This window comes from Paracoccus simplex, assembly GCF_042648325.1.
GTDB lineage: Bacteria > Pseudomonadota > Alphaproteobacteria > Rhodobacterales > Rhodobacteraceae > Paracoccus > Paracoccus simplex.
In genome coordinates this window covers 55,273-96,491 of the sequence record NZ_JBHRXE010000020.1, presented here as the reverse complement: position 1 = coordinate 96,491, position 41,219 = coordinate 55,273, and the positions used below count along the sequence as shown (strand labels likewise).

Sequence of the window (41,219 nt, the reverse complement as noted above, 5' to 3'; positions counted from 1 at the left end):
GCCGGCCGCGCGGGCGACGAGCTGGTGGAATACGAGGCCGACCTGCGCTCCGGCCCCATCGCCCGCGACCTCAAGCCGGTCCGGAACGTCAAGCCGCTCTGGTCGAAGCTGGGGCTCTGGGCCAGCCTGGCGCTTGGCGGCTTCGACATGTGGGTGGCGAACCTGACCGGCTGGAACCCGCTCGGCACCTGGAAACACGGCAAGACCGATGCCGAGGCCACCGGCAAGGCCGCGGATTTCCAGCCCATCGACTATCCGAAGCCGGACGGCAAGTTGTCGTTCGACCGGCTGACCAACGTGGCATTTTCCTTCACCAACCACGAGGAAAGCCAGCCCTGCCATCTGAAGCTGAAGGATCCCGCGATCCCGATTTCGGTGAACCTGCCGCTTTATGCCGAGCCGGCGCAGCGCTACTGCCCGGCCGGGGTCTATGAGGTGCTGGAGGGGCCCGAGGGGCCGAAGTTCCAGATCAACTTCCAGAACTGCGTCCACTGCAAGACCTGCGACATCAAGGACCCCAGCCAGAACATCAACTGGACCACGCCCCAGGGCGGCGACGGGCCGAACTACCCGAATATGTGATCGCGGTGGGGCGCACCGGCAGGGCGGCGGCGTTGCCCATCTCCGCCGCCGCGGCTAGGGTCGGCGCGCGAATTGCCAAGGACTGGGCCAAGCCGTGACCACAAGACTGATCCCGCTGGCGCTGATCGCGCTGACCGCCGCGCTGCCGCTGCAGCAGGGCGCCGCCTGGGCCGCGCCCATGCTTGTCCAGGCCGAGCCCCCCGAGGTTCAGGACAGCGACCGCCCGGCACATCGGCCCGCCGCGCCGGCGCCCGAGTTCCGCGGCCTTGCCGGCCCCTATCTGGCCGCGCGCATGGCCGCGATCCAGAACGACTATCGCAATGCCGCCACCTATTACCTGCAGGCCCTGGCCCAGGACGATACCGACGGCTACCTGCAGGACAGCGCCCTGGTCGCGCTGATTTCGGCCGGCGAGATGGAGCGCGCCACCGCCCTGGCCGTCACCATGTCCGACCAGGGCCGCGCCACCGAACTCGCCCGGCTGGTGCAGCGGGCCGAGCTGGCCAAGGCCGGGCGCTGGGACGACCTGATCGCCGCCATCGACACCACCCCCACGCCCGAAACCGGCGGGGACGCATCCGGCGGCGGCGCGCTGGTCGACGGCATGATGCGGGCCTGGGCGCTGCTGGGCGCCGGCAAGGCGGGCGAGTCCCTCTCGGCCTTCAAGAAGCTTGCCACCTTGCGCGGCGCCGGACCGATGGTGAATTATCACCTGGCGCTGGCCAAGGCCAAGGTCGGCGATTTCGAGGGCGCCGAGGAACTGCTGGCCGATCCCGCCACCGGCGCACATATCCTGGGCGTCGTGGCCCGCGCCCAGGTGCTGTCGCAGCTTGAACGCAACCGGGACGCCATCGCCATGCTGGAGGGCACCCCCGGCTTTGCCGAGGAACCGCATCTGATGGCCCTGCGCGACCGCATGGCCAAGGGAGAAACGCTGGCCTTCGATTCGATCCGCACGCCCTCGGACGGCATCGCGCAGGTCTTCCTGACCTTCGGCTCGGTGCTGGCGACCAGCGACGAGCCCGACCCTCTGGCGCTGATCCATGTCCGGCTGGCCGAATACCTGGCCCCCGGCCTGGGCGAAGCGCATCTGCTGACCGCGCAGCTTCTGCAAGGCTTCGGCCAGTTCGACCTGGCCGAGCGCGAATTCGAGAAACTGCGCGAGCTGGGCGACATGCGCCCGATCGCCGAGCTGTCGCGCATCGACGCCCTGGCCCGGGCCGAACGGCTGGACGATGCCGAAAAGGCGGCGCTGGCACTGACCGCCGCCCATCCCGAGCTGGCGCAGGGCTGGATCGCGCTGGGGGATCTGTTGCGCCAGCAGGACAAGTTCGGCCAGGCGGTGCCGGCCTATGACAAGGCGCTGAGCCTGATCGGCGACCAGAACCCCGAGGCGCGCTGGTTCCCGCTTTACGCCCGCGGCATCGCGCTGGAACGCTCGGGCCAGTTCTCCAAGGCCGAGGCCGATCTGCGCGCGGCGCTGAAGATCCGCGCCGATTCGCCGCAGGTTCTGAATTATCTCGGCTACAGCCTGGTGGACCGCAACGAAAAGCTGGACGAGGCGCTGCGCCTGATCAAGCGCGCGGTCGAACTGCGCCCGGATGACGGCTATATCCTCGATTCGCTGGCTTGGGCCTATTACCGCCTGGGCCGCTATTCCGAGGCGGTCGCGCCGATGGAACGCGCCGTCGCCGCCATGGCCAGCGATTCGCTGGTCAACGACCACATGGGCGACATCTACTGGATGGTCGGCCGCCAGCGCGAGGCCGAGATCCAGTGGCACCGCGCCCTGTCGCTGAAACCGGAAACCGAAGCCGAGACGCGCCGCATCCGCGCCAAGCTGGAACGCGGGCTGGATGCGGTGCTCAGCGAGGAAAAGGCCAATGGCGGCAAGCTGCCCGAGCTGCGCGCCCCGGAGCCCCGCAATCCGGAACCCGCCGGGGCCGACTGAGCCATGCCCCAGCCCCGGCGCGAGGCGGCCCCCGCCAAGCTGAACCTGAGCCTGCATGTGACCGGCCGCCGCCCCGACGGCTATCACCTGCTCGATTCGCTGGTGGTGTTCCTGGAACTGGGCGACATGGTGACGGTGGCGCCCGGCCCCCTGTCGCTTCGCCTGACCGGCCCCTTCGCCCAGGGTCTCGCGGTCGAACCCGACAACCTGTGTCTGCGCGCCGCCCGGCTGGCCGGGCGCGAGGCGCGGATCACCCTGGAAAAGAACCTGCCGGTGGCCTCGGGCATCGGCGGCGGTTCGGCCGATGCGGCGGCGGTTCTGCGCGCGCTGGAGGCCCGGCCCGAACGGCTGGAAACGCTGGGCGCCGACGTGCCCGTCTGCCTGGCCAGCCGGCCGGTGCGCATGCGGGGCCTGGGCGAGATCCTGACGCCGCTGCCGCCGCTGCCGCCGCTTGCCGTGCTGCTGGTCAATCCCGGCTGTGGCCTCTCCACGCCGCAGGTGTTCAAGTCCCTGATGCGGCGCGACAATCCGCCGATGCCCGATCCGTTGCCGGATCTTTCCGACGCCGGCATGCTGATCGGCTTCCTGCAGGATTGCCGCAACGATCTGGAAGCGCCGGCCATCGCCCTGATGCCGGAAATTTCCGCCTGCCTGGCCGCGATCCGGGCCGAGGGCGCGCAGCTTGCCCGCATGTCCGGTTCGGGCGCGACCTGCTTCGGGCTGTTCGCCGGTGCCGCCGAGGCCGAGGCCGCCCGCGCCCGCATCGCCGCGGCCAATCCGGGCTGGTGGGTGGCCACGTCTGGACTTGCGCCGGCAAAGCTCTAACCTGCCGAAAAAATCCGAGAGGGAAAACCATGCTGCGCCTTGGCGTCAATATCGACCACGTCGCCACCATCCGCAACGCCCGCGGCACGCCCTGGCCCGACCCGGTGCGCGCGGCCGAACTGGCCGAGGAGGCCGGCGCCGACGGCATCACCGCGCATCTGCGCGAGGATCGCCGCCATATCTCGGACGCGGATATCGACCGGCTGATGGCCGCGCTGCGCCTGCCGCTGAACCTGGAAATGGCCGCGACGGCGGAAATGCAGGCCATCGCCCTGCGCCACCGCCCGTATGCCGTCTGCATCGTCCCCGAAAAGCGCGAGGAGCGCACCACCGAGGGCGGGCTGGACGTCGCCGGCAACGAAAGCTACCTCGCCGATTTCATCGCGCCGCTGCGCGAGGCGGGCTGCCGGGTCTCGCTGTTCATCGGCCACGAGGCGCCGCAGATCGAGGCCGCCGCCCGCATCGGCGCGGCCGTGGTCGAACTGCATACCGGCGCCTATTGCGATCTCGACACCGAGGGCCGGCTGGCCGAGCGCGACCTGGAGCTGGAAGCCCTGCGCAAGGCCGCAGCCCAGGCGCATCTGCTGGGGCTCGAGGTCCATGCCGGCCACGGCCTGACCTTCGACACGGTCGGCCCCGTCGCCGCCATCCCCGAACTGCGCGAGCTGAACATCGGCCATTTCCTGATCGCCGAATCGGTCTTCCTCGGCCTCGGCCCGGCGATCCGCGAAATGCGCCGCCGCATGGACGCCGCCCGCGCCTGATTTCTTCGTTGCCCCAATACCCATGTCACCACAGGACCTACCAGGCGCATGATTCTCGGCATAGGCTCGGACCTCTGCAACATCGACCGCATCGCCGGGGTGCTGGACCGCCACGGCGACCGCTTCCGCCGGCGGGTGTTCACCGAGACCGAGCTGGCGCTGGCCCGCCGCCGCCGGCAGGAAGCCGCGACGCTGGCCAAACGCTGGGCCGCCAAGGAGGCCTGCTCGAAGGCGCTGGGCACCGGGCTCGCCATGGGCATCGCCTGGCGCGACATGGCGGTCAGGAACCTGCGCGGCGGCCAGCCGACCATGGAGCTGACCGGCTGGGCAGCCGAGCGGCTGGCGGCGATGACGCCGCCCGGCCACCGCGCGCATGTGCATGTGACGTTGACCGACGATCATCCCTGGGCGCAGGCCTTCGTGGTGATCGAGGCGCTTCCCGACCGCGTGAACACGACGACATGAGGACGGGCACGGCTTGACTTTGCCGTCCCCCGCACCCCATGAACGCGCGACTTGCCGATGAAGGGAATGGCATCCATGGCGAAAAGCGTAGCCCGCAAGGATGGGGGCATCTGGGAAACCGTCAAGACCATCTTCTGGGCGCTGGTGATCGCGGGAGTGTTCCGCACCCTGTTCTTCCAGCCGTTCTGGATCCCCTCGGGCAGCATGAAAGACACGCTGCTGATCGGCGATTTCCTGTTCGTGAACAAGATGGCCTATGGCTATTCGCGGGTGTCCTGCCCCTTCGCGCTGTGCCCGATCTCGGGCCGCATCCTGGGTTCCGAGCCCGAGCGCGGCGATGTCGTGGTCTTCCGCCACCCGACGCGGGGCGACGATTTCATCAAGCGGGTGATCGGCCTGCCCGGCGACCGCATCCAGATGAAGAACGGCGCGCTGTGGATCAACGGGCAAGAGGCGCCGCAACAGCCCGCCGACACCTTCAGCGAACCCTATGCCCCGCAGGGCCCGCAGCAGACGCTGCCGAAATGCCGCAACGAGCCGGTGCCCGAGGGCGAGGCCTGCGAAAAGGACCGCTTCACCGAAACGTTGCCGAACGGCGTCGCGCATGACGTGCTGAACATCTTCGACAACGGCCCGGGCGACAACACCGCCGAGTTCACCGTGCCCGACGGGCATTATTTCTTCCTGGGCGACAACCGCGACAATTCCGGCGACTCGCGCTGGCCGGCGGCGGTGGGCGGCGTCGGCATGGTGCCGGCGGAATACCTGATCGGCCGCGCCGACCGGATCATGTTCTCCTCGGCCGGCAAGTCGCTTCTGTATTTCTGGACCTGGCGGCCGGACCGGTTCTTCAGGGCCGTGCATTGAGGGAAGAATTGCCGCGGCGCCCCGCGCCGTGGCAGGATCGGGACATGAAGATTTCCGCAGACCTGCGCGCATTCTCGGACCGGCTGGGGCATGAATTCTCGCGCCCCGAGCTGTTGCGCCGCGCGCTGACGCATGGCTCGATCGCCAGCACCACCCGGCCCGACAACCAGCGGCTGGAATTTCTGGGCGACCGCGTGCTGGGCCTGACCATGGCCGAGGCGCTGTTCTCGGCCGACCGCGCCGCGACCGAGGGCCAGCTGGCGCCGCGCTACAATGCGCTGGTCAAGGGCGAGACCTGCGCCGCCATCGCCCGCGAGATCGGGCTGGGCGAGGTGCTGAAGCTCGGCCGGTCCGAGATGATGTCGGGCGGCCGGCGGAAAGAGGCGCTGCTGGCCGACGCCATGGAGGCGGTGATCGCCGCCGTCTATCTGGATGCCGGCTTCGAGGCGGCGCGCGGCGTGGTGCTGCGGCTCTGGGCCGAGCGGCTGAAGAATGTCGAAAGCGACGCCCGCGACGCCAAGACCGCGCTGCAGGAATGGGCGCAGGCCCAGGGCATGACCCCGCCGCGCTATCTGCAGACCGCGCGCAGCGGCCCGGACCACGCGCCGGAATTCGAGATCACCGTCCGGCTGGACGACGGCCGCGAGGCCGCGGCCCGCGGCAAGGGCACCAAACGCAGCATCGAACAGGCGGCCGCCGCCGCGCTGCTCGAGCAGATCGAAAGAACGACATGAACGAAACACGCGCGGGCTTCGTCGCCCTGATCGGCGAGCCGAATGCCGGGAAATCCACCCTGCTGAACCGCATGGTCGGGGCCAAGGTCTCGATCGTGACCCACAAGGTGCAGACCACCCGCGCCCGGATCCGCGGCATCGCCATGGCGGGCGCCAGCCAGATCGTCTTCGTCGACACGCCCGGCATCTTCCGCCCGCGCCGGCGGCTGGACCGCAGCATGGTCAAGGCGGCCTGGGGGGGCGCGGCCGATGCCGATGTGATCCTGCTTTTGATCGAAGCGCATCGCGGGCTGACCGACGGCGCGCAGGCGATCATCGACAGCCTGCGCCAACATGCCGGCCAGACCCCGGTGGCGCTGGTCATCAACAAGATCGACCGGGTGAAGTCCGAGACGCTGCTGGCATTGTCGCAGCAGTTGAACACGGCCTTCGACTTTACCCGCACCTTCATGATCTCGGCCGAAAAGGGCTATGGCTGCGACGACCTGCTGGACTGGCTGGCCGGGCAGGTGCCCGAGGGGCCCTGGCTTTACCCCGAGGACCAGGTGGCCGACCTGCCGATGCGCATGATCGCCGCCGAGATCACCCGCGAGAAGCTGACCCTGCGCCTGCACGAGGAAATCCCCTACCAACTGACGGTGGAAACCGAACGCTGGGAGGAGAAGAAGGACGGCTCGGCCCGGGTCGAGCAGGTGGTCTATGTCGCCCGGCCCGGCCACAAGGGCATCGTGCTGGGCAAGGGCGGCGAGACGATCAAGGCCGTGGGCCAGGCGGCGCGGGCGGAACTGGCCGAGTTCATGGGCCGCCCCGTCCACCTGTTCCTGCAGGTGAAGGTGCGCGAGAACTGGCTGGACGAGGCCGAGCGCTACAACGAGATGGGCCTCGACTTCCGCGACGGCGATGCCTGAGGCAAGGCTGGCCGCCGGCATCTGGGTCGCGGCCTATCTGCGCCGGCTGGGGCTGGCCGACATCCCGGCCTATGTCACCCGGCATGGCGACGACACCGCAGGCAGCGTTCTGGTGAAATGCGCCACGCTGGACGGCCGCGCCAGCCTGTGGATCCGCGAATGGGATCTCGAGACCGACCGGCGGATCTGGCTGCGGCTGAACGAGGCCGAGGAGCGCGAGATCGACGCCGAGATCGCCCGCAATGCCGCCCGCGACCCCGACCTGTGGGTGATCGAGATCGAGAGCCGCGACGGCCGCACCCTGCTGGATCAGGACGGGCTGGCCTGAGCCGTGGCATGGGTATTTGGGAAACGGTGAAAGCCGGGATGGGTCGGCCCCGGCCCGGGCTGGGCATCGGCCCGGCGGCATGATCGTTTGGGGAACGAAGAAGCCGGATCCCGGCCGGGCGGAACGGCCGGGCGGGCGGGGCTGGCGAACTGACGGCGGGCCGCTAAATCTTGTGGCTTTCCCGTGACATTCCGGACGGCGCACACTATAAGATGCGGGTCCAAGGCAGGATAAGAAGACAATGACCGAACCCGCCCCCCAGACCTCCGATTACGGCGCCGATTCCATCAAGGTTCTCAAGGGCCTGGAAGCGGTGCGCAAGCGTCCCGGCATGTATATCGGCGATACCGACGACGGTTCGGGCCTGCATCACATGGTCTATGAGGTCGTGGACAACGGCATCGACGAGGCGCTGGCCGGTCATGCCGATTTCGTGCGGGTCAAGATCCATGCCGACAGCAGCGTCTCGGTGCGCGACAACGGCCGCGGCATTCCGGTGGACATGCACCCGACCGAGGGCGTCTCGGCGGCCGAGGTGATCATGACCCAGCTGCATGCCGGGGGGAAGTTCGACCAGAACAGCTACAAGGTCTCCGGCGGCTTGCACGGCGTCGGCGTCTCGGTGGTGAACGCGTTGTCGGACTGGCTGGAGCTGCGCATCTGGCGCAACGGCAAGGAACATTTCGTCCGCTTCGAGAATGGCGACACGGTCGAGCATCTGCGTGTGGTCGGCGATGCCCAGCCCGGCGAGAAGGGCACCGAGGTGCGCTTTCTGGCCTCGTCCAGGGAGGACCGGCCGGACGGCACCTTCTCGAACCGCGACTTCAGCTTCAAGGTGCTGGAGAACCGGCTGCGGGAACTGGCCTTCCTGAACTCGGGCGTGCGCATCATCCTGGAGGATGAGCGCCATGCCGAACCGCTGCGGACCGAGCTTTACTATGAAGGCGGCGTGCGGGAATTCGTGAAGTTCATCGACCGTTCCAAGACCCCGGTCATGCCCGAACCGATCTTCATCCAGGGCGAGAAGAACGGCATCGGCATCGAGGTGGCGATGTGGTGGAACGACAGCTATCACGAGACGGTGCTGCCCTTTACCAACAACATCCCGCAGCGCGACGGCGGCACCCATCTGGCCGGTTTCCGCGGCGCGCTGACCCGCGTCATCAACAATTACGCCCAGACCAATGCCCAGGTCCGCAAGGAGAAAGTCGATTTCACCGGCGACGACGCGCGCGAAGGGCTGACCTGCGTGCTGTCGGTCAAGGTGCCGGACCCGAAATTTTCCAGCCAGACCAAGGACAAGCTGGTCTCCTCCGAGGTGCGGCCCGCGGTCGAGGGGCTGGTGGGCGAGAAGCTGGCCGAATGGTTCGAGGAAAACCCGGCCGAGGCCAAGTCGATCCTGGGCAAGATCGTCGAGGCGGCGCTGGCCCGCGAGGCGGCGCGCAAGGCCCGCGAACTGACCCGGCGCAAGACCGCGATGGACGTGGCCAGCCTGCCCGGCAAGCTGGCCGATTGCCAGGAAAAGGATCCGGCCCTGTCCGAGCTGTTCATCGTCGAGGGCGACTCGGCCGGCGGCTCGGCCAAGCAGGGCCGCTCGCGCCAGAACCAGGCGGTGCTGCCCCTGCGCGGCAAGATCCTGAACGTGGAACGGGCGCGCTTCGACCGGATGCTGTCCTCGGACCAGATCGGCACGCTGATCACCGCGCTGGGGACCGGCATCGGCCGGGACGAGTTCAATCTGGACAAGCTGCGCTATCACAAGATCGTCATCATGACCGATGCCGACGTGGACGGCGCGCATATCCGCACGCTTCTGCTGACCTTCTTCTTCCGGCAGATGCCGGAGCTGATCGCAGCCGGGCATCTCTATATCGCGCAGCCGCCGCTTTATAAGGTCAGCCGCGGCCGCTCGGAAGTCTATCTCAAGGACGAGGCGGCGCTGGAGGATTACCTGATCGAGCAGGGCATCGACGGCGCCAGCCTGCGGCTGGGCAATGGCGAGCAGATCACCGGCGCCGATCTGGTCCGCGTGGTCGAGGAGGCCCGCACCGCCCGGCGCGTGCTGCGCGCCTATCCGACGCATTACCCGGCGCATATCACCGAACAGGCCGCCATCGCCGGCGCACTGGTGCAGGGCCGCGTCGATGCCGATGCGCAGGGCGTCGCCAATGCCGTGGCGCAGCGGCTGGACATGATCGCCGAGGAATACGAGCGCGGCTGGACCGGCCGCCCGACCCAGGATGCCGGCATCCGCCTGACCCGGCTGCTGCGCGGGGTCGAGGAAAGCCGCACCCTGGACGGCCCGATGCTGCGCAGCGCCGAAAGCCGGCGGCTGGGCGCTATGACCGATGCGCTACGCGAGGTCTATGGCCAGACCGCGCATCTGATCCGCAAGGATCGCGACATCCCGATCCACGGCCCGATCAGCCTGCTGCAGGCCATCTTCCTGGAAGGGGAAAAAGGCCTGTCGCTGCAGCGCTACAAGGGCCTGGGCGAGATGAACCCGGAGCAATTGTGGGAAACCACCCTGGACCCTTCGGCGCGGACCATGCTGCAGGTGCGCATTGAGGATCTGTCCGAGGCCGACGACATCTTCACCAAGCTGATGGGCGATGTGGTAGAACCGCGACGCGATTTCATCCAGCAGAACGCGCTGAGCGTGGAAAATCTGGACATCTGAGTCGCCGTGTCTTTCAATCTCCGCAGCGAATCGCTAAGTTTTGATTCAATTTCTGGTTGATTGTTGCCATCCTGCCGCGGATTGCATGAGAGAATTGTCATGTGATGCGGCAACGCTTGCAACCTCGGGGTTGCAGGTCTAGCTCTGAATAAAATTTCGACGCCGGCCAATGCATAATCTTGTCCGTGTCGTCCTTCGTATAGGAGTAGAAACATGCGCGCTGTTCGTCTGAACGCCATCCTCGCCGCCTCGGTCGCTTCGCTGGCGCTCGGCAGCCTGGCCGCCAATGCCGGCGGCTACACCCCCCCGGTCGTGGATGCCGGTGTCGTCGCCCCGGTGGTCGAGACCGCTCCGGTCGGCAACTGGCAGGGCGGCTATGCCGGTCTGACCCTGGGCTATGGCTTCGGCGGCGATGACGATGTGGGCATCAACGGCACCACCCCCGGTTCGCTGGAAATGAGCGGCGCCAATGCCGGTATCCGCCTGGGCTATCGCTGGCAGCGCGACCGCTGGGTCGTCGGCCCGGAACTGGGCTTCGAGGGCGGCAACATCGACGACAGCTTCTCGGCCGACGGCTACGATGCCGAATCCAAGGTCAAGAACGTGCTGGCCCTGCGTCTGAAGACCGGTTACGTCTTCGAAAACGACATCATGGTCTATGGCATCGCCGGCGTGGCGCGCGGCAAGGTCGATTACTCGGTGACCGGCAATGGCGCCGACATCGATGACACCTATACCAAGACTGGCTATATCGTCGGCCTGGGCGCCGAAAAGATGATCAATGACCGTTGGTCGGTCACCGGCGAATACGAATATGCCAACTTCGGCAAGGAAAACCTGTCGGACGGCACCTATGAAACCAATGCCACGGCCAAGTTCCACAACCTCAAGGTCGGCGTGAACTTCAAGTTCTGATCCAAGGCATCTGATCCCGTTCCACGGATAGAAAGGGTCGCCTTCGGGCGGCCCTTTTCGTCAGCGCCTCAGGCCGACCGGCAAGGCGATGGCGCGGCGGCCGCAGGCGATCGCCAGGCCGCGCGGAACCAGCGCCCGCAGCGCTGGATCGTCATGCGACAGCCCGCCGGTATAGACGCCGAAGGCCGGCAGCAGCAGGTGGTCCGGTCCCAGCAGGAAGGCGCGGCGCCGTTCGCCGGCAAGCCGCACCACCGGATGGAAATGGCCGGAAATATCCGGCCCGGAACCTGCCTCGTGCCGCAGCGCGACGCCGCCCAGCATGACGCTCTCCGCCGCCTGTCCGGGCAGGCCGGCCGGCGCGCCCGGATCGTGATTGCCGCCGATCCACAGCCAGTCGCAGCGCTGCGCCAACCGCGAGAGGGCAGTGACGACCAGCGGGTCCAGCGCCTCGGCCGCCGCCAGATCGTCGAACCCGTCGCCCAGGCTGACGACGCGGCTCGGCCGCAGGGCCGCGATCTCGGCCGCCAGCCGCTCCAGCGTCGCCAGCCCCTCATAGGGCGGCAAAAGCGCACCGCCGCGCCGGGCCATGCGTTCGGACTTGCCCAGGTGCAGATCGGCCACGATCAGCCAGCCGCCATCCGCCCACCACAGCGCGCCCGAGGCCCGCGCCTCAAGCCGCAAGCCATGGAAATCGAACCCGTATCCGTTCATGCGATCCCTTCCAGCCCGGCCTCGGCCATCAGCGCTTCGGCCTCGATCTGCGCCAGCCGCTCGCGACCCTCGCCACGGATCGGCACCCGGCCGACCTCCAGTAGCAAGGGCGCGGCCATGGGCGAGACGCGGTCTAGCATCCGATGCTCGCGCCGGGGCGAGCGGTCCAGCATTTCCTCGATCCGGCCGAAATCGACCAGGCCCCGGCCCGCCTCCTCGGCGGTGATGCGCAGCAGCAGGTGGCCGGGATCGTATTTGCGCAGGGTGTCGTAAAGGATGTCGCTGGAAAATGTCGCCTGCCGCCCGGTCTTACGTTGCCCCGGCATGTTGCGCTGGATCAGCCCGGCGACGGTGGCGACAGTGCGGAAGCTGCGCTTCATCACCGCATTCCCGCCCAGCCAGTCGCCCAGCCCCGCCCGCAGCCGCGCCCGGTCCAGCAGCGGCGCCGGATCGCGCAGCGGGTCCAGCGACCAGACCAGCAGCGCGTAATCGGTGGACAGGAAACCCAGCGGGCCCAACCCTTGTTCCTCCATTTCGCGGGTCAGCAGCAGGCCCAGCGTCTGCAGGGCATTGCGCCCGGCGAAACCGTAAAGCGCGAAATGCCACAGCCCGGCATGGGGAAAGCTTTCCGACAGCAGCAAACCCGGCTGGGGCAGCGCCGAAACCTGGGCCTGCAGATCCAGCCAGTCGCGGGTCTGCGCCGGCAAGGCGCCGTGCCGCGCCGGATCGCCGATCAGCGCCAGCACGCGATGGGACAGTTGCGTGGACATGGCCAGCTTGACGCCGGAATAGACCGCGATCTTGGGCTGCCGGGTCGGGGCCGGCGTGACCTCGATCACCATCTCGCGCATCGCGTCCATGCGCACCACCCGGCCGCCGATCAGGAAGCTGTCGCCGGGGGTCAGGCTGGCGGCAAAGCCCTCCTCGACCTCGCCCAAGGGGGCGCCGCCGCGACCGCGCAGCCGGACCTTCACCATCTCGGCCTCGACGATGGTGCCGACATTCATCCGCAGCAGTTTCGCTGCCCGCGGGTCGCGCAGCTGCCACAGGCCGTTCCGCAGCATCAGCCGCTGCCAGCGGTCATAGGCACGCAAGGCGTAGCCCCCGGTCGCGGCGAAATCCATGCAGGCATCGAAATCCCCCCGCGTCAGCCCGCGATAAGGGCCGGCCGTCACCACCTCGGCATAAAGCGCATCGGCGTCGAAGGGCGCGGCGCAGGCGGTCAGCAGGATATGCTGACACAGCACGTCCAAGGGCCCCGGTCCGCGCGGATCGCCGTCCAGGTCGCGTTCCCGCACCGCCTCCAGCGCGGCGATGCATTCGATCTGTTCGAAGCGGTTCGCCGGCACGATCCGCGCCTTCGAGGGCGCGTTGTAGCGGTGGTTCGCCCGGCCGATGCGCTGCACCAGCCGCTTGACGTTCTTGGGCGCCCCGACCTGGATCACCAGATCGACGGCGCCCCAGTCGATGCCCAGGTCCAGGCTGCCGGTCGCGACCACGGCGCGCAGCCCGCCCGCCGCCATCGCCGCCTCGACCCGGGCCCGCTGCTCGCGCGCCAGGCTGCCGTGATGCAGGCCGATGGGCAGGTTCTCGTCATTCGCGGCCCAAAGCGCCTGGAAGAACAGCTCGGCCTGGGCACGGGTGTTGATGAAAATGATCGTGGTGCGGGCCGATTTCACCGCCGCCAGCACCTCGGGGATGGCATGATGCCCGCCGCCGCCGGACCAGGGCGCCGGGCGCGCGGTGGGCAGCATGGCGATATCCGGCTCGGGCCCGGGATCGGCCTCGACCACCGTCACCGGCGCGGCTCCGGCCATGAAACGCGCCAATGCCCCCGGATCCTCGACGGTGGCCGACAGCCCCGTGACCAGCAGCCCCGGAGCCAGCCGCCGCAGCCGCGCCAGGCCCAGCATCAGCTGGTCGCCGCGCTTGCTCTCGGCCAGGGCGTGCAACTCGTCCAGCACCACCCGGCGCAAGCCGCCGAAGATCGCCGGCGCCTCGGGATAGCTCAGCATCAAGGCCAGGCTTTCCGGGGTCGTCAGCAGGATCTCGGGCGGATCGACGCGCTGGCGCCGGCGCTGGCTCTGCCCGGTATCGCCGGTCCGATCCTCGACGCGGATGCCCAGCCCCAATTCCGCCACCGGCCGGGCCAGGTTGCGGCCGATATCCGCCGTCAGCGCCTTCAGCGGCGAAACGTAAAGCGTATGCAGGCCGCCCTGCGCCGCTTCTCTGTTGCCCAAATACCCATCCTGCGGCCGTGCCGCCTGCGCCAGTTCCACCAGCGAGGGCAGGAACCCCGCCAGCGTCTTGCCGCCGCCGGTCGGTGCGATCAGCAGACTGTCGCCCTCGGCCGCCAGCAGCGCCAGCTGATGCGGGTGCGGCTGCCAGCCCTGACGGGCGAACCAATCCTGAAACGCCGGCGGCAAGATCACAGCATCGCCTCGAGCGTGGCCAGGTGATCGGCCTCGACCGCCGGCTTGTCCCAGCGGATGCGGCTGATGCGCGGAAAGCGCATCGCCACGCCCGAGCGGTGCCGGGTCGATCGGTTCAGCCCCTCGAAGGCCACCTCGACCACCAGCTTCGGCGCCAAAGCCCGCACCGGCCCGTATCGCTCGACGGTGTTCTGGCGCACGAACCGGTCCAGCTCGCGCAGTTCGGCATCGGTGAAGCCGAAATAGGCCTTGCCCACCGGCACCAGCTCGCCGCCGTCCCACAGCCCGAAGGTGAAATCGGAATGAAAACCCGACCGCTTGCCATGGCCGCGCTGCGCATAGATCAGCACCGCGTCGATCACCATGGGATCGCGCTTCCACTTGAACCAGGGCCCGCGCGGCCGGCCGGAGAGATAGGCGCTGTCGCGGCGCTTGATCATCACCCCCTCGATCACCGCTGCCGGAGGCTCGGCGCGCAGCGCCGCCAGATCCTCCCACGAGGCGAAGTCCAGAAGCGGCGAAAGGTCGATGCGGGCGCCGAAATCCACCGCCTCCAACACCGCGCGCCGCGCCTCCAGCGGTTCGGCGCGCAGGTCGCGGCCGTCCCAAAGCAGCAGGTCGTAAAGCCGCAGCCCGGCCGGATGGCTGGTCAGCAGCCCCTTGCCCACGGTCTTGCGGTTCAGCCGCTTCTGCAGTTCGCCGAAAGGCGCAACCTCGCCGTCACGCTGCACGATCAGCTCGCCATCGGCGCTGCCTTCGAAATCCATCGCTTCGATCACATCGGGAAAAGCGTGCGAGATATCCTCGCCGGTGCGGGAATACAGCCGCCGCATCCCGCCTTCGCTGACCGCCTGCACGCGGATGCCGTCCCATTTCCATTCCGCGAAATACTCGCCGGGGTCCAGCGCGCGCAATTCTTCCAGATCGGTCGGCGTGGACAGCATCACCGGCCGGAACGGCGCCAGCGCCGCGCTGTCCGGCCGCGCCCCGCCGCCCAGCCAGCCGAACAACGAGCCATAGGGCGGGGCGAGGCCATGCCAGATCTCCTCGATCTCGGGGACCGAGGGCGCCCCCATCGCCGCCAGCGCCATCCGCGCCATGCGGGCCGAGACGCCGACCCGCAGATTGCCGGTGGCGAGCTTCAGAAAGGCCAGCCGCTCGGACGGGCCCAGCCGGTCCAGCATCGCGGCGATGGCGCCGGGCAGCGCCGCCTTGCCGGTCCCCTGCAACAGTTCCACCGTCTGGGACAACGAGGGATCGTCCTCGGCCCCCTCGGGCCAGACCAGCGCGATGGTCTCGGCCAGGTCGCCGACGAAATCATAGCTCAGCGCCAGAAGCTCGGCGTCCACTCGCTCGGCCGCCAGCCCGCGCAGAAGCGAGGGCGTGACCCGGCGCAGTTCCAGATCGCCGGTCAGCGCCGCCAAGGCCCAGCCGCGATCCGGGTCCGGCGTGCGTTCCAGATAATGCTGCAAAAGCTGCAGCTTGGCGTTCCGCGCCGGCGTGAAGGCCAGCCGTTCCAGCAGGGCGGCAAAGGCCTTCATTCCGCCTCGTCCTCGTAGCCCACCAGCCGCAGCGGCCGGGCGGGGATCTGCGCCAGTTCGCACCAGCGCATCACGCCATCCTCGGCGCCATGGGTGACCCAGACCTCGGCGGGCGCCAGTTCCGCCAGCGTGGCGGTCAGCGCCGGCCAGTCGACATGGTCGCTGATGACCAGCGGCAGCTCGACGCCGCGCTGCCGCGCCCGCGCCCGCACCGCCATCCAGCCCGAGGCGAAACCGATCACCGGATCGCGGAAGCGCTGCACCCAGGGGCTGGAAAAGGCCGAGGGCGGGGCGATCACCAGTTGCGCCGCCACCTCCTCGGCGGTGGCCGGCACCAGCACGCCCAGATCGACGCCGCGGGAGGCATAGAAATCGCACAGCACCCTCAGCGCGCCATGGATGGCGATGGGCGCGTCATAGCCGGCCTCGCGCATCAGCGCGATGACATGCTGCGCCTTGCCCAGCGCATAGGCGCCGACCAGATGCGGGCGGTCGGGAAACTCGGCCATGCTGGCGAGCAGCTTGTCCACCTGCGTCGAGGGCTCGGGAAAGCGGAACACCGGCAGGCCGAAGGTCGCCTCGGTCACGAAGACGTCGCAGGGCACCGGCTGGAAGGGCGCGCAGGTCGGGTTCGGCTGGCGGGCGTAATCGCCCGAAACGACGATGCGGCAACCGCCGGCCTCGACCGCGATCTGGCTTGATCCCAGCACATGCCCGGCCGGGTGAAAGCCGACGGTGACGCCGCCGATGCGGGTTTCCCCTTCGGCCACCTGGGTCGCGCCGGCAAAGCCGTCGCCCATGCGCAGCCGCATGATCTCCAGCGTCTCGGCGGTGGCCATGACCGCGCCATGGCCAAAGCGGGCATGGTCGGAATGGCCGTGGGTGATCAGCGCGCGCGCGACCGGCTGCAGCGGGTCGATATGAAAGCCGCCCGCGGGGCAGAACAGACCGGCTTCGGTCGGGAACAGGATGGAATCGGCGCGCATGACCCGAAGATGTAGAACATTTCGTGAAAATCAAGCCGGGGACAGCGGCCGGCCCTCGAAGATCGTCTCCATCGAGAAAACGCCGGTGACGCGTTCCAGATCCATGTCGGCGATCAGCCGCTTGTAAAGCGCGTCATAGCCCGCCATGCCGCCCACCACCGCCTTGGCCATATAGTCCCATTCGCCGCCAATGCGATGGAACTCGGTGATCTGCGGCAGCGATTCGATGCGGGCGCGGAAACGCCGCGCCCAGGCGTCGTCGTGATGGCGGGTGCGGATCATGATGAACACCGTCAGCCCCAGTCCCAGCGCCGCCGCGTCGATGACCGCACGACTGCCTTGCAGCACCCCGGCCTCGGTCAGCCGCTGCAAGCGCCGCCAGCAGGCATTCTGCGACAGGCCCACCCGCTCGGCCAGCTCGCGCTGCGACAGGGCGGCATCGCGCTGCAGCAGCGCCAAAAGACGGTTGTCAATTTCGTCCATTGAAAGATATTTACCGTTCATTTGACAACCTATAACTGGAATATCTGTAGATATTCAGAATGATTTCTCGCTGTCGACGGGTCAAGATGGTCGCATGACCAAGAGGAACCCGATGCCGCCTTTCGACAGCTATCTTGCTCGGCTGGGCGACAACCCGCTGCAGAAGATCCATGATGGCGTGATCGGCCGCGACGCGGTGATCGACGGACCCTTCGGGCCGCGGCGGATGATCTATGCCGATTACATCGCCTCGGGGCGGGCGCTGCGGCCCATCGAGGACTGGGTGATGGAAAACGTCCTGCCCTGGTATGCCAACAGCCATACCGAGGCCAGCCATTGCGGCGGCGCCATGACCCGGCTGCGCCGCGCGGCGCGCGAGGCGATCGGGTTCTGCACCCATGCCGGCCCGGACCATGCGGTGATCTTCACCGGCTCGGGCGCCACGCAGGGCATCAACCGGCTGGTGCATCTGCTGGCCGCCGGACCGGGGACCACGGTGCTGATCGGGCCCTACGAGCATCACTCGAACATCCTGCCCTGGCGCGAAAGCGGCGCCGAGGTGGTGACGATCCCCGAGGCCGCGACCGGCGGCCCGGACCTGGCGGCTTTGCGGCAGACGCTGGCGCGCGCAGCCGGGCCGGTGATCGGCAGTTTCTCGGCCGCCTCGAATGTCACCGGCACGCTGACCGACGTGGCCGAGGTCACGCGCATCCTGAAGGCGGCGGGGGCCAGGGCGGTCTGGGACCATGCCGGCGGCGCGCCCTATCTGCCCATCGACATGCGGCTGGGCATGGATGCGGTGGTGCTCTCGCCGCACAAGTTCATCGGCGGGCCGGGCGCCTCGGGCGTGATGATCCTGCGCCGCGACGCGGTGCTGGCCGACCGCCCCACCCTGCCCGGCGGCGGCACGGTGCGTTTCGTCTCGCCCGAAGGCCACGATTACTCCCTGTCGCTGGAGGCGCGCGAGGAAGGCGGCACCCCGAACGTGATCGGCGACATCCGCGCCGCCCTGGTCTTGCTGACCAAGGCCGCCGCAGGAGAGGAACGGATCGCGGCGCGCAATGCCGAATGGCTGGCGCTGGGGATGGCGCGGCTGCGCCACCATCCGCGCATCGAGCTGCTGGGCAAGCTGGACGCGCCGCGCCTGCCCTTTTTCAGCTTCCGCATCCGCGACGGGCGGGGCGGATACATCCATCAGCAACTGGCGACGCGGATGCTGTCCGATCTTTACGGCGTGCAGGCGCGCGGCGGCTGCGCTTGCGCCGGGCCTTACGTCCATCACCTGCTGGGGCTGGGGCCCCAGGATTCGGCCCGGTTGCGCGCCGCGATCCTGGCCGGGGACGAGATCGAGAAGCCCGGCTTCGTGCGGCTGAACCTGTGCTGGGCCGCCCCGCGCGCCGAGGTCGAGGCGATCCTGGACGCCGTCTGCGACCTGGCCGGGCGCGCGCCGGATCACCTGGCGCATTACCGCTGCGACCGCGCCACGGCGATCTTCACCCCGGTGGCGGCGGAATAGCGCGGCAGGCGACGTAGTCGCGCACCAGCGCCACGCGGCGCGGCCGGAAGCTGTCGCCGCCCGGCCGCAGCGCCTGGATGCGCGGAATGTGAAAGGTGCGGAAATCCTGCCGCAGCCGGCAATGCGCCAGCAGCATCATGTGATTGTCGCTGTAGGACATGCCCAGCGGCCAGATCTCGCGCGTGCTGGTCCGGCCCTGCAGGTCCAGATAGTCGATGATCAGGCTGCGCTCCTCCCACAGGGCCTGGCGCAGCAGCGCCATGTCCACATGCAGCGCCGGGCGCGGCGAGGGCTCGCGGAACAGCCGCATGGTGGCGTGCATGGCGTGGCGGCCCTGGCTTTCCGGCAGGGTGGCGATGATGCGGGCCATGGCATCCTCGCCCGCGCGGGCCAGCTCGGGATCGCCCAGCGTGCGCAGGCCCGAGATGGCCAGCAGCAGCGCCTCGATCTCCAGCCGCGAGAAGCTTTGCGGCGGCAGGGCCGGGTCTTCGGTCAGCGTGTAGCCCAGCCCCGCCTCGCCGTCGATCAGCGCGCCGCCGGCGCGCAGCGTGGCGATGTCGCGATAAAGCTGGCGGGGCGAAACCCCGGTCTCCTCGGCCAGCCGCGCGGCGGTCACCGGCGCGGGCAGGCGGCGCATGGCGTCCATCAGGCGCATCAGCCGGTCGGTGCGGGACATGCTGTCACCTTCTGTCAGGGTTCCGGCGCCATCATGCCCCCGCAACCCAAGGAGGCCAAGATGCTGACCCTCTACCACGCTCCGAAAAGCCGCTCCTCCAGCGTGATCGCGCTGCTGAAGGAACTCGACATTCTCGACAGGATCCGCATCCGCGAAGTCACGATCCCCCGGCAGGACGGCAGCGGCGGCGCCGATCCGGCGAACCCGCATCCCGAAGGCAAGGTGCCCTATCTGGTCAATGGCGAGGATTGGGTGCGCGAGCGCGGCGCCATCATGCTTTACCTGACCGACCTGTTTCCCGAGGCCGGTCTGGGCCCGCTGCCCGGCGATCCGAAGCGCGGCCAGTATCTCGGCTGGCTCAGCTGGTATCAGGGCGTGCTGGAGCCGGTCGCGATCCTGAACTTCTTCGGCATCGAGCATCCGGCGCTGAAGGCGACCTTTCGCGACTACGACACCGCCATCCAGAGGCTGGACCAGGTGCTGTCCGGGCAGCCCTGGCTGCTGGGCGACACCTTCTCGGCGGCGGACCTGCTGATCGCCTCGCCCTTCCTGTTCTTCGGCGAGGGAATGCCGCGCCCGCCCGCCGTCGACGACTGGGCGCGGCGGATTCAGTCGCGCCCCTCGATGGCGGCGGCGGGGGATTTCGACGGCTGAGACGTGCCGGCAGGCGGGGTGCCGGGGATCCGCGCCAGCTGCACCATCAGGATGCCAGCGGCGACGATCAGCGCCCCCAGCACGTCCGACAGGCCGAACCGCTCGCCCAGCATGGCGGCAGCGATGGCGACGCCGAAGATCGGCGACAGGAAATGGAAGGTCGCCGCCCGCACCGCGCCGATGCGGTTGACCAGCAGGAACCACAGCCAGGTCGCGCCGATGCCCGGCGCGGCGACGGTGTAAAGAAAGGCCCAGACCAGGCCGAAGCTCCATTCGACCGGACGGCCCCATTCCATCGCCACGGCCGGGACCAGCAGGGCCAGCGCCCCCACCGCCATCTGCAGGCCGACGATCATCATCATGTTGCGGCTGCCGCCCGCCCCCCGTGCCGCCAGCGTGGCGACGGTCAGCGCCACCACCGCCACCAGGCACATGATCAGACCGGGAATATCGAGGCCATGCTGCAACCGCACGCCCATGATCAGGGTGACGCCGAGGATTCCGGCAACCAGCCCGGCCACGGCGACGGGGCGCAACGTCTCGCCATGGATCAGCCAGCCCAGGAAGGCGACCAGCAGCGGCATCATCGAGGCGATGATCGAGGCGGCCGATGCCTCGACATGCTGCATGGCGATCCAGTTGAGCCCCAGGTAAAGCGCGTTCTGGCACAGGCCGAAAACGATGACGGTGCGCCACTCGGCCCGGCTGAGCCGCCAGCTCTGCCCCATCGCCCAGGCCAGCGGGATCGCGACCAGCGCCGAAAGCGCGAAGCGGATGACCAGCGCGGTCAGCGGCGGCGCCGCCAGCACGATGATCCGCGTCGTGGTGAAGGCCGAGGCCCAGACGACCGCGAAGCCGAAGCCCATCAGGATGGCTCTGAAATCCATGGCACGCCTCCCTTGTCACGCCAAGGCCTAGCAGACCCCGCCGCGGGCGCAACCCAAGGCGCGTCTTCGTCGCGCCAAGACCCGTCGCGGCCGCGACGCGCCCCGGCAGATCAGGCTGGGCCCGGCCGGCTTCCTTCACCGTTTTGCAAATACCCGCACGGCAGCGACGGTTGCACGGCCGCATGGGTATTTGCAAAACGGTGAAAAGGCGCGGCGCGGCGGCCGCGAAAACGAAGAAGGGCCGCGCATCGGCTGCGCGGCCCCTCCTGACACGAGCGCCTGGGATCAGGCGTTCACGCTGTCTTTCAGCGCCTTGGCGATGGTGACCTTGACCACCTTGTCGGCGGGCTTCGTCATCATTTCCTGGGTCTGCGGGTTGCGGACCTGACGCTCGGGGCGGGCGCGGCAGGCGACCTTGCCGATGCCCGGCAGGGTGACGGCGCCGCCTTCGGCAACAGTGCGCGACACGACGGCCGAGAGCGCGTCAAGAGCCGCGGCGGCGGTTTTCTTGTCGCTGCCCATTTCATCGGCCAGCGTGGCGACGAGCTGAGTCTTGGTCATCGGTTTCGAAGCGGCCTGGGCCATGTTCTGTCTCCTCGTTGTTTCCCGTTCGGGAAATTTTCGGACGCCACCTTGGCGGCACGAAAGCCGCTACACAAGCTTTTTGCGCGCAGTTCAAGCATTTTCCTTTGTTTTCGCGGATCGGACGCAGCGAAAACGGCCCGGACCCGCCTTGTCAGAGGAAAGCGGTCTCATTGAAGGACCTCAACTTCCGCGAGTGGATGCGTTCCAGCGGAGTCGCGCGCAATTTTTCCATCGCCCGGATGCCGATCAGCAGGTGGTTCGCGACCTGGGTGCGATAGAAATCCGTCGCCATGCCGGGCAGTTTCAGCTCGCCATGCAGCGGCTTGTCCGAAACGCAGAGCAGCGTGCCATAGGGCACCCGGAAGCGGAAGCCGTTCGCGGCGATGGTGGCGCTTTCCATGTCCAGCGCGATGGCGCGCGACTGCGACAGGCGCTGCACCGGACCGGACTGGTCGCGCAGTTCCCAGTTGCGGTTGTCGATGGTGGCGACGGTGCCGGTGCGCATGATCCGCTTCAGCTCATAGCCGTCCAGCCGCGTGACCTCGGCCACCGCCTCCTGCAGGGCGACCTGCACCTCGGCCAGGGCCGGGATCGGCACCCAGACCGGCAGGTCGTCATCAAGCACATGATCTTCGCGCAGATAGGCATGGGCGAGGACGAAATCGCCCAGCGACTGCGAGTTGCGCAGCCCCGCGCAATGGCCGACCATCAGCCAGGCATGCGGCCGCAGGACCGCGATATGGTCGGTCGCGGTCTTGGCGTTGGACGGCCCGACGCCGATATTGACCAGGGTGATGCCGTCGCCGTCCGGGCGCTTCAGGTGATAGGCCGGCATCTGCGGCATCTTGGCGCCGGTGGCGATGATGTCCTCGGCGCGTTCCAGCACCTGGTTCCCGGGCGCGACGAATTCGGTATAGCCCGAATGGGGATCGGCCAGCGCTCGACGGGCGAAAAGCTCGAACTCGTCCACATAGAACTGGTAATTGGTGAACATCACGAAATTCTGGAAATGCTCGGGCAAGGTCGCGGTGTAATGCGACAGCCGCGCCAGCGAGTAATCCACCCGCTGCGCCGTGAACGGCGCCAGGGGCTGGCTGCCGTCCGGGTTCGGCCCCGCGGTGCCGTTCACGATGTCGTCGTTCATCGTGTTCAGGTCCGGCACGTCGAAGACGTCGCGCAGCGAATAGCTCAGCACGCCTTCCTGCGGCACGTTCAGGTCGCTTTGCGTGGCCACGGCGAAATGCACCGGCATCGGCGTATCGCTGTCCGAGATCGAGACCGCGACGCCGTGGTTCTTCATCAGCAGCCCGATCTGCTCGGTCAGGTAGCCGCAGAAAAGGTCCGGCCGGGTGATCGAGGTGGAATAGGTTCCGGGCAGCGCCACATGGCCGAAGGACAGGCGCGAATCCGTCTTGGAATGGACCGGCACGGTCAGCCGCAACTCGGGGTAGAACGCGCGATACCGCGCCTGCGGCCGGTTGCCCTCCAGCGTGGCGAGGAAACGGTCCAGCAGGAAATGCGAGGCGCGCTGGTGAAGTTCGATCAGCCGCGCCACGGCGGCGGCCGGATCGTCGAAATGGACCTGCTCGGCGGGCTCGGGCGTCTCGATGGGAAGTCTCCGGCTGTCGGTCAACATGCGCATTCTCCAGTTTCGCCGGAGAGTGCCAGCGCCGCCGCGGGCTGGCAAGCCGGCAGCGGAGGCCCTATCTGACTGGGACAAAGGAGTGATCCGCATGGAATTTTCCATTCTCGACCTGGCGGTGGTGGCCGAAGGCTCGGACGCGCGGCAGGCCATCGCCAATTCCGTCGCGCTGGCGCAGGCCGCCGAGGGCTGGGGTTACAGCCGCTTCTGGCTGGCCGAGCATCACAACATGCCCGGCATCGCCAGCGCCGCCACCGCGGTGCTGATCGGCCATGTCGCCGACCATACGCATACCATCCGCGTCGGCGCCGGCGGCGTCATGCTGCCGAACCACGCGCCGCTGGCCATCGCCGAGCAGTTCGGCACCCTGGCGACCATCCATGGCGACCGCATCGACCTGGGGCTCGGCCGCGCGCCGGGCGGCGACGGCGCGGTCATGCACGCGCTGCGCCGCTCGATGCAGCGCAACGAGGATTTTCCCAATGATGTGGTCGAGCTGCTGCGCTATCTGGGCCCGCCGCGCCCCGGCGCCCCGGTCGCGGCCCATCCCGGCGAAGGCACGAACCTGCCGGTCTGGATCCTCGGCTCGTCGCTTTACGGGGCGAGCCTCGCCGCCGTGCTGGGCCTGCCCTATGCCTTCGCCAGCCATTTCGCGCCCGGCGATCTCGACCAGGCGGTGCAGCTTTACCGCGACCGTTTCGAGCCGACCGAATTCGGCCAGAAGCCGCGCTTCATGCTGGCGGTGAACGTCATCGCCGCCGAAAACGACGCCGAGGCGCAGCGGCTGCGCACCAGCCAGATGATTTCCTTTGCGCGGCTGCGCACCGGCATGCCCGGCCTGTTGCCGCCGCCGGTCGACGACATCCAGAACGCGGTGCCGGCGCATGTCCTGCCCATGGTCGAGCAGGCGCTGTCGGTCAGCGCCGTGGGCGCACCGGCCACCGTGGCGGCGCGGCTCGAGGAGCTGATCGCCCGCTACCGCCCCGACGAGCTGATCCTGGTCGGCAATGTTTACGACCAGGCGGCGCGGCATCGCAGCTTCGCCATCGCCGCCGAAATCCTGCGGGGACGGGCATGAGGATGCTGGTCTTCGGGCACGGCTATGCCGCCGGTTTCCTGACGCCGCTGCTGCTGGCCCGGGGCTGGCAGGTCGCCGGCACCACCCGCGCCGATGCCGCCCGCGTCGCCGAGGCCGGCGCCGAGCCGCTGATCTGGCCGGGCGACGATGCAGCGCTCCGACAGGCCATCGCCGGGGCCGATGCGATCCTGGTTTCGGTGGCGCCGGAGCGGGGCGCGGACCCGGTGCTGGCGGGGTTCGGCGCCGAGATCGCCGCCGCGCGGCCGCGCTGGCTGGGCTATCTGTCCACCACCGGGGTCTATGGCGACCACGGCGGCGGCTGGGTCGACGAGGACACGCCCCTGACCCCCTCGACCCGCCGCGGGCATGAGCGGGTCGCGGCCGAGCAGGGCTGGCAGCAATTGGCGGCGGCGCATGGCCTGCCGCTGCACATCTTCCGTCTGGCCGGGATCTACGGGCCCGGGCGCGGCCCCTTTGCCAAGGTCCGGGCGGGCACGGCGCGGCGCATCGTCAAGCCGGGTCAGGTGTTTTCGCGCATCCATGCCGAGGATATCGCGCGGGTGCTGCTGGCCTCGATCCGCGCGCCGCGGCCGGGGGCGGTCTACAATGTCTGCGACGACGATCCGGCCCCGCCCGAGGCGGTGATCGGCCATGCCGCGGAACTGCTGGGCTTGCCCCCGCCCCCGGCCGAGGACTATGCCAGTGCCGAGATGACGCCGATGGCGCGCAGCTTCTATGCCGAGAACAAGCGCGTCTCGAACGCCCGCATCAAGCGCGAGCTGGGCGTGACGCTGCGCTATCCCGATTACCGCGCCGGCCTTGCGGCGCTGGCGCGGGCCGAGGGCATCACGGTTTAGGGCGCGATCGAGCAGCAGCCGGTCAGCATGCGCGACGGCTGCTCCTGCCCGTCCAGGATCACCGTCACCCCCAGCGCGAAGGCGCGGTCCGACATGCCGTCCGAGCATTGTTCGGGCTGGATCACGGCGGTCAGGCGGCCCTTGTCGTCGCCGGCGATGATGCCGCGCATCGGCTCGCCCTCGATGCCGCGATCCATGACCTTGCGCAGCGACAGCGGACGCTCGGGCTGGTCGGGCTCGCTGAACACCAACCCCTTCTCGACGGTCTTGAAGGACCAGAAGGGTTCGGTGCCGCTGCAGCTCAGCGTCAGCGGCAGCTCGGCCGGTTTCCAGGCCGAGGATTGCGGCTTGAGGAAGCGCAGCGCCACCCAGCCCGAGCCCTCGCCGACATTGACCCGCCCCCATTTGCCCGAAGCGTCGCGACCCAGAAGCTCGACCCCCTTGGCGGTCGAGGCCAGCTTGCCGATGACCTTGGCCTTGCCGTCCGGCGCCTCGCGCACGTTCAAGGTGTCCCAGGTCTCGACCACGGTGACGTCGAACAGGTTCGGCAGATAGTCGCCGGCCATCGCCGTGACCGGAAAAGCCAGCACCAGGCCGGCCATGAGGATACGCAGCATTGTCACCTCTCAGGCGCGTTTGGCCAGCGCCACGCCAAGGACGTCCAGCACCTTGGCCTCGATGTCCGGGGCGGACATGCGGGCGTCGCGATACATGGCCTCGGGGCTGGCATGATCAATGAATGTATCGGGCAGGACCATCTGGCGGAAGCGCAGACCGTCGTCGAAAACCCCTTCATCGGCAAGAAGTTGCGCGACAAGCGACCCGAAGCCGCCGACCGCGCCCTCCTCGATGGTGATCAGCGCCTCATGCGTGCGGGCCAGGCGCAGAATCAGCTCGCGGTCCAGGGGCTTGGCAAAGCGGGCATCGACCACGGTGGGGGTGATGCCCCGCGCCAGCAGCGCCTCGCGCGCGCGCATGACCTCGCCCAGGCGGGTGCCCAGCGACATGATGGCGACGCGCTTGCCCTCGGCGATCACGCGGGCCTTGCCGATCTGCAGCGGCTGGCCGCGCTCGGGCATCTCGACGCCCATGCCCTCGCCGCGCGGATAGCGGAAGGCGATGGGGCCCTCGTCATAGGCGGCGGCGGTGGCGACCATATGCGCCAGTTCGGCCTCGTCGGCGGCGGCCATGACCACGAAGCCGGGCAGGTTGGCCAGAAAGGCCACGTCATAGGCCCCGGCATGGGTTGCGCCATCGGCGCCGACCAGCCCGGCGCGGTCGATGGCGAAGCGGACCGGCAGTCGCTGGATCGCCACGTCATGCACGACCTGGTCATAGCCGCGCTGCAGGAAGGTCGAGTAAAGCGCGCAGAACGGCTTCAGCCCCCCCGCCGCCAGCCCGGCCGAGAAGGTCACCGCATGTTGTTCCGCGATGCCCACGTCGAAGCAGCGGCGCGGGAAACGCTCGGCGAACAGGTTCAGCCCGGTGCCGTCCGGCATCGCCGCCGTCACCGCCACGATCTTGTCGTCGCGGCTGGCCTGATCGACCAGCGCGCGGGCAAAGACCGAGGTATAGCTGGGCGCGTTCGACTTGGCCTTGGCCTGTGCGCCCGTCGCCACGTCGAATTTCGCCGTGGCATGGCCCTTGTCGGCGGCGCGCTCGGCCGGGCCGTAGCCCTTGCCCTTGCGGGTCACCGCGTGGATCAGCACCGGCCCGTCGGCCCGCGCCTTGACGGTGCGCAGCAGCGGCAGAAGCTGATCGAGGTCATGGCCGTCGACCGGGCCGATATAAGAAAAGCCCAGTTCCTCGAACAGGGTGCCGCCGACGGTCAGGCCCTTGAGCATCTCCTTGGCGCGCCGCGCCCCCTCTTGCAACGAGGGCGGCAGGAACCCCACCGCGCCCTTGGCGACGGCCTTCAGGTCCTGGAACGGCCCCTCGGCGTAAAGCCGGGTCAGGTAGCGCGACAGCGCCCCGGTGGGCGGCGCGATGGACATCTCGTTGTCGTTCAGCACCACGAACAGCCGCTTGCCCAGGTCGCCCGCATTGTTCAGCGCCTCGAAGGCCATGCCGGCGCTCATCGCGCCGTCGCCGATCACCGCGATGGCGTCGCCCGGATCGCCGCCGAGCTCGCGCGCCATGGCGAAACCCAGCGCCGCGCTGATCGAGGTCGAGCTGTGCCCGGCCCCGAACGGATCATAGGGGCTTTCCGAACGCTTGGTGAAACCGGACAGGCCATTCTCCATCCGCAGGGTGCGGATGCGGTCGCGGCGCCCGGTCAGGATCTTGTGCGGATAGCATTGATGGCCGACATCCCAGATGATCTTGTCGCGCGGCGCGTCGAAAACCGCGTGCAGGGCCACGGTCAGCTCGACCACGCCCAGCCCGGCGCCCAGATGGCCGCCGGTGACGGAAACGGCGCTGATCGTCTCGGCCCGCAATTCCTCGGCAAGCTGGCGCAATTCGCGATCCGTCAGATCCTTGAGATCGGACGGCACCCGCACCCGGTCAAGCACGGGGGTCGCGGGGCGGTCGTTCTGGTCTTGGGTCATGGCTTGCCCCTCTCCGGGCGGGCTGTCAGGCGTCGCGTTCGATAACGAAACGCGCAAGCTGCCGCAAGTTTCCTGCATCCTCGCCATAGGGCTCCAGCGCCGATTCGGCGGCGCGGACCAGCTTGCGGGCCTTGTCCTGCGCCCCCTCGAGGCCCAGCAGCGAGACGAAGGTCGCCTTGTTCGCCGCATCGTCCTTGCGGGTGCGCTTGCCGGTCTCGGCCTCGTCGCCGGTCACGTCCAGGATGTCGTCCTGGATCTGGAAGGCCAGGCCCAGGTTGCGGGCATATTCCGCCAGCGGGCCGGGATCCTCGCCGGCCATGACCGCGCCGGCGGTGGCGGCGAACTGGATCAGCGCGCCGGTCTTGGCACCTTGCAGCCGCTTGATGGCGACGATGTCCAGCGGTTCCATGGCGGTCTCGGCGGCGATGTCCAGCGCCTGGCCCCAGACCATGCCGCGCCCGCCCACCGCCTCGGAAAAGCCGCGGATCAGCGCCAGGCGCGTCTCGGCCGCGCCGATCTGCGGATCGGTCAGCAGGCCGAAGGCCAGGCTTTGCAGCGCGTCGCCGGCCAGGATCGCGGTCGCCTCGGACCATTGCACATGCACGGTCGGCAGGCCACGGCGCAGGTCGTCATTGTCCATCGAAGGCAGGTCGTCATGCACCAGGCTATAGGCGTGCAACGCCTCGACCGCCGCGGCGACGGGCAGCGATTCCCGGTCGCGCAACCCGAACAGCCGCGCCGATTCCATCGCCAGGAAGGCGCGGATGCGCTTGCCGCCGATGCAGGCATAGCGCATCGCATCGGCCAGCTCGCCCGAGGGCAGATTCGCCATGGCCTCCTCCAGCGCGGCCTGCACCTGCGCCTTCACGTCCTCAAGGCGGTCCTGCATCACAGGCCCTCGACCGGGGCGGTCCCGCTGGGCTGGCCATTGGCGGCCAGGGTGATCTTTTCCACCCGCTCCTCGGCCTCGCGCAGGCGCTTGTCGCAATGCGCGCGCAGAGCGGCGCCGCGTTCGTAAAGCTTGATCGATTCCTCCAGCGTCGCCTCGCCGTGTTCCAGCCGGCCGACCGTCGCCTCAAGCTCTTTCATCGCCTCCTCGAAGGACATGTTCTCGATCTCGGTCACGCCGCAGTCTCCCTCAGCACATCGACATGGGCACGCGCCGAGCGGCCCAGAGCGGCGAGATCATAGCCGCCTTCCAGCGCCGATACCACCGGGGCCGAACAGGCGGCCGCGGCGTCGCAGATCATCCGGGTGATGGCGGTGAAATCCGCCTCGCGCCACATCAGCGCCGCCAGCGGATCGTCGGCATGGGCGTCGAACCCGGCCGAGACCAGCACCAGCTGCGGCCGCCAGGCCTCGACCCGGGCGCAGAGCTGCCGCCAGACGGCGCGGGCCTGCTCGCCGCCGCTGCCCGGCGCCAGCGGCACGTTCACGATCTGCCCATGCGCACCGCTTTCGCCGGGCGCGCCCGAGCCCGGATAAAGCGGTATCTGATGGCTCGAAGCGAACAGCGCCCGCTTCTCGTCCCACAGCACGTCCTGGGTGCCGTTGCCGTGATGCACGTCGAAATCCAGCACCGCCACCCGGTCCAGCCGGTGATGGTCCAGCGCCCGCAAGGCCGCGATGGCGACCGAGGAAAAGATGCAGAATCCCATGGCCCGCGCCCGCTCGGCATGATGGCCCGGCGGGCGCATGGCGACGAAGGCATTGGGCGCCTCTCCGGCCAGCACCGCGTCGACCGCGGCGCAAACGCCGCCGACTGCATTGCGCGCCGCCGCCAGGCTGTCCGGCGCCAGATAGGTGTCCGAATCGAGCATGGCCCAGCCCTCGGCCGGCGATTTCCGGCGCAGCGCGGACAGGTATTCCGGCGGATGGGCGCGCAGGATGTCCGTCTCGGCCGCTTCCGGCGCCTCGCGCCGGGCCAGGTCGAGCCCCGCCAATGCGCCCAGGACGGCATCCAGCCGCGCCACCTGTTCGGGATGGCTGGGCGGCGTCACATGCAGGTGCCCCGAAGGATGCGTATAAAGCAAGGTCATCGGCCAAGGATTATGGGCAGCCCCGCGGCACGGCAAGCCCATCCTTGCGATCGGGCGGGGGGGCGACGAGCCCGCCCGGAAGCCGTCTTCTCTGTTTTCCAAATACTCTCGGGGGTCCGGGGGCAGACAGCCCCCGGCGCGACGGCGAAGGATCAGACCGTCAGCCGCTGCCCGTCATGCCCGGCGATGCGCAGCTCCATCAGCGTGCCCTCGGGCATGTCGCGCGCGAAGGCCACCTCGGTGAAATGCTCGGTCCGCCCCAGGCGCGGCCCCTCGGTCAGCACCATGCGGCTTTGCCCGACCTCGGCCGCGAGGTGGCGGGCCAGCGCCGCATCGCCCGCCGCGCGCAGCCGCGCCGCACGATCCCGGATCGCCGGACCCGGCACCCGCGGCATCCGCGCCGCCGGCGTCCCCTTGCGTGCCGAATAGGGAAACACATGCAGGAAGGTCAGTCCGCAATCCTCGACCAGCTTCAGGCTGTTCTGGAACATCGCCTCGGTCTCGGTCGGGAAGCCGGCGATGATATCGGCGCCGAAGACGATGCCGGGGCGCAGCTTGCGGGCATCCTCGCAGAAGCGGATGGCGTCGTCGCGCAGGTGTCGGCGCTTCATCCGCTTCAGGATCATGTCGTCGCCGGCCTGCAGCGACAGGTGCAGATGCGGCATCAGCCGCGGCTCGCTGGCGATGGCCAGCATCAGATTCTCGTCCGCCTCGATCGAATCGATCGAGCTGATGCGCAGCCGCGGCAGGTCCGGCACCAGCCGCAGGATGCGCATCACCAGATCGCCCAGCCGCGGCTGGCCCGGCAGGTCGGCGCCCCATGAGGTCAGGTCCACCCCGGTCAGCACCACCTCGTTGAAGCCGCGGTCGCGCAGCCGCTTGATCTGTTCGACCACCACCCCGGCCGGGACCGAGCGCGAATTGCCGCGGCCATAGGGGATGATGCAGAAGGTGCAGCGGTGGTCGCAGCCGTTCTGCACCTGCACATAGGCGCGGTGCCGGCCGAAACCGTCGATCAGGTGGCCCGCGGTCTCGCGCACCGACATGATGTCGTCGACCTGCACCTTCTCGGTTTCGCCGATCAGGTCGGGGGCCTGCATGGCGGCCCAGGTGGCGGGCTGCATCTTTTCATGGTTGCCGATGACGCGGCTGACCTCGGCCATGGCGGCAAAGGTTTCGGGCTCGGTCTGGGCGGCGCAGCCGGTGACGATGACCGGGGCGCCGGGGTTCTCGCGCGCCAGCCGGCGGATTTCCTGGCGGGCCTTGCGCACCGCCTCGGCGGTCACCGCGCAGGTGTTCACGATCACCGCGCCCTGCAGCCCGGCGGCCTCGGCCATCTCGCGCATGGCCTCGGTCTCATAGGCGTTCAGCCGGCAGCCGAGGGTGGCGAAAACCGGGGGCTTCAGATCCTTCATCCGCGCCAGACCCCGTCGAAGACATGCGCGGTCGGGCCGGTCATCCAGACCCCGTCCTCGCGCCAGTCGATCTCCAGCACGCCGCCGGGCACGTTGACCCTGACCCGGCGCCCGGTCAGCCCGCGCCGCGCCGCCGCCACCACCGCCGCGCAGGAGCACGAGCCCGAGGCCAGGGTGATGCCGGTGCCGCGTTCCCAGATGCGCAGCACGATCTCGCTGTCCGAGACGACCTGAACGACCTCGACATTGGTGCGCTGCGGATAAAGCGGGTGATGCTCGTGCGCGGGGCCGAAACGGTCCAGGTCCACCGCCGCCGCATCGGGCACGAAGAAGGTCAGATGCGGATTGCCCATGCCGGTCGCCACCGGATCGCCCGCGATGGGCAGGTGCAGGGTGTCGACATCCTCGGCCAGCGGGATCCGCGCCCAGTCGAGCACCGGCGCGCCCATGTTCACCCGCGTCAGCCGGTCCCCGGCATCCTCGGCCGCAAGCAGGGCATGGTCGGTGGCCAGCCGCAGCGCCGAAGCGCCCGATTCGTCCATCAGGAAGCGGGCGACGCAGCGCGTGGCATTGCCGCAGGCCGCCGAAAGCGAGCCGTCGGCATTGAAGAACACCAGCCGCGCATCGGCATTCTCGCCGGGCAGGATGACGGCCATCTGGTCGAAGCCGACGCCGCGATGGCGGTCGGCGATGGCGGCCACGGTCGCGGCATCGGGCAGCGCGCCGGTCCGGCGGCCGTCCACGACCACGAAATCATTGCCGAGCCCGTGCATCTTCATGAAGGGCAGAGGGGCGGTTTGGCCGGGGTTTTGCTGGTGCTCCATGGCGGTGACATACTCCTGCCGGAAAGATTCTGCCAGAGGCGGCGATTTTTCCGCTTGACCCTGTCAGCCGCCGACCGTAGTTAGCCCCCGTGCGATGGGCCCGTAGCTCAGTTGGTAGAGCAACTGACTTTTAATCAGTGGGTCACAGGTTCGAATCCTGTCGGGCTCACCACTTTTCCAAAGAAGATCAGAGATTTGCGGAAAGCGGTGAAACTCTCCGTCCGACCGGCCGAATGCGTCCGCATCGGACGGTCTTGTGCTGTTCGGCCGGTATAGGCAGCAGTCAGGCCGACAGGATCCCGGCGGCTGAAATCGCGGCCGCCCCGGTCCGTTCGGTCCGCAGATCCTGCAGCTTCCCAAGGACATCACCGGCGGCCCAGAACCCCGGGCGGTGACGCGTCATGCAAAGGCCTATGGCAATTGCCCCGACGCCCCCGCATCGGCGGCGCCGGCACGCGCGCCGGAGCCCTCGTCCACCGTCACCACCACCGAGAGGCCGGGCTCGAGGTATTCCGACATCTCCTGGCCCGGGTCGATGCTGATGCGGATGGGCAGGCGCTGGACGATCTTGGTGAAATTGCCCGTCGCATTCGAGGAGCTCAGCAGGCTGAATTCCGAGGCGGTGGCGGGCGAGAAGGCCTCGACCCGGCCGGTGAAGGCGCGGTGCTGCATGGCGTCCACCGTGAAGGTGGCGCGGTCGCCGACGCGGACCCCGTGCAGCTGGGTTTCCTTGAAGTTCGCGATCACCCAGATATCGGGGCCGACATGGCTGACCAGCGCCGTGCCGGCGGTGGCGTATTGGCCGATGCGCACCCCGACCTGGCCCAGCCGCCCCCCGGAAGGCGCGCGGATCACCGTATTGTCGAGGTCGATCTGCGCCAGTTCCACCGCCGCGCGGGCCGAGGCGATCTCGGCGCGTTTCGCGGCCAGTCCGACCTGGGCGCCGTTGACGTTCTCGCGCGCCACGGCGATGGCGCTTTCGGCCTGGGTGACCGCGGCCTCGGCCTGGCGCAGCGCCAGCTCGGTCTGGTCGGCCGAGCTTTGCGCGGTCACGCCGCGCGATTGCAGGGCCCGCGTCCGGTCCCAGGTCGATTTCGCCGTGTCCCGCGCCGCCTGCGCCGCCGACAGCGCCGCCTCGGTCGATTGCAGGCTGGCCTGGGCGGAATGCACGCTCTGTTCCTGGATCTGCAGCGCCGCCTCGGCGCCTTCCAGCATGGCCTGGGCCTGGGCCAGCTTCTGGCGATATTGCCGGTCGTCGAGCCGGGCGATGACCTGGCCGGCGGCGACGGGCTGGAAGTCCCGCACCTCGACCGCCGCCACATAGCCCGAAAGCTGCGGCGCGAGGCTGGTGACCTTGCCGCGGATATAGGCGTTCTCGGTCTGCGGATGCGCCGCGGCAAAGGGCGGCAGGTGCCAGGCGAACAGCACGATGAGCAGGCCGGCAAGGCCGGCGGCAATGGCGATCAATGTGGGGATCAAATGGGTTTTGGTCATTTCGCGGGCTCGGGTTGGCTGGTCGGGGCGGGCTGGGTCTGGACGGGTTGGGGTTGGGCGGGCTGGGGTTGGGCGGGCCTGGCTGGTCGGGGCCAGAAGCGGGCCGCCAGCCAGTCGCGGAACAGGTGCAGGACAAGCGCGCAAAGCGCCGCCGCCGCCGCCAGGAAGGTCAGGAAATAGGCGTCGTTATAGGCCATGACATAGGCCTGGTTGGTGGCCTCCTGGGCGATCAGCGCCACGGCCTGCGCCTTGCGCGCCGCCAGGTCGGGCAGCTGCGGCCCCAGCAGCGCCATGTTGCGGGCGACGGCCGCGGTGGTCAGCGGGTCGGCGGTGGCCATCGATTCGCGCAGGACCTGCAGATGCATGGCCTGGCGGTGGTTGATGAAGGTCGAGAACAGGCCCGAGCCCATGGCGCCGCCCAGCGACTGCGTGGACAGGAACACGATGATGAAGGACAGGATATAGGCCGGCCCCCGCGCCAGGGCCGATATCAACCCCTGCATCATCGCCGGCGCCAGGAAGAACGAACCGGCAAAGGCGATCAGCGCCTGGCTGAGCATCATCTGCGCCGGCCGGGTGTCGATGGTCGAATGGCTGTCCATCCAGGCGCCGGCGCCGATCAGCGCCAGCGCGATCAGGTGGAACAGCGGCACGCGCGAGGGCTTCATGAAAGGCACCAGCGCCAGGCCGCCCAGCACCGTCGCCAGGGTGATAAGGGCGAAGAGCGGCACCAGTTGGTCCTGGGTCACGCCCAGGATCTGGAACATGCGCGGCGCGCCCGCGCTCTGCTCGGACAAGACCAGGCGGAAGATCAGCAGGGTCGCCGTCAGGTGCAGCATGGCCGGGCTGGACAGCCAGCGGATATCCAGAAGCGGCGTCTTGCGGTGCAGCTCGATCACCACGGCCAGGGTCAGCGTCACCACGGCCAGCGCCATCACCCAGCCGAGCCAGGCCGCATCGGTCCACCAGTGGATCGAGCCCATGACGAAAGCCACCGTCAGCCCGCCGAAGCCGGTGGCGATCAGCAGCCAGCTGACCAGGTCCATGGCGGCGATGACCTTGACACGCGGCTGCGAGGTCAGCGGCAGGGCATAGACCAGCCCCAGCGACACCGCCGCCATGCCCAGCGCCATGACATGCAGCCCGTCCCAGCCGTGATCGCCCATCAGTGCCGGCGAGATCACCCGCGCCAGCATCGGCCCGGCCGCGACCATGGCCAGCACCATGGGCAGGCCCAGCCGCATCTTCCAGGCCGGCGGCAGCGGCTCCAGCATGTACATGAAGGCCAGCGTCGAGAGCGGCGCCGAGGCCATGCCGGCGAAGAACTGCACCGCCACCGCCGAGCGCAGGTCCGAGACCGCGAAGGCCGTCAGCGAGACGGCGAAATAGACCAGGATCGCGACCTCGGCAAAGCGGCGCAGGCCGAACTGGGTGCGGATCTTGATCAGCAGCAACGGCATCGAGGCGCGCGGGATCAGGAAGGCCGCCATCAGCCAGGTCGCCTGGGTCTGGGTGGCGCCCAGATCGCCGGCGATCTGCGGGATGTTGGTGCTGACGAAGCCCTGCGCCAGGCCCTGGGTCAGGCCGATGGTCACCGAGGCGCCGATATAGCCCAGCGTCGCCGGCCAGGACATCGGCACGAAGGCCGGCAGCGCCGAAACCGGCGCCGGGGCGGGTTGCTGGCCTGCGCTCATGCCTGCCTCAGCTTCTCGGCGTTCCGGGCCATCTGCGCCAGGGTACGGCGCGTCACCGCCATGTCCTCGGCCGGGATGCCCTCGGCCAGCGCGGCATCGACCTCGGCGCGAAAGCCCAGCAACGGCTCGATCCGCGCCGCCTCGGTCAGGAAGACGGCGTGCTTGCGGCCGTCCTCGGGGATCGGCCGGCGCTCGGCCAGGCCCTGCTCCTCCAGCGCGTCCAGCAGGCGCTTCAGCGTCGGCGTCTCGATACCCATCAGCGCCGCCAGCGCCGCCTGGCTCGCGCCCTCGTGCCGGCCGATGGTGGTCAGAAGCCGGGCGCGGGCATAGGTCAGCCCGTGCTTCTCGACCCGCGCACCGAAGGCCGCGCGCAATGTCCGGGTCAGTTCGATCAGGGTTTCCACGAAGGTGGAGGGACGGTCTGGCATGGGGTTTTCCTGCTGAATCCGCGAGCGGTTCGCCATTTCGTTAGCTAGCTAATGAAATTGCCGGCAATGTTCAAGACCCCGCCGCAATTGCGGGCGGGGTCTTGCGATCCGCGTGCCGCGGATGATTCAGTAGTCGCGTTCGTAGAACAGGCCGATGGTGCTTTCGCCCTCGCTGTCCACCGAGCCGCGCGCGGTCAGGCTTTTCGAGACGTCGAGGTTCAGGTTGAGCTGCGTCTTGCCGTCGCCGCCGACCTGCACGTCGGTATAGAGGTTCTCGGAGAGATACTTGCCGGCGCGCAGCGAGACATTGCCATCGTCATCGGTCGCAAGGTCGAGATCGTCGAGCCCGGTCGAGGCACGCAGCCGGCCGACGATGCCCTCGCCGCCCTTGCCGGCCAGGGTCGCCACGGCGCTGGCCAACTGCGCGGCCTGCAAGGCGCTGATATTGTCCAGACCTCGGCCGAACAGCAGCTGCGACAGCACCTCCTCCTGCGGCATCTGGGGCGACGATTCGAAGGTGATCTCGGGATCCTGCGCCTCGCCGTCGATGATGATGCGGGTGGTGATGCCGTCCTGTTCGGTCTGCGCCACCAGCCGGATCACCGGGATCAGGCTGCCTTGCAGCTCGATCAGCCCCTCGGTCATGTCGAAGCGCTTGCCGAGCAGGTCGACGCGGCCCCGGATCAGTTCCAGCTGGCCGATGGGGATGGGCTGGTGGGCATTGCCGGTCAGGCGGATCTCTCCGCCAAGTTCGGCATCGACGCCGCGTCCGCGCACGAAGACCTGGTCGGGTGCCGAGATCAGCAGCTCGAACCGCGCCGGATCGGCCGGCGGGATCGCCGGCGGCGAGGTCATGCCGGCCGCCATCGCGTCGGGATTGGGGAATTCCAGCAGCCCGGCCTTGGCGCGGGTCTGGCGCTGCGGCGGACGTTCGGAACGGTGGATGATGTCCGGGATCGCCTTGGCGCCGCCCAGCCCGGTCGAGGGGATGCGCAGCTCGGTATGGCCGACATCGATGCGGCCCGAGACCAGCGGCCCCTGCCCCACGGTGCCGGCGACGTTGATGGCGCCGCTCACCCGGGTCTCGTAGAGATTCGGGTCGCGCAGCACCACATCCGCCAGCCGCACGTCCAGATTCATCTGCCGGTCGCCCGCCAGGTTGACCGGGCCGCTGACGGTGATGGTGCCGCCGGCCTTGACCGCGCCGCGCACGTCCACGTCGATGCGGCCGCCGGCGAAATCGGCATTGACGTTCAGGCTGTCGACCGCCAGGCCGAAGCGCGGCTCGGCCAGCCGGCCGCCGGTCAGTGCCACCCGGCCCGACAGCGATTCCAGCGCCGGCTTGCCGTTCAGGCGCAGATCGAAGCTCAGCGGCCCCTCGATCGAGCGGGTGCGCAGAAAGGGGTTGGCGGCGGCGGCATTGCTGGTGCCGCTGACCTGGATGTCGGCGGTGACGAAGCTGGCCGCCGCCGTGCCGGTGACACGGGCCTGGGTGTTGCCCGGGCCGGTGGCGGTCAGGTTCAGCTCGTAGTTCTGGCCGGTGTTGCGGATGGTGCCCGCGACCGCCGCCGGGCCGGGGAAACCCTGCACCAGCAGGCCCAGATCGGCCAGCCGCGCGTCGAGGTTCAGCCCTTCGGCCGGGCTGCCGTCGCCGGTGACGGAAAGCTGCGGATTCTGCGCCCGCAGCCGGCTGACGGTCAGGCTGCCGTCGGCGCGCTGGGTCGCGGCCAGCTCGATGCTGGTCTGGCCGGCCAGCACGGCATCGGCCTGGGCATTGCCCACGGCAAGGTTGCTGGCCTGGCCGGTGGCGGTGATCGCCCGTGTGCCGTCCTGCTGGTCCTGCACCCGGCCCTGGGCCTGTACCGCACCGCGGAAGCCACGGCCCAGAAAGCGCAGGTCGTCGGCGCGCAGGTTGGCGCTGAGGTCGGTGGCACCCGTGCCGATCTTGCCCGAAGCGCCGAGGTTCAGACGCGGGTTCTCGACGGTGGCGGTGTCGATGGTGAAGACGCCGCCGCGCTCGGTGCCCTGCACGGCCAGCCTGGTCTGGCCGGCCAGCGCGCCGTCGACCTGCGCCTGGCCGAAGGACAGGTCGGTGCCGGTGCCGGTCACATCGAGCCGGCGTGCACCGTCGCCCGCATCCTTGAAGCTGCCTTGCGCGTCCAACGCCCCGCGCCAGCCGCGGCCGAAGCTGGCCAGCGACCGGATGGTGACCGCGCCGGTCATGTCGGTGGTCTTGCCGATGGTGCCCTGCGCCGTCGCCAGCATCTGCTGGTTGCGCAGGTCGAAGCTGTCGATGGTGAACTCGCCGCCCTGCTCGCGGGCGGACAGTTTCAGCGCCGTCACCCCGGTCAGCGCCCCGTCCACGTCCTGCTGACCGAAGCGCAGGTCGGTGCCGCGCCCGGTCAGCTCCAGCCGGCGGGCATCGCCCTGTTTCGCGGCAGTGCCCTGCAGGGTCACGCCGCCCGAGAAGCCACGCCCCAGCACCGAAAGGTCGGGCATGGTCACCGACAGCCGGCCGTCCAGCGCCTCCATCGAGAAGGTGCCGGCGCCCTCGGCGTCCAGTTGCGGGTTCGCCAGCTTGAACTCTTGCAGCTCATAGGTGCCGCGCCGTTCCTGCAGCGCGATGGTCAGATCGGTTTCGCCCTTGAAGGCGCCGTCGATCTCGGGCCGGCCCAGGGCCAGATCGCGCGCCTTGCCCTCCAGCGCCAGCTTGCGGCCGCCCTGCGGGCCGGTCAGATGCGCGCGGGTCTGCACCGCACCCGCATATTGCGGGTCGGCGACCGACAGGTCGGGCATCGAGATCGTCGCCGTCACGTCGCTGGCATTGCTGTTCAGGTAACCCTGCGCCTCGGCCGTCAGGTTCTGGGCGTTGACATGCAAGCGGTTCAGCCGGATGCCGGTGGTGTCGCGCGTGGCGCTGAGGTCGATGGTCGATTCGCCCGCCAGCATCCGGTCGGCATTCTCTTGCCCGATGCGGATGTCGATGCCCTTCACCTGGGTGTCGACATCGAAGGCCTTGCCGAGCAGGACATAACGGCCCTTGATCGCCGCCTCGGCCTGCCCGCCCAGCTCGCGCCCGGCCAGGCGCGAGAAATGCGACAGGTCGCCGTGGCGGGCGGTGATGTCGCCGGCCAGCGCCAGACCGCTTTTCAGGCCCGAGACCTCCATCTCGCCCTTGAAGCCGTAGCCATCGCCGTTGACGTTCATGCCCCAGAATTTCAGCGCATTGCCGGGGGTGAAGGCGAAGTTGACGCCGCCGTTCAGCGTGTCACCCACCGCCTCGGCCAGGCCCTGGTCGGTGGGCTTGACGTCGTCCATGCCGAAGGCGACCCAGCCGCGCACCTCGGACAGCGCCTGTTCGGGGGTCAGCACGATGCGGCCGCGGCCGTCCAGGCGCAGTTCGGACAGGGCGAGGTCGGGACGGGCGATGTCGCCGACCCGGCCCTTGAGCACCCAGCCCGCGCCCTGCGCCGCATCATAATCGAGCCGCAGGCTGCCCGAGGTCACCGTCATCGGCTTGTCGCCGAAGGGCACCGCGACGGGCAGTTGCGTGGCGCCCGCGTCCTGGCCCAGGAGCAGCGTCAGATGCGCGCTTTCCGGCGCGCCGCGCGCCGTGGTGGCGACCGAGCCGGCCAGATCCAGCGCCCCGGTGGTCACCTTGAGTTCGGGGATCAGCAGCCGGCCGTCGGCGCCGCGCCAGCCCTCGGCGCGGATCTGCGAGGTGCCCTCGAAGAATTGCTGGTTCTCGGGCGAGGTCAGCGTGGCGATATCGCCGGCAAGCTGGGCGCGGAAGGCGGTGCCCGGCGCGCCCTCGCGCGCCTCGGCCTTGACCGAGACGGTGCCCTGCACGCGGGGCTGGCCATCGGTGTTCAGCCGGATGTTGGCGGTGTAGTCCGACAACGGCCCGGTGCCCGAGATCTCGGCCTGAACGGCCGGGCGGCCGTTCATCTTGACGATATTGGTGAACAGGCCGTCGCGGTCCTCGTCCAGTTTCAGGTCCAGCGCCAGCACCCGGGTCTCGTTGGAGAAGCCGGCATCCAGCTGGAATTCGCCGCGTGGGCCGTCCACCCGGTCGATGGCGAGCTTGGTCGCGCCCTCGCCGTTTTCAAGATTCATCGAGCCGTCGATGGCGATCACCGCCTCTTGCCCGATGATCGGCTGGCCGAGTTCCACCCGGCCGACCTGGATCTTGTCGATATTCACCGCGACCGGCAGCTGCGGCAGGGAAAACTCCCGCGCCTCGGCCTGGGGGGCGCTTTCGCCGGTGCCGGGCAGCCGTGGCAGGATGACGCGCTCGGCCGACAGCTCGTCGATCTGGATGCGGCGCGACAGCAGCGCCGAGCGGCTCCAGCTCATGGCGCCGTTCTCCAGGGTGATCCAGACGCCATCGTCGTCGGCGATGGTCATGCGGTCGAAGGTCGCGCGCGAGCTGAGCGCGCCGCGGAAGCCGTCGATGGTGACGACCCGGCCGGCGCCGGACAGCTTTTCCTGCAGGAAGCGGGTGATGAAGCCCTTGTCGTCCTCGACCTCCTGCGAGATCTCGGCGGCGCTGTCCTGGGCCAGGGCGGGGCTTGGGGCGGCAAGCGGCGCAGCCAGCACCAGACACAGGGCGCAAAGCAGACGATAAGCCAGATCACGCATCAGAACGCCTGCCCCAGACCGATATAGACCTGCACCCCGCCATCGTCGCCGTCGCCGCCGCCGACCGGCGCGGCGATGTCGAAGCGCATCGGGCCGATCGGGGTCTTGTAGCGGATGCCCGCCCCGGCCCCGGCCTGCCAGCCGCTGCCGCCCGAGAATGCGCTGTCCTCCCACACCCGGCCGGCATCGGCAAAGACGGCCAGGCCGATGCGCTCGCGGACCTGGATGCGGGTCTCGGCGGTCAGGGTGACGATGGACATGCCGCCGGTCTTGACCGGGCCGTCCGGGCCCTGGATCACCTCGACGCCGAGCGATTCATAGGAATGGCCGCGCACCGTGCCGCCGCCGCCCGACCAGAACAGGTAGTCGCGCGGGGTCTCCTCGATCTCGGGGCCGACCACGGTGCCCAGCCGCGCCCGCCCAGCCAGGGTGAAGCGGTCGTCGGTGCCGAAGCTGTAATAGGCCCGGCCCTCGGCGGTCAGCTGCGCGCCCGAGCCGGTCTCGTCCTGCAGGCCCAGGAAGGGAATCGCCCCGCCCGACAGCCAGTAGCCGCGCTTGGCGTCGTTCTGGTCGTCGCGCTTGTCCCAGGTGATCGAGGCGGGCAGCGCGAACAGCCGGAAATTCGTGCGGCCGCTGTCGTCGTCCACGCGCAGCGCCCGGTATTGCAGGGCGATGTCGGCGGTCAGCTCGTCGCTGGGGAGCCAGGTGAAGCCCAGCCCGAAGGTACCGGACTTGAGGTCGTAATCCTCCTCGGCCAGGCTTTCGACCTCGGCCAGCACATAGCCGGTGGTGTCGGCGGTGATGGTCGCCGGACGGTCAAGGCGCACGCCCAGGCTGTAGTCGCGCCCGGTATCGCCGCCGATATCCGAAACGCTGGCATCGACGCGCAGCCGCTCGCCGCCGCGGAACAGGTTGCGGTTGATCCAGTAGCCGGTCAGCGACAACCCGTCGGTGTTGGAATATTCGAAGCCGGCGCCCAGCCGGCGCAGCTTCTGCTCGACCACCAGCAGGTCCACGTCCAGCGTGTTGCCGGGGCTGATGTAATCCGACTCGGTCAGGGTGATGGCC

At 69.1% G+C, this 41,219-nt stretch carries 36 protein-coding genes and 1 tRNA gene (1 of these 37 running past the window's edge); 16 read left to right on the top strand and 21 right to left on the bottom strand.

Annotation, left to right across the window (positions count from 1 at the left end; all coding sequences use genetic code 11):
- The 11 genes from ACFOMP_RS09360 to ACFOMP_RS09310 all read left to right on the top strand — a co-directional run.
- On the top strand, positions 1-582 hold a 582-nt coding region (locus tag ACFOMP_RS09360; protein ID WP_379029798.1), incomplete at its 5' end, for a 4Fe-4S dicluster domain-containing protein.
- A 94-nt stretch (positions 583-676) separates the two neighbouring features.
- Positions 677-2,533: a tetratricopeptide repeat protein gene (locus ACFOMP_RS09355; protein ID WP_379029795.1), complete on the top strand. Its 1,857-nt coding sequence runs from the start codon at positions 677-679 to the stop codon at positions 2,531-2,533.
- Positions 2,534-2,536: 3 nt separating this feature from the next.
- Entirely contained in the window at positions 2,537-3,358 is an 822-nt protein-coding gene (locus tag ACFOMP_RS09350; protein WP_379029792.1) for a 4-(cytidine 5'-diphospho)-2-C-methyl-D-erythritol kinase, read from the top strand.
- 29 nt (positions 3,359-3,387) lie between these two features.
- Entirely contained in the window at positions 3,388-4,122 is a 735-nt protein-coding gene (locus ACFOMP_RS09345; protein WP_379029789.1) for a pyridoxine 5'-phosphate synthase, read from the top strand.
- Between the two features lie 48 nt (positions 4,123-4,170).
- The gene (gene acpS / locus ACFOMP_RS09340; RefSeq protein WP_289894467.1) at positions 4,171-4,587 is read left to right on the top strand and encodes a holo-ACP synthase; all 417 of its coding nucleotides are present in this window, start codon (positions 4,171-4,173) and stop codon (positions 4,585-4,587) included.
- A 66-nt stretch (positions 4,588-4,653) separates the two neighbouring features.
- A complete protein-coding gene (gene lepB, locus ACFOMP_RS09335) occupies positions 4,654-5,454 on the top strand; it encodes a signal peptidase I (protein ID WP_289894468.1) in 801 nt (266 codons plus the stop codon).
- Between the two features lie 44 nt (positions 5,455-5,498).
- Positions 5,499-6,188, top strand: coding sequence for a ribonuclease III (gene rnc / locus ACFOMP_RS09330; protein WP_289894469.1), 690 nt, complete (start codon positions 5,499-5,501; stop codon positions 6,186-6,188).
- Positions 6,185-7,096: a GTPase Era gene (gene era, locus ACFOMP_RS09325; RefSeq protein ID WP_379029785.1), complete on the top strand. Its 912-nt coding sequence runs from the start codon at positions 6,185-6,187 to the stop codon at positions 7,094-7,096. Before rnc ends, era begins: the two co-directional genes overlap by 4 nt.
- Positions 7,089-7,424: a DUF1491 family protein gene (locus ACFOMP_RS09320; protein ID WP_379029782.1), complete on the top strand. Its 336-nt coding sequence runs from the start codon at positions 7,089-7,091 to the stop codon at positions 7,422-7,424. Before era ends, ACFOMP_RS09320 begins: the two co-directional genes overlap by 8 nt.
- Positions 7,425-7,665: 241 nt before the next feature.
- Positions 7,666-10,104 carry a DNA topoisomerase (ATP-hydrolyzing) subunit B gene (gyrB, locus tag ACFOMP_RS09315; RefSeq protein ID WP_289894472.1) on the top strand — a complete coding sequence of 813 codons (2,439 nt, stop codon included), beginning with the start codon at positions 7,666-7,668 and terminating at the stop codon, positions 10,102-10,104.
- Between the two features lie 213 nt (positions 10,105-10,317).
- Entirely contained in the window at positions 10,318-11,019 is a 702-nt protein-coding gene (locus ACFOMP_RS09310; RefSeq protein ID WP_289894473.1) for an outer membrane protein, read from the top strand.
- 60 nt (positions 11,020-11,079) lie between these two features.
- Here the strand turns inward: ACFOMP_RS09310 and pdeM are convergent, their stop codons facing one another.
- The 5 genes from pdeM to ACFOMP_RS09285 are packed head-to-tail and all read right to left on the bottom strand — an operon-like array spanning position 11,080 to position 17,193.
- Entirely contained in the window at positions 11,080-11,730 is a 651-nt protein-coding gene (gene pdeM / locus ACFOMP_RS09305; protein WP_289894474.1) for a ligase-associated DNA damage response endonuclease PdeM, read from the bottom strand.
- The gene (locus ACFOMP_RS09300) at positions 11,727-14,162 is read right to left on the bottom strand and encodes a ligase-associated DNA damage response DEXH box helicase (RefSeq protein ID WP_379029777.1); all 2,436 of its coding nucleotides are present in this window, start codon (positions 14,160-14,162) and stop codon (positions 11,727-11,729) included. Before ACFOMP_RS09300 ends, pdeM begins: the two co-directional genes overlap by 4 nt.
- Positions 14,159-15,703: a cisplatin damage response ATP-dependent DNA ligase gene (locus tag ACFOMP_RS09295; protein ID WP_379029774.1), complete on the bottom strand. Its 1,545-nt coding sequence runs from the start codon at positions 15,701-15,703 to the stop codon at positions 14,159-14,161. The genes ACFOMP_RS09300 and ACFOMP_RS09295 overlap by 4 nt, the downstream gene beginning before the upstream one ends.
- Entirely contained in the window at positions 15,700-16,689 is a 990-nt protein-coding gene (locus ACFOMP_RS09290; RefSeq protein WP_379029771.1) for a ligase-associated DNA damage response exonuclease, read from the bottom strand. The genes ACFOMP_RS09295 and ACFOMP_RS09290 overlap by 4 nt, the downstream gene beginning before the upstream one ends.
- Positions 16,690-16,719: 30 nt before the next feature.
- Positions 16,720-17,193 (bottom strand): Lrp/AsnC family transcriptional regulator, encoded by a 474-nt coding sequence (locus ACFOMP_RS09285; protein WP_379029768.1) that lies wholly within the window; start codon positions 17,191-17,193, stop codon positions 16,720-16,722.
- A gap of 73 nt (positions 17,194-17,266) precedes the next feature.
- Here ACFOMP_RS09285 and ACFOMP_RS09280 point away from each other — a divergent pair, with 73 nt between their 5' ends.
- A complete protein-coding gene (locus tag ACFOMP_RS09280; protein WP_289894479.1) occupies positions 17,267-18,688 on the top strand; it encodes an aminotransferase class V-fold PLP-dependent enzyme in 1,422 nt (473 codons plus the stop codon).
- Here ACFOMP_RS09280 and ACFOMP_RS09275 read toward each other — a convergent pair.
- Positions 18,666-19,364, bottom strand: coding sequence for a helix-turn-helix transcriptional regulator (locus ACFOMP_RS09275; protein WP_289894480.1), 699 nt, complete (start codon positions 19,362-19,364; stop codon positions 18,666-18,668). The two genes, ACFOMP_RS09280 and ACFOMP_RS09275, sit on opposite strands and share 23 nt — an antisense overlap.
- Positions 19,365-19,424: 60 nt before the next feature.
- On the opposite strand from ACFOMP_RS09275, the gene ACFOMP_RS09270 reads away from it, so the two are divergent.
- Positions 19,425-20,018 (top strand): glutathione S-transferase family protein, encoded by a 594-nt coding sequence (locus ACFOMP_RS09270; protein WP_379029764.1) that lies wholly within the window; start codon positions 19,425-19,427, stop codon positions 20,016-20,018.
- Here ACFOMP_RS09270 and ACFOMP_RS09265 read toward each other — a convergent pair.
- The 3 genes from ACFOMP_RS09265 to ACFOMP_RS09255 form a co-directional block, all read right to left on the bottom strand.
- Positions 19,973-20,905: a DMT family transporter gene (locus ACFOMP_RS09265; protein WP_289894482.1), complete on the bottom strand. Its 933-nt coding sequence runs from the start codon at positions 20,903-20,905 to the stop codon at positions 19,973-19,975. The genes ACFOMP_RS09270 and ACFOMP_RS09265 overlap by 46 nt on opposite strands.
- Before the next feature lie 285 nt (positions 20,906-21,190).
- Positions 21,191-21,490, bottom strand: coding sequence for an HU family DNA-binding protein (locus ACFOMP_RS09260; RefSeq protein ID WP_019352361.1), 300 nt, complete (start codon positions 21,488-21,490; stop codon positions 21,191-21,193).
- A gap of 151 nt (positions 21,491-21,641) precedes the next feature.
- On the bottom strand, positions 21,642-23,126 hold the full coding sequence (locus ACFOMP_RS09255; protein ID WP_379029760.1) for an AMP nucleosidase: 1,485 nt from the start codon (positions 23,124-23,126) through the stop codon (positions 21,642-21,644).
- 97 nt (positions 23,127-23,223) lie between these two features.
- Here ACFOMP_RS09255 and ACFOMP_RS09250 point away from each other — a divergent pair, with 97 nt between their 5' ends.
- Both ACFOMP_RS09250 and ACFOMP_RS09245 read left to right on the top strand, forming a co-directional pair.
- A complete protein-coding gene (locus ACFOMP_RS09250; RefSeq protein WP_379029757.1) occupies positions 23,224-24,210 on the top strand; it encodes an LLM class flavin-dependent oxidoreductase in 987 nt (328 codons plus the stop codon).
- Positions 24,207-25,067, top strand: a complete 861-nt coding sequence (locus ACFOMP_RS09245) for an SDR family oxidoreductase (RefSeq protein WP_379029754.1) — start codon at positions 24,207-24,209, stop codon at positions 25,065-25,067. The genes ACFOMP_RS09250 and ACFOMP_RS09245 overlap by 4 nt, the downstream gene beginning before the upstream one ends.
- Here ACFOMP_RS09245 and ACFOMP_RS09240 read toward each other — a convergent pair.
- The 7 genes from ACFOMP_RS09240 to dapF all read right to left on the bottom strand — a co-directional run bounded on the left by ACFOMP_RS09240 (position 25,064) and on the right by dapF (position 31,894).
- On the bottom strand, positions 25,064-25,684 hold the full coding sequence (locus tag ACFOMP_RS09240) for a COG3650 family protein (protein WP_379029751.1): 621 nt from the start codon (positions 25,682-25,684) through the stop codon (positions 25,064-25,066). The two genes, ACFOMP_RS09245 and ACFOMP_RS09240, sit on opposite strands and share 4 nt — an antisense overlap.
- Positions 25,685-25,693: 9 nt before the next feature.
- Positions 25,694-27,616, bottom strand: coding sequence for a 1-deoxy-D-xylulose-5-phosphate synthase (dxs, locus tag ACFOMP_RS09235; protein WP_379029748.1), 1,923 nt, complete (start codon positions 27,614-27,616; stop codon positions 25,694-25,696).
- Between the two features lie 25 nt (positions 27,617-27,641).
- On the bottom strand, positions 27,642-28,505 hold the full coding sequence (locus ACFOMP_RS09230; protein ID WP_289894488.1) for a polyprenyl synthetase family protein: 864 nt from the start codon (positions 28,503-28,505) through the stop codon (positions 27,642-27,644).
- The gene (locus tag ACFOMP_RS09225; protein ID WP_289894489.1) at positions 28,505-28,741 is read right to left on the bottom strand and encodes an exodeoxyribonuclease VII small subunit; all 237 of its coding nucleotides are present in this window, start codon (positions 28,739-28,741) and stop codon (positions 28,505-28,507) included. The genes ACFOMP_RS09230 and ACFOMP_RS09225 overlap by 1 nt, the downstream gene beginning before the upstream one ends.
- Entirely contained in the window at positions 28,738-29,655 is a 918-nt protein-coding gene (locus ACFOMP_RS09220) for a histone deacetylase family protein (RefSeq protein ID WP_379029744.1), read from the bottom strand. Before ACFOMP_RS09220 ends, ACFOMP_RS09225 begins: the two co-directional genes overlap by 4 nt.
- A gap of 152 nt (positions 29,656-29,807) precedes the next feature.
- Positions 29,808-31,061: a tRNA (N(6)-L-threonylcarbamoyladenosine(37)-C(2))-methylthiotransferase MtaB gene (gene mtaB, locus ACFOMP_RS09215; RefSeq protein WP_379029897.1), complete on the bottom strand. Its 1,254-nt coding sequence runs from the start codon at positions 31,059-31,061 to the stop codon at positions 29,808-29,810.
- Positions 31,062-31,066: 5 nt separating this feature from the next.
- The gene (gene dapF, locus ACFOMP_RS09210; protein WP_289894491.1) at positions 31,067-31,894 is read right to left on the bottom strand and encodes a diaminopimelate epimerase; all 828 of its coding nucleotides are present in this window, start codon (positions 31,892-31,894) and stop codon (positions 31,067-31,069) included.
- A 96-nt stretch (positions 31,895-31,990) separates the two neighbouring features.
- Here dapF and ACFOMP_RS09205 point away from each other — a divergent pair.
- A tRNA-Lys gene (locus ACFOMP_RS09205) sits at positions 31,991-32,066 on the top strand.
- 239 nt (positions 32,067-32,305) lie between these two features.
- On the opposite strand, the gene ACFOMP_RS09200 is transcribed toward ACFOMP_RS09205, so the two are convergent.
- From ACFOMP_RS09200 to ACFOMP_RS09180, 5 genes are all read right to left on the bottom strand, one after another.
- On the bottom strand, positions 32,306-33,388 hold the full coding sequence (locus ACFOMP_RS09200) for an HlyD family secretion protein (RefSeq protein ID WP_379029741.1): 1,083 nt from the start codon (positions 33,386-33,388) through the stop codon (positions 32,306-32,308).
- Entirely contained in the window at positions 33,385-35,082 is a 1,698-nt protein-coding gene (locus ACFOMP_RS09195) for an MFS transporter (protein ID WP_379029738.1), read from the bottom strand. Before ACFOMP_RS09195 ends, ACFOMP_RS09200 begins: the two co-directional genes overlap by 4 nt.
- Positions 35,079-35,510 carry a MarR family winged helix-turn-helix transcriptional regulator gene (locus ACFOMP_RS09190; RefSeq protein ID WP_289894494.1) on the bottom strand — a complete coding sequence of 144 codons (432 nt, stop codon included), beginning with the start codon at positions 35,508-35,510 and terminating at the stop codon, positions 35,079-35,081. The genes ACFOMP_RS09195 and ACFOMP_RS09190 overlap by 4 nt, the downstream gene beginning before the upstream one ends.
- A gap of 126 nt (positions 35,511-35,636) precedes the next feature.
- Positions 35,637-40,151, bottom strand: coding sequence for a translocation/assembly module TamB domain-containing protein (locus ACFOMP_RS09185; RefSeq protein WP_379029735.1), 4,515 nt, complete (start codon positions 40,149-40,151; stop codon positions 35,637-35,639).
- A protein-coding gene (locus ACFOMP_RS09180) for an autotransporter assembly complex protein TamA (RefSeq protein ID WP_289894498.1) crosses the window boundary here: on the bottom strand, positions 40,151-41,219 show its 3' portion. It continues 815 nt past the right edge of the window; only the last 1,069 of its 1,884 coding nucleotides appear in the window; the start codon falls outside the window, past its right edge — the gene reads right to left on this strand; the stop codon is at positions 40,151-40,153. The genes ACFOMP_RS09185 and ACFOMP_RS09180 overlap by 1 nt, the downstream gene beginning before the upstream one ends.

Excerpts from the sequence above, each read along its gene's own strand:
- dapF (WP_289894491.1), bottom strand. The coding sequence starts at position 31,894 with ATGGAGCACCAGCAAAACCCCGGCCAAACCGCCCCTCTGCCCTTCATG.
- ACFOMP_RS09265 (WP_289894482.1), bottom strand. The coding sequence starts at position 20,905 with ATGGATTTCAGAGCCATCCTGATGGGCTTCGGCTTCGCGGTCGTCTGG.
- ACFOMP_RS09310 (WP_289894473.1), top strand. The coding sequence starts at position 10,318 with ATGCGCGCTGTTCGTCTGAACGCCATCCTCGCCGCCTCGGTCGCTTCG.
- ACFOMP_RS09345 (WP_379029789.1), top strand. The coding sequence starts at position 3,388 with ATGCTGCGCCTTGGCGTCAATATCGACCACGTCGCCACCATCCGCAAC.
- gyrB (WP_289894472.1), top strand. The coding sequence starts at position 7,666 with ATGACCGAACCCGCCCCCCAGACCTCCGATTACGGCGCCGATTCCATC.
- ACFOMP_RS09185 (WP_379029735.1), bottom strand. The coding sequence starts at position 40,151 with ATGCGTGATCTGGCTTATCGTCTGCTTTGCGCCCTGTGTCTGGTGCTG.
- ACFOMP_RS09285 (WP_379029768.1), bottom strand. The coding sequence starts at position 17,193 with ATGAACGGTAAATATCTTTCAATGGACGAAATTGACAACCGTCTTTTG.
- lepB (WP_289894468.1), top strand. The coding sequence starts at position 4,654 with ATGGCATCCATGGCGAAAAGCGTAGCCCGCAAGGATGGGGGCATCTGG.
- ACFOMP_RS09275 (WP_289894480.1), bottom strand. The coding sequence starts at position 19,364 with ATGTCCCGCACCGACCGGCTGATGCGCCTGATGGACGCCATGCGCCGC.
- ACFOMP_RS09320 (WP_379029782.1), top strand. The coding sequence starts at position 7,089 with ATGCCTGAGGCAAGGCTGGCCGCCGGCATCTGGGTCGCGGCCTATCTG.
- pdeM (WP_289894474.1), bottom strand. The coding sequence starts at position 11,730 with ATGAACGGATACGGGTTCGATTTCCATGGCTTGCGGCTTGAGGCGCGG.
- ACFOMP_RS09195 (WP_379029738.1), bottom strand. The coding sequence starts at position 35,082 with ATGAGCGCAGGCCAGCAACCCGCCCCGGCGCCGGTTTCGGCGCTGCCG.
- ACFOMP_RS09350 (WP_379029792.1), top strand. The coding sequence starts at position 2,537 with ATGCCCCAGCCCCGGCGCGAGGCGGCCCCCGCCAAGCTGAACCTGAGC.
- ACFOMP_RS09240 (WP_379029751.1), bottom strand. The coding sequence starts at position 25,684 with ATGCTGCGTATCCTCATGGCCGGCCTGGTGCTGGCTTTTCCGGTCACG.
- ACFOMP_RS09280 (WP_289894479.1), top strand. The coding sequence starts at position 17,267 with ATGACCAAGAGGAACCCGATGCCGCCTTTCGACAGCTATCTTGCTCGG.
- ACFOMP_RS09290 (WP_379029771.1), bottom strand. The coding sequence starts at position 16,689 with ATGCGCGCCGATTCCATCCTGTTCCCGACCGAAGCCGGTCTGTTCTGC.
- ACFOMP_RS09255 (WP_379029760.1), bottom strand. The coding sequence starts at position 23,126 with ATGTTGACCGACAGCCGGAGACTTCCCATCGAGACGCCCGAGCCCGCC.
- ACFOMP_RS09220 (WP_379029744.1), bottom strand. The coding sequence starts at position 29,655 with ATGACCTTGCTTTATACGCATCCTTCGGGGCACCTGCATGTGACGCCG.
- acpS (WP_289894467.1), top strand. The coding sequence starts at position 4,171 with ATGATTCTCGGCATAGGCTCGGACCTCTGCAACATCGACCGCATCGCC.
- ACFOMP_RS09260 (WP_019352361.1), bottom strand. The coding sequence starts at position 21,490 with ATGGCCCAGGCCGCTTCGAAACCGATGACCAAGACTCAGCTCGTCGCC.
- ACFOMP_RS09230 (WP_289894488.1), bottom strand. The coding sequence starts at position 28,505 with ATGCAGGACCGCCTTGAGGACGTGAAGGCGCAGGTGCAGGCCGCGCTG.
- dxs (WP_379029748.1), bottom strand. The coding sequence starts at position 27,616 with ATGACCCAAGACCAGAACGACCGCCCCGCGACCCCCGTGCTTGACCGG.
- ACFOMP_RS09250 (WP_379029757.1), top strand. The coding sequence starts at position 23,224 with ATGGAATTTTCCATTCTCGACCTGGCGGTGGTGGCCGAAGGCTCGGAC.
- ACFOMP_RS09245 (WP_379029754.1), top strand. The coding sequence starts at position 24,207 with ATGAGGATGCTGGTCTTCGGGCACGGCTATGCCGCCGGTTTCCTGACG.
- ACFOMP_RS09190 (WP_289894494.1), bottom strand. The coding sequence starts at position 35,510 with ATGCCAGACCGTCCCTCCACCTTCGTGGAAACCCTGATCGAACTGACC.
- ACFOMP_RS09200 (WP_379029741.1), bottom strand. The coding sequence starts at position 33,388 with ATGACCAAAACCCATTTGATCCCCACATTGATCGCCATTGCCGCCGGC.
- rnc (WP_289894469.1), top strand. The coding sequence starts at position 5,499 with ATGAAGATTTCCGCAGACCTGCGCGCATTCTCGGACCGGCTGGGGCAT.
- ACFOMP_RS09295 (WP_379029774.1), bottom strand. The coding sequence starts at position 15,703 with ATGAAGGCCTTTGCCGCCCTGCTGGAACGGCTGGCCTTCACGCCGGCG.
- era (WP_379029785.1), top strand. The coding sequence starts at position 6,185 with ATGAACGAAACACGCGCGGGCTTCGTCGCCCTGATCGGCGAGCCGAAT.
- ACFOMP_RS09270 (WP_379029764.1), top strand. The coding sequence starts at position 19,425 with ATGCTGACCCTCTACCACGCTCCGAAAAGCCGCTCCTCCAGCGTGATC.